Here is a 55394-nt window from a genome sequence, read left to right on the forward strand (position 1 = left end):
ACAAGGCAGACCTAAGGCTTCAGTCAGTTGAGAGACTTGAAGCGGACATCCAGAAGGGCAGGAGAGCTCCCCTGGCTTCTCCTTCGTCAAAATCCTGCAATGTTGTCGATCCACTGGCTGAACAGATCGGCAGCTTCCAGGCTGCTGGCGAGATTGTAACTCTCGTCGACGAGCCCCTTGTCCTGGTGCTGCAGCAACCCACTCGCAAGGTGCGGCTCTGAGAAGGCGAGTAATGGACAATATCGGCCAATCAGATCTCTCGCATGAGAATTTTCTTCGGCGCGCGTTCGACGTAGCTCAACGAGCACGCGTCAATGGTAACCATCCATTCGGCGCTATTCTGGTAGGTCCCGACGGGCACGCTCTCATCGGCAGGCGGGCGCTGTAGCGAAGCGGCTGAGTAAATTGTCAGGCTTCGATCCCGCGTTGCTGAAGGATCCGCTCGGCACTATCGTTCCAGACATCCATCGCAACGATGAGACCGTCCTTAAGGGCGAAGCGGTCGACATAACGGTTGCCCTCGAACGGCGTCCCATCTGGCCATTCGCCGTAAAGCGTTCCGATGCTATAGACGATGGTCTCGTCCTCTCCCGGGCAAACATCGAACCGATCTATGCGCTTCTTGACCCATTTGTAGCGTCCCGTATTGAAGGATGCTGCCCCTCGGGGATGATCGAAGATGCGCCCGCCGGTGAACGTAATTGTCGTGCCGGGTTTCACGTAAGTGGCTGCCGTGTCTGGGTCGGGAATCATCGATGCTTCTAGGTACGCCCGCACGACCTCTGCATCAGATCGTGCTGAACTCACGCTCGTCGTCACAATCGACATTGTACTCTGTCTCCTTACCATTGAGGAAATTTGACCTAATACATTGGTGTGCGTGCACATTCAGCAATGTGTGGTATCGCGAAAGAGTGCGCGCACTCCTGCTGATCTTGTTGGAAGTCTGACCGGGTCAAGCAGGAGAGGAACCTGACAGCCACAAGACAAGCTTAGTCTATGTTCAGACACTGAGGTCATAATTTGCCTCTGGAGTAGCCTGCGCAAGTCGTCATAAGAGAATATGAATGGCATTGCATAGCCGCCGAGATCACTCTTAGCTGGAGCCGTCTGCAGCAAACATACCAACATATGGCTTGGGTGGAGGACAGGCGTAGCCACCGAGCTTCGATGTAGTGAGACGGAGAGACAGAAGGGCTTCCATCAGCTTAATCGCACAGGCCACCCCATCGAGAACCGGCAGGCCGTGGCGAACCGACAGATCTGCTGCGAGATCTGCCATTCCGGCGCAGCCCAGGACAATCGCCTCGCAGCGATCCTCGCGTTTGGCGGCTTCGATTTCCGCCGAGATCCTCGCTCTCGCATCGCTCGCCTCATCCTCTAAGGCAAGCACCGGTACCTCGCTCGCCCGGACCTTTGCGCAGCGGGAGGCGAGACCATATCGGACGAGATTGTGCTCGATAGCGGGGACCGACCGAGACAAGGTCGTCACCACGGAGAACTTTCCTGCGATCAGACTCGCGCAGTGAAAGGCCGCTTCGCCGATCCCGAGAACGGGCCCTATCGCAAGCGAGCGTGCCGCGTCGAGCCCTGTGTCGTCGAAGCACGCAATCACATAGCCGTCGAAGCCGGCTTCCTCGCCCTTGCGGACCTCCCGCAGCAGGCCGGGAACAGAAAAGGCTTCATCAAAATAGCCTTCAATGGAGGCGGGGCCGTCCATTGGGTTCGTTGCGACGAGCAAAGTTTGCGGACCTGCGGCAGCCCCCGCGGCAGCCTCAATCTTTCTGGTCATCGACGATGTCGTGTTGGGATTGACCACGAGGATCCGCATGAGCTCAGACCAAACCCTTTCCTGCATCCGACCCATGCCGCAGGCGGCGCTTCTGGATAAAGATTACGATGGCGAGGGCCAAGAGGATGACCGTAAAGGAGATGCCTGTGGTCACCGTTCCGAGGGCGTAGATGACTGGCGTCGTCACAGATGTGGTCAGACCCTGAAGCGTAATCGGCAGCGTGTTGTCCGCTCCAACGGCTTGGCTTGATCGGGCGATCTCGTCCCATGACAGAGTGAAGCCAAAGAGCACAACACCGACGAGCGATGGGGCTATAATAGGCAGGAGCACATGGGCGAATGTCTGCCAGGACGATGCGCCGAGATCCCGCGCCGCTTCCTCGTACGAGCTGTTGAAGCGGTTGAAGATGGCGAACATGATCAGCAGGCCGAAAGGCAGGGTCCATGTCAGATGCGCGCCAAGGCCCGAGGTCATGAGGCCCATGGCGGTCTGATAGCCGCTCTGGATCGCGTCGATCTCATAGGCGTCGCCGATCGCCTTGACGTTCTGGTCGATGATCTGAAACTCGAGCGCGATGCCGAGAGAGACCACGATCGACGGGAGGATCAGGCTGGCCACGACCGTGTAGAACAAGACGCTCTGGCCGCGAAACGAGCGTCGGAAAGCGAGCCCCGCCATGAGCGAGATCACGACCGTGAGGACGGTCACGACGGCGCCGAGCTTCAGGGAGTTCAGGAGCGCATCCCCGACGTAAGGCACGCCGATCCCGGCCCACAAATTGTGAAACCAGTGAAGTGAGACGCCGTTTATCGGAAAGGTCATCCCGCCATTGGGTCCCTGGAACGACAGCACCACAATGGTGATGGTCGGCCCGTAGAGGAACAGCACGTAGAGCGCGACGACGATGGACAGGAGATAGAAGCTGCGGCTGCGGCCTTCGCTCATGGTCCTAGAGCTCCTTGCGGATGTCGATGAAGCGGATGAGCATCGCAATGATCATCAGGACGATGGCCAGGAGAACGATGGCGTTCGCCGCTGCAATCGGAAACTGGAGCGCGCCGATCTGCGTCTGGATGACCTTGCCGGCCGACGCGATCTGCTGGCCTCCCATGAGGCCGATGGTGATGAAGTCGCCCATGACGACCGTGATCACGAAGATCGACCCGATGGCGATTCCGGTCTTCGAGAGAGGTATGATCATGTGACGGAGGATCTGCCAGCCTGTCGCGCCGCTGTCGCGCGCCGCCTCGACCAGCGACTTGTCGATGCGCGACATGGAGTTGGCGATCGGCACGATCATGAACACCGTGTTGATGTGAACGAAGGCGAGGATCACCGAGAAATCGGAATAGAGAAGCCAGTCGAGCGGCTGGTTGGTCACTCCAAGGCCGATGAGGGATTGGTTCACCAGCCCGTTGCGCCCGAGCAGCGGGATCCACGAGATCATGCGGATGACGTTCGACGTCCAGAAAGGAATGGTGCACAGAAGCGCCAGCACGAGGCGCGTGGTCGTGCTACGGATGTGGAACGTCAGATAGAACGACACCGTGAAGCCGATCACGAGCGTGATGAGCCAGACGATCAGGCAGAACTTGAGAGTCGAAAGATAGGTGCGAAACGTCGTGCAGAGATCGGGCAGGGACACAATGCAGCGGTCGAACGCGTCGCGGTAGTTGTCGAAGATGAAGGCCGGCTCGATGGAATAGCCTGTATAGCTCCAGAAGCTGACCATCAGCGTGGCGAGCAGCGGCAGGACGAAGAAGACGAGGAAGACCGCCGCAAGAGGAGCCGCCTGCCAGTAGGAGGTCCGGCGCGAATGTGTAATCATCGGAAGACGTGCAATCCCGATCGAGAGAGGGTGGGGCGGCCGGTCATCCGGCCATCCCTGAAAAGATCAGGCTGCGATGAACTCGTTCCACTTGCGGACGAGATAGGCATTCTCGTCCATGATCGAGTTCCAGCAGGCCACGGCGCCCATGCGCTGATCGTAGGAGCCGCCGTCACGCACGGAGCCGGCCTTCTCCAGCAATCCGCCATCGGGACCTTTGATGTCCTTCTCGGCAGGCTTGCCTTCCATCCAGAAAGCCCACTCGTAGGGCTCCATGTACTCCTTGGCCGTCTCGAGAACCGCGGCGTAGTAGCCCTGGCGGTTGAGATAGGCGCCGGCCCAGCCGGACAGGAACCAGTTGACGAACTCGTAGGCCGCATCGAGCTCCTTGCCCTTGAGGGTCTTCGGGAGCCCAAAGCCGGAAGCCCAGGCGCGGTAGCCTTCCTTCAAGGGCTGGAACTTGCAGGCGATGCCCTTGAGCCGGACGGCCGTCACAGCGGGCGACCACATGGACTGGATCACGGTCTCGCCGCTGGCCATGAGGTTGACGCTCTCGTTGAAGTCCGTCCAGAACGCGCGGAACTGGCCGGCCTTCTTCGCCTCGATCAGGGTCGCGATGGTGAGGTCGATCTCCTCACGGGTCATGTTGCCCTTGTCGCCGTACTTGTGCTTGCCGCTGGCCTCGATCACCATCGCAGCATCCATCATGCCGCTCGACGGGATGTTCATGATGGAGGCCTTACCCTTGAACTCCGGATTGAGGAGTTCGGCCCAGCTCTCGATCGGACGGCCGATCAGGTCGGGGCGAATGCCGAGCGTGTCGGCATTGTAGGTGGTCGGGATCAGCGTGATCCACTCCGTCGGGGAGCTGGCGAACTTCTTGGAGTTCTGGCCTTCCAGGTACATCACCTTGTGGGGAGCGGTGCCCTGATCGCCGATCTTCTTGCCGGCGACCTCGCCCTTCGTGAGGGCCGGGACGAGCTTGTCAACGAGCTTGATGCGCTTGGCATCCATGCCCATCAGGTTCCCGGACGGGATCAGGTTGCGCAGGGCGAAATATTCCGTGTCCACCAGATCGAAGGAGTTCGGCTGGGTGATGATGCGCTTGGTCACGTCGTCGGTCGTGACGGTGACGTACTCGATCTTGATGCCGAGATCCTTGGCGGCGCGCTCGGCGATCGCCGGCGACTGATTCACCGCCGTCGAGAGATAGCGCAGCGTGACGGGTTCGGCCGCGATGACGGCCGGAAAGCCGGTGATCGCTGTGCCGGCGGCCGCGCCCGCAAGCGCCGCGCCGCCTTTCAGAACCTGTCTTCGCGACAGATCGGTCGTGTTATCTTTCTTCATCACTTTCCCCTTTTCCCTCTGTGGGTTTTTTGATGTTCGAAAACTACAGGGCCCCGCCTTCGAGGACGTGCGCATCGCTCGACGACCAGGTGGCGGCCACGCGCTCGCCCTCGTTGATGGGCGAGGCGCGGAAATCGGCTTCCGGCACGAGCGCCGTGAGGTCGCTGCCGCGGTCGTCCACGAGCTGCACCGAGAAGCCCGATCCGGCGTATTCGACGGTCTTCACCGTCGCCTCGCGGATGTTGGAGGATTCCGATTCGGCGCGACCGAGGATCGTCCGGTCCGTCCGCACGGCGATGGCGCGGTCGCCGAGATCGATGACGTTGTGGGCGCCGATGAACCGCGCCACGAAAGCCGTTCTCGGACGCGAAAACAGATCCTCCGCAGTGCCCTTCTGCTCGATCTTTCCCGCATTCATCAGCACGACCACGTCGGCGAGAGCCAGCGCTTCGTCCTGGCTGTGCGTCACGTGCACGAACGAGATGCCGAGGCTCTTCTGAAGGCGGCGCAATTCGCCGCGCACGCGCAGCCGGAGGAAGGGATCGAGCGCCGACAGCGGCTCGTCGAGCAGCAGGATGGAAGGGCTGGTGATGAGCGCGCGCGCAAGAGCGACGCGCTGCTGCTGTCCTCCCGAAAGCTGGGCCGGACGGCGCTCCCCAAAGGGGCCGAGATCGACGATCTCCAGCATCTCCTGCGCCTTGAGAAGACGCTGGACCTTCGGCATGCCTTTCATGCGCAAGGCAAAGGCGACGTTCTCGGCGACGGTCAGGTGAGGGAAGAGCGCATAGCTCTGGAACATCATGGCCGTGCCGCGCTTCGCAGGCGGCCGGATCGTGACGTTCGCGTTATCGAGGAGAATGTCGCCGGATGTGACAGCCTCGTGTCCCGCCAGCATGCGCAGGGTCGTGGTCTTGCCGCAGCCCGAAGGCCCCAGCAGGCAGCAATAGGTCGAGGCTGGAATTTTGAGATCGATCCCGTCGACGGCCACCGACGTCCCGTAAGACTTGGTCACCCGAACGAATTCAACTGCGCCGCGCTTACTCTGGTGATCCATCGAAGCCTCTTGGATTGCAATCAATCCAGCAGGCTTTTTATAGCGGCTGCGTTCGTTCGCTCGCCAGAACGCGAGGCGTCAAAATGTAGCCATTCGCATGGTCAAAAAGTGTGCACCCGCCTAGGCGCTTCGCAATGCAACGGCCCGTAACAACAATGTTACGCGGCGCTGAGGCTGGTCGTGCTGCTTCGCGGTAAGAGAATGTCGGTCCAGCACGATCCGGCATGTCATGAACGTCGGTGAGGCTCGAACGGCCGCCTTTTACGGGACAGGACGAACGGCGCCCGGCGCTGCGCAGCGTGTAAGCAGCGCGTCCTCGTGTCCCGTGCAGGATTCGATGCGTTGGCGCGGGACCCGCTCCACGTCATACCGTGCGCGAGAAAGCCGCTTACCAGGACCGGCAGCGCGCCTCGTCGATGCCGGTCCGTCCCGCCGTTTTGATCAGGTGGTAGCGCATGTGATAGACCGCGCCCTCCGCCTCGTGGCGCTCCAGGGCCGCGACGATGCTCTCGTGTTCGGCGATGGGCTCGAGCAGGCGGTCCCGCGCCGTCAACGGTGCGCGGTGGCTTTCGAGCACCATGCCGGAAAGGCCCTGGTACATGTCCGCGAAGGCCCGATTCCCGGCAGCGGTCACGATCGCCGTGTGGAAGCTCAAATCGGCCTGGGCGGCGCCTTCGAGATAGCCTTCTTGGATGCATTGGCGCATCCTCGCGATGCTCGTGCGGAGAGCGTCAATCTCCCGGTCGCTGATCCGGGTTGCGGCCAAGCCCGCGGTATAGCCCTCGACGAGCAGACGAAGCTGAAAGACGTCCTCCTTGGGCACCCGATTTCCGAAGCGCCAGCCGCCGGGGGATCCCTCCGCGCAGACGACGGCGCCGCGCCCGGGCTCGATGCGGATGAAGCCGAGCGTCTCGAGCACGCTCAGCGCTTCCCGCACGGAGGGGCGGCTGATGCTGAAGCGGTGGGCGAGGTCCCGCTGGGACGGCAGCTTCTCTCCGGGCTTGATCTCGCCGGAGGCGATCATTTCCTGGATGCGCAGCATGACCGTCTGAGGAACGGGAGCGCGCGCACCGTCGATCTGGGAAACATTGACTTCGAACATCACGGCTGGACGTCCCTCGTAAAGCTCATGGTCTCGCTCCTCCTCTAGCACCTTCCGGGGCTGCCGTAACCTTATGTCTAATTGACTGGTAAAACCAGTCTGGCCAAATCGGAGGTGCTCTTAAGGAGAATGATCTGCCTCATCCTTAGCACATTCGTGGCATTTTCCTAGGCAGAAGGTGGAAATGTTCGGCAAGGACAAGATTTCCGTTGCATCGCATCCCGCCTTGTGCGGAACTTATGTGGTCTTACCGGTATGACGAAAGTCACCGTCATGACAATAGTCCTTCTCTCGAACAGACGATAAAGCATGCCCAACCCGGTGCACTTCCCCGACGAGCGGCGCGAACTTGCCTCGACGCCGACGATCCAGGCGCGACGCATCACGACGCAGGCCTTCGCTCCCTATGGCGACCTGCTCACGGCGCCGGCCCAGACCGGGCGCTTCGACTTCGTGGCCCGATTTGAAAACCACAGGTCTCACGCCCGCACGAACATCGCCCTCGTGCGATGCGATGCGGCGCCCGAGCGGCTGAGGGTCGCCGAGATGGAGTGCCATCCCTTCTCGTCGCAGACGTTCTTTCCGCTCGATGCGAGCGGCTACCTGCTCGTGGTCGCCCGCGACGACGGGAACGGAAAGCCCGATCCCGGCACTCTCGCCGCTTTCAGCGTGAGCCATCCGCAAGGCATCAACTATCATCCGGGCACCTGGCATATCGGCATGATCGCGCTCTCGCGACCCGGCACCTTTGCCCTGCTGGTCCATGAGGATGGATCGCCGGACGATTGCCGCTTCTGCCCAGTCGAACCCTTCGATGTGCTGGTGAAGCCTCAAGTCATGTCAGCAGATTTTTAGCAATTCGTTGGCTGCGCCGCGGAGGGTGTGGCGCGAATGTACAGAGGGAGAATAAGATGAAGCTGTTCAGTCCTATGATGTATGAAGCAAGATCCCTGCGTGAGCGGGGTTGGTCGGCGAGCCTTCTGTCGGGCCTCATGCTGACGACGGCTCTGGCCTTCGCGGCGCCCGCGCAGGCGCAGGACGCGAAGACGACCCTGGTCGTCGCAGGTCCTCGCACGCCGGAATCCCTTGATCAGGAATATCCGCCGACCGAAGCGGTTCACGAGCTGCGCCGCAACGTCTACGAGCGCCTGCTCACCTACGCGCCGAAGGTCGGCGACAATGGCGTGACATATGAGGATTTCGGCAAGATCGCCGGTGCCCTCGCCGAAAAGTGGGAAGTCTCGCCCGACAAGAAGGAGATCACCTTCTTCCTGCGCAAGGGCGTGAAGAGCGCTGCAGGAAACGAGCTCAATGCCGATGCGGTCATGTGGTCGTTCGAACGTGGGTGGAACCTCAAGTCGAACTTCCACTGGTACATGACGCAGATCCTGAAGATCCCGGCCTTCGAGGGTGCGTTCACCAAGGTCGACGATTACACGGTGAAGGTCAGCATCCCGAACCCGTCGCCTCTCCTCGATCGTCTGTGGATCAACAGCGACCTCGGAATTCTGGATGCGGTCGAAGTCAAGAAGCACGTCACGTCCGACGATCCCTGGGCGCAGCGCTGGCTTGCGACGAACAGCGCCTCCTTCGGCCCCTACCAAGTCGCCAAGTACTCGCCGGGCCAGGAAGTCGTCTACGAGGCGAACCCGAGCTATTATCGCGGCGCGCCCAAGCTGAAGCGGGTCATCTTCCGTGAGATGCCGACCTCGGCCAACCGGGTCGCCGCCCTGCAGGCCGGTTCGGTGGACGTCGCCGAATACCTTCTGCCCCGCGAGCTCGCGCTTCTGGAGAAGTCTCCCGCCGTGAAGGTCCACAAGGTCTTCGGGAACTACATCCACCGCGTCGAGATGAACAACACGACCGCGCCGTTCACGGACGAGCGGGTCCGCAAGGCCCTGAACTATCTCGTTCCCCGCGACGACATCCTGAAGGCCGTCTACTTCAACACCGCGCGTCCGACCAAGAGCCCGATCTCGGAGATCTACCCGGGCTTCACGGATCAGTATTTCACCTACAATACCGATATCGAGAAGGCCAAGTCCCTGCTGGCGGAGGCCGGTTTCCCGAACGGCTTCAAGACCGAGCTCGGCTACCGGACGGGCGATCAGCTTGAAGAGGAGATGGCGGTCATCCTGAAGTCCGCCTTCGCCAAGGCCGGTGTCGACGTCACGCTGTCGAAGCTTCCGGCATCGACCCTCGTGGAACGCTACACCAAGGGCACGATCCCCATGTACTTCTTCCGCGACATGGCGATCGTCCCGGATGCGGCCTACGTGGCGAATCTCTGGCTGAACAGTGCGTCCCTCATCAACTACTCGCGCTTCAAGAGCGAGGAGGTCGATGGCCTGATCAATGGCGCTCTGACGAGCACCGACGAGCCCAAGCGCCTCGAAGACATGAAGCGCGTGCAGAAGATCATGGTCGAGGCGGCGCCGTGGGTCTTTCTGGCGAACCCGGGCTACCAGCTGGCGACCAAGCCCAACGTGAAGGGTTATTCCTGGTACACCCCCAACGGGAATGCCTGGTTCGACTTCTCCAAGGAATGAGTGCAACCCCGCGAGGGTCCAACATGGACCCTCGCGCCTTTTTCTCGAATGTGGCGACCCATGAATCTCCAAAGTTTCTGGCGCGCGCTGCCGCGCCCCCTGCGGATCATCGTAGTCCGCCTGCCTCTCATCGTCCCGCAGATGTTCGGCGTCATGCTGGTCACGTTCATGCTGGTCCGGCTCCTTCCCGGCGATCCGGCGCTTCTGATGCTGGGCAACACGGCCACACCGGAAACCATCGCGGCGCTGCGTGAGCGGCTGGGACTGGACAAGAGCATCTGGGAGCAGTTCATCGCCTATGTCGGCAACATCCTTCATGGCGATCTCGGCGTCTCGCTGTTCACGTCCAATCCGGTGACGGTGGATCTGATGGAGCGTGCGCCGGCGACGCTGGAGCTCATCACCTATGCGATGCTCCTGACCGTGGCCGTGGGCGTGACGCTCGCCGTCCTGTCCGTCGTCTGGAGAGGAGGCCTCATCGATGCCTGCACCCGCATCTACGGGCTCGCCGCCGGCGCGATCCCAGATTTCTGGGTGGGGCTGCTGCTGATCTTCTTCCTCTTCTACATCGCGGGCATCGTTCCGGCACCGTTCGGACGGATCGATGCGCTCGTGACGGCGCCGCCGCAGATCACCGGGTTCTATACCGTCGACAGCCTGCTGGCCGGAGACGTGTCCGCATTCTGGTCATCGGCCGGGCGTCTGCTGCTGCCCGTCCTGACACTGACCATCGTCAATGCGGGAGCTCTCATGAAGATGACGAAGACGGCCTTCAGCGACATCTATCGCAGCGACTTCGTGCGGTACCAGCGCGCCTGCGGCCTGTCGGAGCGGACCATCATCCGCGGCGCGCTGCGCAACAGCCTGCCTCCCGTCATCACCCTGGTGGGCTTTCTGTTCGGATTCCTCCTCGGCGCGGCGGTACTGGTGGAGACAATCTTCTCCTGGGGAGGACTCGGTCAGTATGCCGTGCAGGCCGTCATCAACAGCGACTATCCTGCCCTGCAGGGCTTCGTCCTCGTCGCCGCCGCGTTCATCCTCATCGTCTATCTTGTCGTCGACATTCTCTACGAACTTGCCGATCCGCGGATCAAGGTCTGAGGAAGCCAGATGAACAGCCCCAACAATCTACTCGCCTTCGTCATGCGCCGTCCGGCCGCGCTCGCGGGAATCGTCCTGCTCGCGCTCCAGATCGCCGCCATCATTTTCGCGCCTCTTCTCGCGACCCATTCGCCGGTCGAGGCCGATCCCATCAACTCGCTTCAACCACCGTCCCTGGCGCATTGGTTCGGCACGGACGTCTCGGGGATGGATATCTATTCGCGGATCCTCTTCGCCACGCGCGTCAACCTCCTCATCAGCATCTCGGCGGTCGCCATCGCGTTCGCCATCGGCGTGCCGATCGGCCTGCTGATTGGGTATTACCGTGGGACCGTCAGTTCTCTCGTGATGCGGGTCTTCGATTTCATTCAATCCTTCCCGGTCTTCGTCCTCGGCATGGCCCTGGTCTCGGTCATGGGGCAGGAGATCTGGAACGTGGCCATCGTGCTCGCGGTGCTGTTCATCCCGATGTTCGCCCGCCTGATCCGGGCCGAGGTCCTGTCTCTCCGGGAGCGTCCCTTCATCAGCGCCGCCCGCTGCAGCGGAGCCACCGACCGCTCGATCATGTTCCGCCACATCCTGCCGAATGCGCTCACGCCGGCGATCGTGCAGATCTCCATCAGCATCGGCATGGCCATCCTGCTGACGGCGGGCCTCTCCTTCATCGGGGCCGGGGTGCGCATGCCCACGCCCGAATGGGGGCTCATGGTCTCCATCGGTGCGCAGCAGATGATCCTCGGCGTCTGGTGGGTGTCGCTCTTTCCCGGGCTCGCCATCGTCATATCCGTCCTGTGCTTCGCTCTCCTGGGCGATGCCGCAAAGGATCTGTCCGATCCCACAACGAGGGGGCGTCAATGACCGCAGATCCTTCAGACGTATTGTTAGACGTTGACAAGCTGACGGTCTCGTTCGGCGACAAGCCGGTGCTCGACGACGTGAGCTTCAGCCTACGCCGGGACGAGGTTCTCGGCATCGTCGGCGAGACGGGAGCGGGCAAGTCCATCCTGGCGCGCGCGCTCATCAACCTGCTGCCTGAGGAGGGCCGGATCGCATCGGGAGACGTGCGCCTGAACGGCCGCTCCATCCTGACGATGACGCCTCGGGAGCAGCAGCAGCTTCGGGGCGGCGAGATCTCGGTGATCGGCACCAACGCCAAGTCGCTTCTCGATCCGGTCGAGACCGTGGGAAGCCAGGTGGCGCGGGTTCTCCGCGCGCACCGGGGAGGCAGTCGCCGGGATGCGTGGAAGGCCGCGGTCGACCTGTTCGCCAAGGTGGGGATCGTCGATCCGGAGCGGCGCGCCCATGCCTATCCGCATGAGCTTTCCGGCGGCATGGCGCAGCGCGTCGTCATCGCCATGGCCATGATCGCCGGGCCGAAGGTGATCCTGGCGGACGATGCGACGCTGGGGCTCGACGCGACCATCCAGGTCCAGGTGCTCGATCTTCTCGTCCAGCGTTGCCGCGAACTCGGCCTCGGTGCCGTGATCATCACCCACGATCTCGGCATCGTGGCCCATTACTGTGACCGCGTCGCCATCATGCGCGAAGGGCGGATCGTGGAGCTCAAGCCGACCGGGCGCTTCCTGGAGCAGCCGGAAGAGGCCTACAGCTCTGTCCTGCTCGACGCGGCGCGGGTGCGCCCGACTCCGATGGGCGGCCATGCACCGGGCGACGAGCGAAGCCCTGCGCCCGCAGTCCCGGCAAAGCCCCTGCTCGAGGTGCAGGGGCTCGAGAAGTTCTTCGCCGTGGGCGGCAACAGCAAGGCGGTCCGCGCGGTCGACGGCGTGTCGTTCTCGGTCGGGCGCGGCGAGACGCTGGCGCTCGTCGGCGAGAGCGGATCCGGAAAGACGACCGCCGGACAATGCCTCGTCAGGCTGCTCAATCCCGACGGAGGCAGGATCCTCTTCGACGGCGCCGACGTCACCACCCTGCCGGAGCGCGATTTCCGCCCCTATCGCAAGCGGATCCAGATGGTGTTCCAGGAGCCCTACGTGGCCCTGAACCCGCGCTGGCCCGTCGAGGACCTGATCGCCGAGCCGCTCGAACTCGATCCCGGGATGAGGCGCGCGGACCGGGTCAGACGGGTAAGGGAGCTGCTCGACATGGTGCAGCTTCCGGCGAAGCTCGCGGGCGCCTATCCGCATCAGCTCACCGCCGGCGAGCAGAAGCGCATCGGCATTGCGCGCGCCTTGGCGACCAATCCCGACTTCGTCGTGTTCGACGAGCCAACCACGGCCCTCGACATCCGGGTGCGGGCGCAGATCATCGACCTCGTGCGGGAGCTGCAGCAGGAGATGGGATTGTCCGCGCTCTTCATCACGCACGATCTCAACTCGGTGCGGTCGCTCGCCCACTACGTTGCCGTCATGCGCTACGGCAAGATCGTCGAAAGCGGCGAGACGGAGACGATCTTCGCGCGCCCGGCGCAGGACTACACCAAGACCCTGCTGGCCGCCGAACTGCCGATCGAACAGAGCGAGGCCCAGCGCAACCGGGCGCTGGCCCGGCGCGCCGGCTGAGGAGGCCTGTCATGAGTGAACCGACCATTCTGGTGACCGGCGCCGCCGGCCTTCTCGGCCATGCAGTGCGGGTCCTGCTGGAGGCGAACGGGCAGCGGGTCCTGCCCATCGACCGCGTGGCGCAGACGGAGGAGGGACAGCCCATCGTCGCCTGCGACCTGTCGGACGTGCATCGCCTGCACGCGCTCGCCGTCGAGAACCGGATCACGGGGATCGTCCATTGCGGGGCCCACTCGGGCCCCATGGTAGCGCGGGACAATCCCTATTCCATGGTTCAGGTCAATATCGTCGGCACCGCGAACGTGCTCGAGATCGCGCGCATCCATGGGGCGCGGTTCGTCTTCTGCTCGTCCACCAGCGCCTACGGGAACACGCCCGAAGGCCTGGTGCCCGAGGATGTGCCGCTCGTGCCGACGAGCGTGTACGGCGCGAGCAAGGTGGCGGGCGAGCAGCTCGTCTCCGCCTACAGCCGGCAATACGGCGTCGACGGCGTGAGCCTTCGCCTGTCGTGGGTCTACGGCCCGCGGCGCACGACGGACTGCATCGTGCGGACCATGATCGAGGATGCGCTCGCCGGACGTCCCACCCGCAAGCCCTTCGGGCGCGACTTCCACCGTCAGTTCATCCATGTGGAGGATGCGGCGAGGGCGCTTGTCACGGCTCTGCGCACGCCGCGCCTGCCGCGGCAGACCTACAACGTGACCGGCGGGACCTATCTCACCCTCGGCGAGATCGGCGACATCGTCCGCCGGGTCCTGCCGCAGGCCGACATCGCGCTCGGGGAGGGGCCGGACCCCGTGGACGACCGGCAGCATCGCTTCGATGTCTCCGCGGTCCAGCGGGATCTGCGCTTTACGCCGGAGATCAGTCTTGAACAGGGCGTGCGCGCCTATGCGGCGTGGTTGCAGAACCGTGCGGCCGCTTGAGGGAAAGGGATAGAAATGAGCGAGATCTTCAGCCTGGCTGGACAGAAGGCGGTGGTCACGGGGGGAAGCCGGGGCATCGGAGCCGCGATCGTCGAGCTCTTCGCCCGCAACGGCGCGGAGGTCGCGTTCTGCCATTACCACGACGAGCGGAACGCCGACGAGCTCGTCGGGCGGCTCGTCTCGGAGGGACTGCGGGTTCACGCCCGGTCCTGCGACGTCGCCAGCGAGGCGGAGGTCGCGGCCATGGTCTCCTGGGCCGAGGAGCGGCTCGGCCGGGTCGACATCCTCGTCAACTGCGCGGGCATCGGCGGCGACAAGGTGTTCACCGATCTGACCGTGTCGGACTGGGACCGCATGCTCGGCGTCCACCTGCGCGGCACGTTCCTGGTGACCCGGGCCTTCTTCGGCAAGATGGTCGAGCGCTCCTATGGCCGCATCATCAACTTCGCGTCGCAGCTCGCCTATAAGGGCGCGCCGGGGCTCGCCCATTACTGCGCCGCCAAGGCGGGCGTCGTGGGCTTCACCCGCGCGCTGTCCTACGAGGGGGCGCCCCATGGGGTCATGGTCAACGCGGTGGCGCCCGGCCCCGTCGAGACGGAGCTGCTGATGGGCCTCAGCGACGAGTGGCGGGCCATGAAGAAGGCGCAGCTCCCGATCGGCCGCTTCGGCCACGTGGAGGAGATCGCTCCCACCGTCCTGCTGCTCGCCTCGCAGGCCGGCGCCTTCTACGCGGGGCAGACGCTCTCGCCCAACGGCGGCGACGTCATGGTCTGACGCCTGCGGTCCCGAACCCATCCAACACCAAGAAGAGAGAGCTCTCGACATGAGTGATTACGATCTCGTCATCCGGGGAGGAACGGTCGTCACGGCGGCGGATACGGTGCGCGCCGATGTCGGCATTCGCGACGGCCGCATCGTCGCCGTGGGCGAAAGGCTGGAGCGCGGCGAAAAGGAGATCGAGGCCTCCGGCCTGCTGGTGATGCCCGGCGGAATCGACAGCCATGTCCATCTCGCGCAGCCCGCCTTCGGCGGCCCGGCCATGGCGGACGGGTTCGAGACCGGCACCCGCTCGGCCATCGCGGGCGGCAACACCACGGTCCTGCCCTTCGCGCTCCAGCCGCGCGGCGCGTCGCTCAGGACGAGCGTGGCCGATTATCACAAGGAAGCGGACGGAAAGAGCTACTGCGATTACGGCTTCCACCTGATCATCAGCGACCCGACCGCCAGCGTGCTCGGACAGGAGCTGCCGTCGCTCGTCAACGACGGTTACACCTCGTTCAAGGTGTTCATGACCTATGACGACCTCGTGCTCAACGACCGGCAGCTGCTCGAAGTGTTCGACTGCGCGCGCGGCTGCGGCGCGCTCGTCATGGTCCATTGCGAGGGATACGACGCTATCCGCTTCATGACGGAGCGGCTGGAGCTCGCCGGCAAGAAGGCGCCCTATTATCATGCGGTGTCGCGTCCGCAATCGGTCGAGCGCGAGGCCACGCACCGGGCCATCAGCCATGCGGAGCTGACGGACGTGCCGGTCATGATCGTCCACGTGTCGGGACGCGAGCCGATGGAGCAGATCCGCTGGGCCCAGCAGAAGGGCCTGAAGGTCTATGGCGAGACCTGCCCGCAATACATCGCGCTGACGGCCGACGACCTCAAGGGCCTCAACATGGACGAGAGCGGCGGCAAGTACGTGTGCTCGCCGCCGCCCCGCGACGAGGCCAGCTGGGAGGCGATCTGGGAAGGCATCCGGACCGGCGTGTTCCAGACCTTCTCGTCGGACCATTGCCCGTTCTTCTACGAAGGCGAAAAGGGCAAACTGAACCCCAAAGCGCGCACCTCGTTCCGCTGGGTCCCCAACGGCATCCCGGGCATCGAGACGCGCATGCAGATCCTGTACTCGAAGGGCGTCGTCGAGGGCCGCATCACGCTCAACGAGTTCGTCGCGCTGACCTCCACGAACCATGCGAAGATCTACGGCCTCTATCCGCGTAAGGGATCGATCGCGCCCGGCTTCGACGCCGACATCGTCCTGTGGGATCCGCAGCGCAAGGAAACCATCCGGCAGGAGCTGATGCATCACGGCGCCGACTACACGCCCTATGAAGGCATGACGGTGACGGGCTGGCCCGTGGCCACGATCCTGCGCGGAAAGCTCGTGGCGGAGGAGGGCAGGATCCTCGGCGAGCCCGGAGGCGGAACGTTCCTCAGGCGGGAGCTGTCGCCCTACGCCGTTCCCGCCAAGACGGGCGACCGCTGGTAGGCGACCTGTCTCCATAGATGACGAAGGACAATGACATGCGAATGCCTGTGGTGCTGATCACCGGAGCCGGGATCGGAATCGGCCGATCCTCCGCCGTCGCGTTCGCGCGCGCCGGATATCGCGTCATCCTGACCGATGTTCTCGAGCGGGAAGGCCGGAAGGCCGCCGAGGAGATCGTCGCGGCTGGAGGCCAGGCCGAGTTCCATCATCTCGACGTGCGGGATTCGGCGCGGACGGATGCCCTCGTGGCTCTGGTCGAGGAGACATACGGCGGGATCAACGTGGTCCTTGCCAATGCGGGCATCGCGCACAAGGTCCCGCTTGCGGAGCTCACCGACGAGAAGTGGAGCCACACCCTCGACATTGATCTCGGCGGCGTGTTCCGCATCGCGCGCGCCGCTGCTCCCGGGATGAGACGGCGCGGCAGCGGCAGCGTGATCGCGCTTTCGTCGATCATGGGCGTCGCATACGGCTGGGACGAGCACGTGCATTATTCCGCCGCCAAGTCGGGCGTCGTGGGGCTCGTTCGGGGTCTCGCAGTGGAGCTCGCCAAGGACGGTATCCGCGTCAACGGAATCGCACCGGGCTACATCCGCACGGCGCAGGCGCTGTCGGAGGAGAACTCCCTCGGAGAAGCAGGATTGGAGGCCGCGGCCAAGTTCATCCCGCTCGGCCGTACGGGCGAGCCGGAGGACGTCGCCGACGTCGCCGTATTCCTGGCGTCGGACGCCGCGCGCTACATCACGGGGCAGGTCATCGTGGTCGACGGAGGATTGCTCGTTGGACGCTACTGATGCCCGCGTAAACGCCCGCATTTCTGATACCATGGCTCCGTGCGACGACCGGGGCGGGAGAATGAGCCTGTGACACGCATCGTTGTTCTCACCACGGGCGGAACCATCGCGTCGCGCTACAGCGCGACGCACGGCTCCGTCGTCAGTAACGTGGGCGGCGGCGAGCTGGTGGCCTCGCTGGGCCCGCTCACGCCGGACGTGGAGGTCACGTCCGAGGAATTCTCCAATATTGGCAGCTACGGCATCGACCTGGAGATGGCCTTCAGGCTCGCTCAGCGCATCCGCGCCCTGCTGGCGGATCCGGGCATCGCGGGAATCGTCGTCACCCACGGAACCGACACGATGGAGGAGAGCGCCTATCTGACCGATCTCCTCCTCGATTCCGCGAAGCCGGTCGTGTTCACGGGCGCGCAGCTTCATGCGGACGAGCCTGATTCCGACGGGCCGCGAAATCTCGCCGACGCCATCCGCGTCGCGGCCTCAGAAGAGGCCCGCGGACTGGGGGCCCTCATCGTCTTCGGACAGGAGGTCCACGCCGCGAGAGACGCCACGAAGATGCATGCGTCGCGGGTCGGAACCTTCGCGTCCTTGGAGCACGGCAAGCTCGGAGAGATCGATGCCGGGCGCGTGTGGATCCAGCGCAGGACGATCCGGCGCGATCCGCTCGCGAGCGGGCGGATCGAACCCATGGTGGATGTGATCAAGCTCGTGATGGGGTCCGACGCACGCTTCCTGAAAACCGCATTGGAGACCGGCGCTCGCGGGCTCGTGCTGGAGGCTTTCGGACGCGGCAACGCGACGCCAGCCGTGACGAAGGCGGCCGTCGAGGCGGTCCAGCAGGGCATCCTGGTCGCGGTGACCTCCCGCTGCCCGCAGGGCCGGGTCGCACCGATCTACGGGGCCGGCGGCGGCTCCGATCTCGCGGCGGCCGGAGCGATCTTCTGCGGAGACCTGAGCGCCGCGAAGACCCGGGTCCTGATGGCGCTCATGCTCGGCAGCGGCGCAGACGCACCCACCATCCGGCGTGAGATGAAACGACACGGCAACTGAACCGGATCTGTTGCAGCTTTGAGCGCTCCGCCACCTGAGCTACGACAAGAGGGTGCTGAGAGGGGCAGAGGGTGAAGCAAGATAACAAGAACCCGTTCAAGGGGCGGCAATTCACGGCGGATATTATCCTGTGGGCGGTCCGCTGGTATCTTCAGTTCCCGATCAGCTACCGCGATCTCGAGCGCATGCTCGCCGATCGTGGCGTCACGGTCGATCATACGACCCTCTTTCGTTGGATCCAGGCTTATGCACCCGAGTTGGAGAAGCGCATCCGTCCGCATCTCCGGACGACAAATGGATCCTGGCGCGTGGACGAAACATATATTCGAGTGAAGGGCGAGTGGGTGTATCTCTACCGCGCCGTTGATGCAGCCGGGCAAACCATCGATTTTCTGCTCTCGCCCAAGCGGGATGCGGCTGCCGCCCGACGGTTCTTCCGCAAGGCCTTGGGCCAGGCGCATACGGTCAATCCTCGCACCATCACGGTCGACAAGAACGCCGCCTATCCCATTGCGGTGAAGGCCATGAAGCGGGAGGGAGAGCTCTGGCGCTTTGCCAAACTCCGGCAGGTAAAATTTCTGAACAATATCGTCGAGCAGGATCACCGGCGCATCAAGCGGCTGGTCAGGCCGGGACTGGGCTTCAAAAACTTCCAGACTGCCTCCCAGACAATCGCCGGCTATGAGGCTATGGCGATGGTCCGCAAGAGACAGGTCGCGATCGCACCAGCAAACGACATGAAGGCTCAGCGTGATTTCGTTGCTGCTCTCTTCAGCACTGCTGCCTAAACTGAGATCACGTTCGGCCGTCGTTTGACCTACGGCAGGATTTGCAACGGAACCCGTCCCGGTCGGTCCGCTAAGTCGCACCGGACCTGTCTTCTCGTTTAGGTGGTTTACAGCTAAACGGTCTGTCCTCACGAGCGTGCGGCACGGCGCATGCCCAACAACCACAACCATCTTTGGCATAGAATGAGTTCTCCGACACCCTCCAACGCGCCGCACGACGATCACGATGATATTGTTTACCCGCAGGTGATCCCTTTTCTCCTCGTCCACGTCGCGTGCTTTGCTGCTGTTTGGACTGGTGTGACCTGGGAAGCAGCCGTGCTCGGCATCGTCCTGTACTGGTTGCGGATGTTCGGGATCACGGCCGGCTATCACCGCTATTTCTCTCATCGCTCCTACGCAACCAGCCGCGCGTTCCAGTTCGTCCTCGCATGCCTTGCCCAGAGCACCGCTCAAAAGAGCGTGTTGTGGTGGGCCGCTAAGCACCGGCATCACCATCTGTTCTCGGATACCGAGCACGACGTGCATTCGCCGCGCCATACGGGCTTTCTCTTTGCCCATGCCGGCTGGATCTTCGCGCGCAGGCACGACACTGTCGATCTCGTGAAGGTCGGCGACTTCACCAAATATCCGGAGTTGATGTGGCTCCACAGGTACGAACTGGTTCCTGCCGCGGTGCTCGCCGTTATTACCTTCCTGATCGCCGGCTGGCCGGGTCTCGTCGTCGGCTTCTTCTGGAGCACGGTGGCGGTCTACCATGCCACCTTCTGCATCAACTCGCTCGCCCACGTGCACGGATCCAAGCGCTATGTGACGGGCGATGATTCCCGCAACAATTGGCTGCTGGCCTTTTTCACCATGGGCGAGGGCTGGCACAACAATCATCACGCCTACCAAGCCAGCGTGCGTCAGGGCTTCCGCTGGTGGGAGATCGACCCGACCTTCTACATCATCAAGGCGCTGTCGTGGGCTGGCGTAGTGTGGGACCTCAAAAGCCCGCCTGAGGCGGTGCTCAGAAACGAGCAGAAGCTCGGCTCGCGGGTGATCGACCGCGCCGCGAAGGATCTCGTCGCCACGTTCAACGTCGAGGCGATCTCGTCCCGTCTGAACCAGGCGCTCGAAACCACGCCGGGTCTGGCCGACCTGCGGGCGAGGCTCGCGGCCGCGCAGCACAGGGCCCACGAGGTGCTGGCCCATGTGCATCTGCCCTACCTGCCGACCCGGGAGGAGATCGGCGCGCGGGCTTCGGGCATGTTCGTCAGGACGCGCTCGCTGGACGAGATCGTCGAGCGGGCCCACCGCATGATCCTGGAGGCCGTCGGCGCCCGATTGGCTCCCGCGACCCCGTAGGCATCACGAAGGTCCGCTCCGCGCGGCCCTTCCGACAGGATGCGTCAGCGCGGCGGGACGAGGGTCTGCACACCGGCTTCGTCCTCACAGGTCGGGATGGCTGTCGGAGGTCGGCTTGGCCTCCGCTGGCGGGGCATCCTTCACCGTGATCCTGACGGTGTGGCTCTCCACCTTGCCGCTGGCCGACTTGATCTCGTAGCTGACCTCGTCAGCCCCCTTGTACGTGGGATTGGGCTTGTAGAAGACGCCTTGGGCTGCCGCCTCCAGCTTCGGGCAGCGTGAGATCCGTCCGGCTTTGAGCTTCCCATTGCGCACGTTCAGCTCGCCATGTTTGGGTGGGGTCACCACCCGGACCGTCGGCAGCGGCCCCGACGTGCAGTCCTTCTGCACGTTGCCGTAGACGCCCAGACGGTGTGTCTTGCCGGCAACCACATCCGTGCTCCGGTAGGCACTGTTGGCCTGAGCCAGGACGGCGGTTCCAGACACGGCAAGGGAGGACGCGAGGACGAGAGCTGCGGCAGGAGTCTGCAAACGGTGCATTCTTAATTTCCTTTTTGGGTAATGAGTACTGGAAGAGGAGGCGCTGCCGAAGGCAACGCCTGCCTGTCTTCAATCTCTCGGACTGGCTGGAGTTGCCTTGCGCCGGGCGGCCCGCCTGGAGAGCATGTTGAGCCCCTCGATCAGGGCCGAGAAGGCCATGGCGGCATAGATGTAGCCCTTCGGCACGTGGGCTCCGAAGCCTTCGGCGATCAGCGTCATGCCGATCATCAGGAGGAAGCCAAGCGCCAGCATCACCACTGTCGGGTTGTTGTGAATGAACTGAGCCAGAGGGTTGGCGGCCAGCAGCATCACGGTCACGGCGGCAATCACGGCGATCACCATGATCATCACGATGTCGGTCATGCCGACCGCCGTGATGATGCTGTCGAGGGAGAAGACCAGGTCGAGCAGCAGGATCTGGGTGATCGCCGCCCCGAAGGTCATCGTGGCCTTGGTGGTGTCGAACACGTCGTCATTGGGCGTGGGATCCACGTTATGGTGGATCTCCTTCGTCGCCTTCCAGACCAGGAAGAGTCCGCCGCCGATCAGGATGAGGTCGCGCCAGGAGAAGGCGTGTCCAAACAGGGTGAAGATTGGCTCCGTCAGGGTGACGATGATGGCGATGGTGCCGAGCAGCCCGAGGCGCAGGATCAGGGCCAAGCCGATGCCGATCCGTCGTGCCTTCGAGCGCTGATGCTCCGGCAGCTTGTTGGTGAGGATCGAGATGAAGATCAGATTGTCGATGCCGAGCACAACCTCCATCACGACCAGGGTCGCGAGCGCTACCAGGGCTGTCGGATCGGAGAGCCAGGAAAAGTCCACTCGATGTTCCTTATTTTAGCCCCGACCGGGTGAGGGCACTCCCCAGCCGGCCGCCGACAACGATGCTGATCGGCCTGGGGTTGCGCCATTGCTATTGGGGGCGTCAAGACTGCGGTGGGTCAGCCGGCCGATCGTGAGCCGATAGCTTGAGGTTGCGGGGCGGCCGGCCCTGTCCGGGAGAGCCGCCCCATCGTTGATCGGACTTAGATGTCCTCTTCGAAGCTGAAGTCATCGCCGCCAGAATCCTCGGCGGTGGCCTGCTGCGGCTCGGCTTGGCCGGCGTCGGCGGCTTTCGCCTCGCCTCCACCCCCGAAAGCATCGGCGATCATGTTGCCCAGCAGCACGCCACCGGCCACGCCCATGGCAGTCTGGGCCGCGCCGGCGAGAAAGCCGCCGCCTCCGCGCGGAGCCATGCCGCCCATGCCGGGAGCTATGTGGGGCGGCATGCCGTGCACCGGCTGCGGCGGGTAAGGCTGATGCGGCTGCGGCCGTGACTGCCCGCCGCCAAAGAGGCCGGAGAGGAATCCGCCTCCGCCCGCTGGACGGTTCGCGAGTTCGTGCTCCAGCTGCTGGATCCTGCCCTGGGCGGCATTCAGCGCCTGCTCCTGCACCACGATGGTCTGGGCCATGTAGTACGGTGCGTTCGGCTGCCGCGTAATCTGCGAACGGATGAACTCCGCCGCCTGTGCGTCCGGGGCTCCGGCTTGGCCCTCGACCTGAGCGATCTTACCAAGGAGCTGTTCGATGGCCTGACGGTCCTGTTGGTCCATGTAAATCGATCCTTTCTGCAATGGACGGTGGTTACTCTTCCCGCTGGCCCGTGAGGCTGAGGAGCAGCTGGAACAGATTGATGAAATTCAGGTAGAGCGAGAGCGCACCGAACACGGCCATCTTGCTGTTGGCCTCGTGGCCGAAGCCTTCGGCGTATTGCTCCTTGATGGTCTGCGTGTCGTAAGCGGTCAGACCCGTGAACACGAGCACGCCGATGATCGAGATCGCGAACTGCAGCAGGCTCGACGCGAGGAAGATGTTGACCAATGATGCGATGATGATGCCGATCAGGCCCATGATCATGAACGAGCCGAACTTTGAGAGGTCTTGTTTGGTAGTGTAGCCGTAGAGGCTGGTGGCGCCGAACATGGCCGCGGTGATGAAGAAGGTGCGGGCGATGCTTGCACCCGTGAACACCAGGAACACCGAGGCTAGCGACAGGCCCATAACGGCCGAGAAGGCGAAGAAGGCCGTGCGCGCGGAGGCCGCGGTCATCCGCTCCATGCGGAACGAGAAGAAGAAGATGAAGGCCAGAGGCGCCAGCATCACCACCCACTTCAGTGGGGTCTGGAAGATCGGCACGTAGAGGGCAGGGGTCGAGGCGACGAAGAACGCCACGAGGCCCGTCACCACCAGACCCACGCCCATGGTGTTGTAGACCCGCAGCATGTGCTGGCGCAGGCCCTCGTCGAAGACGGCGCCGCTGGCGCGGGCTGTGGTGGTTTGCCAGGCATAGGGGGTATTCATCCAAGGTCCTCCTGTGGGGGTTACTGAAGCGTACGGGACAGCCGGACGGCCGCCCGTTCGATGGCCTTGTCGCTGCCGGTGCCGGTCAGCGCATAAGCGAGTTGGCCCGTCTGCCAGTAGACGGTCTTCGCTTCGTCAAAGCGGGCGACGGCCGGGTCGATCACATTGAAGACCGGCACATGGGCGGCAAACAGCGACACCCGGCCAAGTTCGTCGGCATCGACCGAAATCTCGACGCTGTGGCCGTCTCGAGACGGGAATACCTGGGCATCCCGCACCCGCCAGTCCTCCGGCAGGGTCGGCAGCCGGATCCCTGTTGCGGCCAGGATCTCAGCCGGGTCGTAGGCGGCGGTTCCATGCTGCGAGGCCATGCGGGCCCGCACCAGCGCCGTCTCATGCGAGTGCAGGGCATCCTCGACAAAGGCGGGCGGCTTGGGAGACGCCTCGCTGTCGGTGATGCCAAGGCCCACCTGCCCGTGGGCAAACCAGCCGAACCCGATCAGCGTCACCACCGCGGCGATGCGACGGAGCTTCAGACCCAGGTCCCGCCAGCCGAGAGCACGCTCCAGACGGATCGCTGCCGCCAGCGTAGGCTCAGCAGGGCGGGGCAGGGGAGCGGCGTGGATCAGCCGGAGGGTGTCCCGGTCCTTCAGATCAGCCATGACCCGCGTGGCCGCACCCGGATTTTGAGCAAGATGCTCCTCGACCTCAATCCGCCGGGCCGGGTCGAGCTGATCGTCCACATAGGCGAGGAGGTCGGTTTCGGTGATGGGGTCAGACATCGGATCCTCCGACGATGCGCAGGCGCGGCCGCTGATCCTCGGCCGGCGGCGCCAGATGCGTACCCGCCTCAAACCCACGCAGGGTGGCGCGGGCGCGGCCGAGGCGGGACATGAGCGTGCCGACAGGGATGCCCAAGGCGTCCGCCGCCTCCTGATAAGGAAGCCCCTCGATCGCCACGAGGTGCAGGGCGGCACGTTGCTCGTCCGGCAGCTGCAGGAAGGCGGCCTGGACCTGCTGGAGCCTGACCTGGCTGTCCTGGGCGGGAGGAGCCGCCATCTCGCTCACGGCGGCAACCTGCTCAAGGCGGCGGGCCTCCGCCATGCGGCGGCGGCGACCGTCAATAAAGGTGTTGTGCAGGATGGAGAGCAGCCAGCCCTTCGAATTGCCGCCGGAGCGGAAGGAGCCATGCCGCTCGTAGGCGCGGACGAGGGTGTCCTGCACCAGGTCCTCGGCTTGGGTCTCGTCCCGGGTCAGGGATCGGGCGTAGCGCCGCAAAGGGCCGAGCAGGCCGATCACATCCATGCGCTTGGGGTCGTTCATGACAGGTGTACGAAGCTGCTCGCCGGCATAATCCGGACGACGATCGGATTTTCCCGTTTCACCTGAGCCGGGGCGGAGGCCATCAGACCGAGCGCCGCCTTTGGCGGAGGACGCCAGAACGGCCTCGTCACCGGCCCGTGTCAGGGCGTGGATGATGTCGTTGGGTAATTTTGCATCATCCTCGCCAGTGAGGATGGATGGAGCGTTGGAAGGGGAGACGGAATCCACGATCGGATCCTCCAGTTGCGGTCGCGCTCGTGGGCGCAAGAGCAAGAGAAGGCGTCCGACATCGCGAGCGGCGACCCGCTCGCCAGAGGGGCCCGGACCCTAAGGCAACGGTAACGTGGGGAGCGGGCGCATGGGATGCAAGAGCCGCTCTCCGTGGGATCCGTCAGGGGATCGAAACAGTTTCGGGCACGGGGGCCGCGCTGTCGGTGATGCGCTGTGCCAGCACCTTGTCGATGCGTCGTCCGTCCATGTCGACGACCTCGAAGCGCCAGCCCAGGGTTTCTGTGGTCTCGCCAGTCTCGGGCAGGTGCTGCAGCTCGTTAATCACCAGTCCGGCCACGGTCTCGAAGTGCCGCGGCTCCGGCAGCGAGATCCTGAGGAGCTCGGCCATCTCGTCCGCCGGCATCCAGCCGGCCAGCAGCCACGAGCCGTCCTCCCGTTGCACGGCTTCGGGTTCGGCCTCGTCCTCGTTCGAGCGGAAGGCGCCCGCAATGGCATCAAGGGTGTCGGCCGGCATGACCACACCTTCGAAGTGGCCGTATTCGTCATGCACAAGCGCCATCGGCACCTCGGCCTCCCGCAGCACATCGAGGGCATCCAAGGCATCAAGGGTGTCCGGGATGACCGGTGCCTTGCGGATGTACGCGCGGATGTCCAACGGCTCTTCTTTCAGCAGGGCGGCCAGGAGCTCGCGGGCCTGGACAACGCCGAGCATGTTGTCCGGATTGCCCTCGGCCACAGGGATTCGGGAATGGGTCGTATTGATCAGGCATTGCCGGATCTCGAACTCCGAGTCGTCGAGGTTGATCCAGTCAACGTCAGTACGCGGCGTCATGATCCCGCGCACCGCCCGGTCACCGAGACGCAGCACACCGGCGATCATCTTGCGCTCGTCGGTCTCGATGACCCCGGCGGTCTCCGCCTCGGCCATGATCGTCTTGATTTCCTCTTCGGTCACGGCGCTGTCCGAGGCGGTGCTGCGCCCGAGCAGGCGGAAGACCAGCCGGGTCGAGGCATCGAGCAGCCAGACCACAGGAGCGGCAACCTTGGACACCACTGCCATCATCGGGGCCACGGCGCAGGCGATGCCTTCCGTGTTGCTGAGGGCCAGGTTCTTTGGAACGAGTTCGCCGATGACTACCGACAGATATGTGATGATGGCGACCACAAGGCCATAGCCGAGCGGCTCGGCCACGCCTTCCGACAGGCCATAACCGATCAGGATAGCGCCCAGGCGGTCGCCGAGGGCGGCACCCGAATACGCGCCGGCCAGGATGCCAACCAACGTGATGCCGATCTGGACCGTCGACAGGAAGCGGCCGGGATCCTCCGCCAAGGCCAGAGCAGTTGTGGCGCCCGCCCGGCCTGCCTCCGCCATGGTCTTCAGACGGGCCTTGCGGGACGAGACAATGGCAAGTTCCGACAGTGAAAACAGCCCGTTGAGGATGATCAAGAAGGCAACGATGGCCAGTTCAAGCACGAGGTATTCCGGTGGCGAGGCACCGCTCCAAGATTGTTGGGAAGTAAGTGGCGGGGCTCTGGTTGGGATCCGTTAGCTGATCAGAATCCAAGGCTGGTCGAGAAAGGCGCGGGCGCCGGCGATGAGCGCCGACGACACCGCCGCCAAGATCAGAACGCTGCCGATGGTGCCGAGCCAGCCGACCAGCGTGGCGAGGCCATCCCGCTCCAGGATGCCAAGCGCAAAGGCCGCGAGGGCCCAGGCGGGCGGAATGTTGCCGAACGGGATCGGCAGGAGGAGGATGATAGCGAGCATGAGGCAGGCCGCACCGATGATCCGTTCGTTGGCCGGATGGAGCAGCAGGGACAGCCGGGGCCGCAGGCCGCGCTCCGCCCGCTGAAGGATGGGGCTGAGCTTTGTCGTCAGAACGATGAAGACGTCGCGGGAGATCGACTGCCGGCGAATGAAACGCGGCATCCACAGGGCCGAGCGGCCCAGCATCAACTGAGTGGTCACGAAGAGAAGCGGTGCGCCCAGGACCACGGACACGCCGGGCGGCAGAGGCAGCATGTTGGGGGCGGCGAAAACGAGCATCAGGGCCCCGAAGGCCCGGTCGCCAAAGGCGTCCAGCATATCGCCCAGGCTGATGGCAGCCGTGGGCCGGCCCGCGAGCTCGGTTAGAACATCGGAAAATCGTCGTCGGGGTTCAGCGTCCGTGTCGGAGGAGACGACGGGCGCGAGGGTACTCGAAGGGTCAGGCATGATCTGGTCTGAGTGAGCTGCCACATATGGGAAGCAGCGGGCGTCCTGTCAAACGCAGCACCTGCAGTGCCAAGGCTTGTGCTGGCACATGCAACGTTTCCCGCCCCTTTACGACAGGCAAGCGGCCGGGCTGCCGTCCGAAAGTGGTGCACTGTTCCGGCGGAATAGCGCAGGGCAGATCAGACCGGCTGCGTGCCTTGGTAGTGGGCGAAGGTGGTCTGGCCCGAGGGCCCGAACAGGACCACCTCATAGGTGTCGTTCTCGACACCCTTGACCTCCATGCCCGGCGAGCCGACGGGCATGCCGGGCACGGCAAGTCCCTTGGCCTGCGGCTTCTCGGCCAGCAGGCGCTTGACCGCGTCGGCCGGCACATGGCCCTCGATCACGTAGCCGCCGACCTCTGCCGTATGGCAGGAGGCGAGGTCGTCCGGCACACCAAGGCGGGCCTTAACCCGGTTGACCTGGGGCGTGGTGACGACCTCCACCGGGAAGCCGGCCGCCTTCATGTGCTCGACCCAACCGCCGCAGCAACCGCAGTTCGGATCCTTGGTCACGACGACCTTCGGCAGGGCGGCCAGGGCGAAGGCCTGCCCGGCCACGAGGGCGACACTGGAGGCTCCGAGGACGGTCAGAATGCGGCGGCGGTCGAGCATGAGGATCTCCTTAGGCTGCGGTCGGAGTGTAGCCGGCCTCGGTCACGAGGGCCTTGATGGAGCTCAAATCGGTGCTGCCGCGGACGGAAACAAGCTTGGAGGCCGGATCCGCCTCGACGCTCGTGCCGGGCAGGCCGGTCTCGATCGCCTTCTTGATGGTCCCGGCGCAATGGCCGCAGGTCATGTCCTCGACCCGCAGGGTCAGGGCCGTTGGATCTCGCTCCGCGGTCTGGGGGGCTTGGGACTGATGGGTGCTGCAACCACACATGGTTCAAATCTCCGGTTCAAAGGGATGATGCACGCACCTTGCACCTTCCCACGATGGCAAGGTCAAGCGCCTTTTGGTCGGAGGGATCAGAGTGGGGCTCGTTCGCATTGGGAACCGATCCCGCGGGGGTCCGTTGCCGCCATGACTCCAAGGAAGGTGCTGTGGCCTGCATTCGCCTCATGCTTCGCTGCCTATTGGTCGTGACGTCCGCCCTCGGCCTTGCGAGCGCTCCGCTCTATGCGGTTGCCCAAGCTGCGGACGGGCCTGCGGTCGCCCAGCGCCATCACGGGCATATGGCCCAGGTCAGCCAGGGATCTCCCGATCATGACCATGCGGTTCCGGCCCAGCCCCATGCGATGGGACAGACCTGCTGCCATCCCCGCTGCGTCATGGCGGTCGTTCCCAGCTTTGCTGATCTGGCGACTAGTCCTTTGCCGTCGGTCACCATTCCGATCCCCACCGACCCGGGAGTGGCACCGATCGCCCCGTCGGGACCTGACCGCCCACCAAAACAGGCCTGAGCCAGGGACGGAGCAAGCACGCCTCGGCGTGGGTTCCGTTCGCCATGAGACCTGGCCCGCCGGCGCGTCAGGCGCCGTGCCCTTGCGAGCCGCCAACTCACCGCGCCTGAAAATCAGGAGAAGACCATGCACCAGATGTCCAAGGAGATGCAGTCCTGCATCGACGAGTGCCTGCGCTGCTACCAGACCTGTCTTGGTATGGCGATGACCCACTGCCTCGAGCAGGGCGGCAAGCACGTCGAGCCAGGCCATTTTCGCGTCATGATGGCCTGTGCCGAGATCTGCCGGACGTCGGCCCACTTCATGCTGATCGGCACGCCCCACCACAAGCACACCTGCCGCGAGTGCGCCGAGATCTGCGAGGAATGCGCCAAGTCCTGCGAGCAGGTCGGTGACATGCAGGAATGCGTCGACCAGTGCCGCCGCTGTGCCGAGAGTTGCCGCAAGATGGCAGCCTAAACTTCATCACACTGGAAAGGAAACAAGATGACCATCCGTACGATCGCTGCCGTGACCCTGCTTTCCTCTGCCATGACTTGGGGTGCCATGGCTCAACAGCCTCAGGCCCAGCAGAACCAGATGCAGCACACCTCAGGCGGCCAGATGGCCATGTCGGCCGAGAGCCTGCCGGAGGAGTGCCGGACGGCGGTCCAGGCCAGCGGGCAAATGCAGAACATGCAGGGGATGGACATGTCGGGCATGATGCAGAACATGCAGGGCTTGATGGCGAACATGAACGAGGCCCAGAAGGGCTACATGCAGGCCATGATGAAGATGCAAGGCCCGATGATGGCCGCCCACATGATCAAAGACTCCGATGTCGCCTTCATCTGCGGGATGATCGCCCACCACCAGGGTGCCATCGACATGGCCGACGTGGTTCTCAAGACCGGCGACAACGCCGAAGCCAAGAAGATGGCCGAGAAGACCAAGAAGGAGCAGGGCCAGGAGATCGCCGAGATGAAGGAGTGGCTGCAGAAGAACGCCAAGAAGGAAGGCGCGCAGTGAAGTCATGGAGCCCTCGCCACGGCGGGGGCTCTCCTCAGGGCAGGGGCGGTCCGCGTTTCACGACCAGATTAGCGTGTTGCCGCCTCAGCGGTTGTCCTCGCTGTCATCGTCGTCGTTGGTATCATCGCGCATCATGGCGCCGCCGGAACCCATCATGCCGGGACCCATCATCCCTCGCATGCCCCCTGGCATGCCGGGGTCGCCCATGCGGACGAGCACCTGAAGCCGGCGCTTCTGCGCCTCGTCGAGCGTGGCGTACAGCGGCGAGGCGGCGTCCGCGAGGTTCCGCAGGGTGTCGGATCCCTGGCTCATCCGCTCAGCCATGGCGCGGAGCAGGCCAACCGGATCTGTCGCCATCATGCCCCGGGTCTCGCGCATCGCCTGCATGTGGGAAAGATACAGGCGGGCGGTGTTGTGCATGGCAGCCTCCACTGGGGGCCACAGCTTCTCCTGCTCAGCTGACAGTTTCAGACCGGCATGGATCGCGGCGATGTGGGCGTCCGCAATGGCGGTCAGGTCCTCGGGCGAGAGCCGGCCCATCATGCCCCGGCCGCCGCTCATCATTCCTCCGCTCATCATGCCGCCGGGCATGCCCTGGCCCTGCATCATGCCTCGGCCCATCATCTGGCCCTGCATCATCTGGCCCATGGGCATTTGTGTCCCGGATTGGGCGGGCGCCGCCTGAGGCTGAGCCGGGGTCGTGGACTGGACCTGCGCTGCGGTCGTGCCACCCGGATGGTGCTGTTCGTGATCGGCAGGCGCCTGGGCCAGGACGGGGCCGGCGAGGGCGATCAGGGCAGCTACGAGAAGGGGTGTCTTCATGGCAGGCTCTCCTTGTCGACCCCGACTCCCGGGATCGGGAATGGATGGGTGGGCTTTCCGTCTCGGAGGCGATGGAGCTCATCGAGGCACGTCCGTGCGGCCGAGACGGTCAGGCCTAGTGATGGTCACTCACGCGGCCCATGGTGATGGCCGTGGCCACCATGCATGAACAGGTGCATCAGTGGACAGGCCAGCAGCAGCAGATAGGGCAGGGCGCTGATGACGTGGCCTGTGTGGTTTACGAACAGGTAGACACCGAGCGCGGCCAGCGCGAGCGTGATGGCCCACCCCAAGGGGGTGCCGATCAATACGGTCCGCCAGTTCCTGTGCGGTGCGGGCGGGGATACGTGTGGCGTGGTGTCTGTGGAGTTCATGGCAGGGCTTCCCGATCAGGACTGGGCAACTCTGAACCTTCTGCGAGCCATCGGCCTTGATCCCGATCAAACGTCGATCACGCTGACCCGTGACGGGGCATCCCGGCCGCAGCGACTGGCGGGGCAGGCGATCGAGGCATGACGATCGTCCCTGGCGCTTCCGACCGCTCTCCGCCCACGCCACTTACCGCTCTTCGGCGTCGGCGATCGGCGGCCAACTTGTCGAGCGCGCCGGAAATGCGTGCCAAAGGGGTGCTGAAGTCCGGGAAGTCGATCAACGCCAGCAACAGCCCTGCAATCCAAAAAGCATGGATGTGGGTGAACATGGCGAGCAGGCCCAGCACGTCCACGATCTCATATTTCATCTTCGTGGACTTGTGGGCGATGTGCTCGGGAAGGTGGTGCAGCCTCAGGTAAAGGAGACCGATCGCGAGCACGAAGGCGACCAAAAAGATCGCCACCCCGATCATGAGGTAGTCTGGCGCGGCGGGAGACGAAATGAAGATCGGCAGCGCATGCGGCGCCAGCGGGTGCATTGAGGGTGCCACGGCTTGCCCTCCGAAGAAAGGCGTGCGTTCCACGGCGCAAAGTTAGCACGTTCTTCGACTCGGCGCCACGCGGGCACGGTCTGCCTCCCACGTGGTGTCGTCATCTGAACCTTCCTCCATCACCCCTGCCCAGGCAGGCCATCACAGGCGCACGGTCCGCAGGCGAATGGCGTTGCCGATCACGCTGACCGACGACAGCGCCATGGCCGCCGCCGCGATGATCGGCGACAGCAGGATGCCGAAAACCGGGTAGAGCACGCCCGCCGCCACCGGCACGCCGAGCGCGTTGTAGATGAAGGCGAAGAACAGGTTCTGGCGGATGTTGCGCATGGTCGCCCGCGATAGCCGCCGCGCCCGTACGATCCCGGTCAGGTCGCCCTTCAGCAGGGTCACGCCGGCGCTCTCCATCGCCACATCGGTGCCGGTGCCCATCGCGATGCCGACATCCGCCGCCGCCAGCGCCGGGGCATCGTTCACGCCGTCGCCGGCCATGGCGACCACGCGCCCGGCTGCCTTGTACCGCTGGACCACAGCGCTCTTCTGGTCCGGCAGGACCTCGGCCTCGACCTCTTCGATTCCGAGGCGGCGGGCGACGGCCTTGGCCGTCGTCCAGTTGTCGCCGGTGAGCATCACGACTCGGACGCCCTCCGCCTTCAGGCCAGCGAGAGCTTCCGGTGTCGAGGCCTTCACGGGATCGGCAATGGCGAGGGCACCCGCCACCGTTCCGTCAACGCCGGCGAAGATGGCGGTCGCGCCGTCCTCACGCAGCCTGTCAGCCTGCTCCGCCAGCGGAGCGACATCGATGCCATGCTCCGCCAGGAACGCCTTGTTGCCGAGGACGATGCGGCGGCCGTCGACGGTGCCGAGCGCGCCCTTGCCTGTCGGCGAGTCGAAGTCACTGACCGGAGCGGTGGCGATGTTCTGCTTCTCGGCCGCGGCGACAATGGCGACGGCCAACGGATGCTCGCTCATCCGCTCGACACTCGCCGACAGGCGCAGCACTTCGGCCTCCGCGAAGCCCTCCGCCGGGACGATGGCGGTGACGGCCGGCTTGCCCTCCGTCAGGGTCCCGGTCTTGTCGACCACGAGGGTGTCGACCTTCTCCATGTGCTCGAGCGCCTCGGCGTTCTTGATCAGAACCCCGGCCTGGGCACCGCGCCCAACGCCGACCATGATCGACATCGGCGTGGCGAGGCCCAGGGCGCACGGGCAAGCAATGATCAGCACCGCCACAGCCGCGACGAGGCCGTAGGAGAACTGCGGCTCCGGGCCCCAAATCATCCAGGCAGCGAAGGCGAGTACCGCCACACCGATGACCGCCGGCACGAAGTAGCCGGAGACCTGGTCGGCCAGGCGTTGGATCGGGGCGCGGCTGCGCTGGGCCTCTGCCACGAGCTGCACGATCTGCGATAGCATGGTGTCGCGTCCGACCTTCTTGGCCTCGATCACGAGGCCGCCGGACTGGTTCATGGTGCCACCGATTGCCTTGGCCCCGACCTCCTTGGTGACCGGCATCGACTCGCCGGTGACCATCGATTCGTCCACCGCGCTGCGGCCTTCGACGACCACGCCGTCGACTGGCACCTTCTCGCCCGGCCGCACCCGCAGGCGGTCTCCGACTTGCACGGTGTCGAGTTGGACCTCCTGCTCGGTGCCGTCGGGCATGATTTTGCGAGCGGTCTTGGGCGCGAGGTCGAGGAGAGCCCGGATAGCGCCGCTCGTGGTTTCGCGGGCGCGGAGTTCGAGCACCTGTCCCAACAGCACGAGGACGGTGATAACCGCAGCCGCTTCGAAATAGACCGCGACGGCGCCGTCATGGCCGCGGAAGGCCGCAGGGAAGACGTCGGGGGCGAGCGTCGCGACCATGCTGTAGACCCACGCCACGCCCGTACCCATGGCAATCAGCGTGAACATGTTCAGGCTGCGGTTCACGAGGGACTGCCAGGCGCGGACGAAGAACGGCCAGCCCGCCCACAGCACGACGGGCGTGCCCAGCAGCATCTGGATCCAATTCGAGGTCTGCTGGCCCACATAGTGGCTGAGGCCCGTGAGATGCCCGCCCATTTCCAGGGCTACTACCGGAATGGACAGCACAAGGCCGATCCAGAACCGGCGGGTCATATCGACAAGTTCGTGGCTTGGGCCCATCTCGGCGGTGGCCAGCACGGGTTCGAGCGCCATGCCGCAGATCGGGCACGAGCCCGGGCCGACTTGCCGGATTTGTGGGTGCATCGGGCAGGTGTAGATTGTGCCCTCAGGCACAGGCTCGGCCTTCCGGGCTGTTGCTGGCTCGACGTACTTCACAGGCTCGGCCATGAACTTCGACTGGCAGCCCGAGGAGCAGAAGTAATACGGCTTACCCTCGTACTGCGCCCGGTGCGGGGTCGAATGCGGATCGACCATCATCCCGCAAACCGGATCTTTCACCGTGGCGGCCACCGTCGAAGGCTCGTGATGGTGATGTCCGGCGTGGTCACCGTGCCCATGGTGGCTGTGGCCCGCATGGCTATGGTTCTTGGTGGCTTGGGTGTCGCTCATGACGGCTCCCTGGTTCGATTATTCTGCGAAACGGGAAGCCTGGGGCCTCCCATGATGGCAAGGTCAAGCCCGCCTGCTCATTCGGCAGCCTGCTTGGCCGGAGCCTCAGGGGCCACGCTGGCGGCGAGTTCCTCAAGATCGGAGCCTTGCAGCGTCTCCTTGTTCAACAGGAGCTGGGCTGCGCGGTCGAGCACAGCACGATTGCGAAGAAGGATCGCCTCGGCACGCGTCGAGACCTCCTCGATCAGCTTCCGAACAGCCCCGTCGATGGCGGCTGCGGTCTCCTCTCCGTAACGGCGCGGCTCCAGGCCGGTTTCCTGCGCGGGGGTGAGAAAGGCGGAGCGCTCGGCCTCGTAGGCAACCTCCCCAAGCTCCGGATCCATGCCGAACCGGGTGACCATGCTGCGGGCGATCTCGGTCGCCTTGGCCAGATCGTCCGCGGCGCCCGTCGAGATCTCGCCGAACACCAGACGTTCGGCGGCACGGCCGCCCAGAAGCACGGTCATTCGGTTCAGGAGTTCCGAGCGGCCGATCAGGAAGCGGTCCTCCGTCGGCCGCTGGATCGTGTAGCCGAGCGCCGCGATGCCGCGCGGGATGATCGACACCTTCTGGACCGGATCGACGCCGGGCAGGGCCATGGCGAGGATCGCATGCCCCATCTCGTGATGGGCCACGACATTCCGCTCGTGCGGGTTGAGCAGCTTGTTGCGCTTCTCGAGGCCGGCGACGATCCGCTCGATCGCCTGTGTGAAGTCGTCCAGCGTGACAGCCTCGCCTGAGCGCCGGGTGGCAAGCAGCGCCGCCTCGTTGACGAGATTGGCGAGGTCGGCCCCGGTGAAGCCCGGCGTCAGGGCGGCGACGTCCTCCAAGGACACACCCGAAGCCAGCTTCACGCACTTGACATGGACCCGAAGAATGTCAATGCGGCCCTTCTTGTCCGGGCGGTCCACGAGCACTTGGCGGTCGAAGCGCCCGGCCCGGAGGAGGGCGGGATCGAGGATCTCGGGGCGGTTCGTCGCCGCGAGCAGGACGATGCCGCTGGTCGGATCGAAGCCATCCATCTCGGTCAGGAGCTGATTGAGGGTCTGCTCCTTCTCGTCATGCCCGCCGCCGAGGAAGACGCCGCCCCGCGCCCGGCCGAGGGCATCGAGCTCGTCGATGAAGACGATGGCAGGCGCCTGCTGCCGGGCCTGCTCGAAAAGGTCTCGGACGCGGGCGGCGCCCACGCCGACGAACATCTCGACGAACTCGGAACCCGAGATCGAGAAGAACCGGACCCCGGCCTCGCCGGCGACCGCGCGGGCCAGCAGCGTCTTGCCGGTCCCGGGCGGGCCGACCAGCAGCACCCCCTTGGGCACGTGGGCTCCGAGGCGGCCGTAGGATTGGGGATCCTTCAGGAACTGGACGACCTCCTTCAGCTCCTCCTTGGCCTCGTCCACCCCGGCCACGTCGGCGAAGGTCACTTTGGTGTCGGTCTCGACATAGACCTTGGCGCGGGACTTGCCGATGGAGAGGAGGCCTCCGGCCTGGCCGCCCATGGCCATCGGCCGAACGAGGAACATCCAGAGCATCACGAAGCCGATGGTCGGCAGGAGCCAGCTCAGGAAGGACTGGAGCAGGCCGGGAGCGGGCTGACCGGAGAACGGGATTCCTGCGGCTTGCAGCTTCTCGGCGATGTCATCAGGCACCCGGACGGTCGAGAAGTGCTTCACGCCGTCCTGGGCCGGCTCCGTGAAGGTTCCGGAGATCTCGGTGGGGCCGACCACCAGGTCCGTCACCTTGCGTTCGGACACCAGCTTCTGGAACTCGCCGTAGGGGATCACGCGGCTGTGCCCGAACTGGCCGAGCAGGTCCTGGAACAGGAACACGGCCATCATGGCGGCGATGATGTACCAGAAGTTGATCTGGTGCTCGCGTTTGATCTGCATCCCGCCTCTCCCGAACAGCGCCAGCTCTCCGGCGGGCGTGAGCGACAATGGCTTGGCCAATCATACCTGACATTGACCCGGATCAAAGCAGGCGCCGCAGTTGTCGCTGCCGAAACGGGCGGGCGATTGCGCCAGATCAAGGCCAAGTCACCGCGGATGCGCCCTGTATCGGAAGCTCGGATGCATGTAGAATATACAAGAGGGATTGGTGCCGATGAGACTTTCCTTCCTGGGTGGCGCCGGTACGGTCACCGGCTCGCGATATCTCCTGGAGCGGGAGGACCGCAGAATTCTGGTCGACTGCGGGCTGTTCCAGGGACTGAAGCAACTTCGGCTCCGCAACTGGGCACCTTTCCCGGTCCAGCCCCAGGGCATCTCTTCCGTCATCCTCACTCATGCCCACCTCGATCATTCCGGCTACTTGCCGGCGCTGGTCAGGGACGGGTTCTCGGGTCCCGTTCATTGCTCGAGCGCGACGAAGGATCTTTGTGAAATCCTGCTGCGGGACAGCGCCCGCCTCCTTGAGCAGGACGCCGAGTACGCGAACCGGCGTGGGTTCTCGAAGCACAAGCCCGCTCTTCCTCTCTATACCGCCGAGGATGCCGAACGGGCTCTCGAGTCTCTGTCCCCGGTGGCGTTCGGCGAATGGCGCGAGCTCCCACACGGTGTCCGGGTTCGGTTCAGCCGGGCCGGCCACATCCTCGGGGCCGCCTGTGTCGAATGCGAGTGGAACGGTACGAAGCTCGTCTTCTCGGGCGATCTCGGGCGCTACAATGACCCTATGATGGTCGACCCGACCCCAATCGGGGAAGCCGACTACATCGTCGTGGAATCGACCTACGGCGATCGCCGCCATGGGACCGACGACGTGCAGACGGTATTGGGCGATGTCATCGAGCGCACGGTGAACCGGGGCGGCACCGTCATCATTCCGGCCTTTGCGGTCGGGCGCGCTCAAGCGCTCCTGTACCATCTAGAGCGGCTGAAGGCGGCAGGTCGATTGGCGAACGTCCCGATCTTTCTCAACAGCCCGATGGCCGCAGATGCGAGCGAGATCCTCTGCAATCACATGGAGGATCAGAAGCTGTCGGCCGCCGAATGCCGGGCGGCTTGCGGGATTGCCACTTACGTGCGGACCGTCGAGGCATCCAAGGCGCTGAACGAGAACCCTGTGCCGAAGGTGATCGTCTCGGCAAGCGGCATGGCGACCGGAGGGCGCGTCCTGCACCATTTGAAACGCTATGCGCCCGATCCGCGCAACACGATCCTGTTCGCCGGGTTCCAGGCGGTCGGAACGCGAGGGGCGGCCATGGTTGCCGGCGCGGGGACCATCAAGATCCACGGTGCGTACATTCCCGTGCGGGCCGAGGTGCAGAATCTCTCAATGCTGTCCGCCCACGCCGATGCCGACGAGATCCTGCGGTGGCTCCGCAACTTCCGCCAACCGCCACGCATGACCTTCATCACCCATGGCGAACCTTCCGCATCGGACGCCCTGCGCCTGCGCATCCAGGACGAGTTGGGCTGGCCCTGCACGGTGCCCGAGCACCTTGAACGAGCGGATCTGACATGAGCCCCAACATGCAGGCCTCCCTCGCCTCGCGCTCCGACGTTGCAACCAGCGTGCTCAAAGCAAGGCGGCTGGGAGTGCACACGCATCAGGAGGCCGTGGTGTTCATGCGCACCGACTGCCATGTCTGCCGTTCGGAGGGGCTCGCGCCACGCTCCCGGGTTCTGCTCCAGGCCGGGGACCGAGAGGCGATCGCGACCCTCTATCAAGTGTCGGCGGATTTGCTCGCCCCCGACGAGGCGGGCTTGTCCGAAGCCGCATGGCAGCGTCTCGGCCTGGCGGAGGGCGAGCCGATCCTGGTCCGCCATCCCGATCCCGTGGAGTCCCTGCACAGCGTGCGGCGACGGATCTACGGCGGCCGCTTGGATGAACCCGCTCTGCACGCGATCATCGGCGATGTGGTGAAGGGGCGATATTCCGACGTCGAGCTGTCGTCCTTCATCACTGCCTGCGCCGCGCGGCCGCTCGACGAGGGCGAGACGGTGGCGCTCACCCGTGCCATGGTCGACGTCGGGGACCGCCTGAACTGGCCGAACGGACCGATCCTCGACAAGCACTCGGTCGGCGGATTGCCCGGCAACCGAACGACCCCGATCATCGTCGCGATCGTGGCGGCGCATGGACTCACCATGCCAAAGACCTCGTCCCGGGCGATCACGTCGCCGGCGGGGACCGCCGACACCATGGAGACGATGGCGCCCGTCGACCTGGACATTCCGGCGATGCGGCGCGTCGTGGAGCGGGAAGGCGGCTGTATCGTCTGGGGCGGCTCCGTGCGCCTGAGCCCGGCCGACGACATCCTGATCCAGGTCGAGCGGGCGCTCGACATCGACAGCGAGGGGCAACTGGTCGCGTCCATCCTCTCCAAGAAGATCGCGGCGGGCGCGTCGCATCTGGTGCTCGACATGCCCGTCGGCCCCACGGCGAAGGTGCGGAGCGCGGAGGCCGCCCAGGCGCTGTCGCGTCGCCTGTCCGATGTCGCCAGCCTGTTCGGCCTGACCACCACCGTCGTCCTGTCGGACGGAACGCAGCCGGTCGGGCGGGGCATCGGGCCCGCTCTCGAGGCCCGGGATGTCCTGGCCGTGCTCCGGCAGACGGCGCATGCTCCGGAGGATCTCAAGCTGCGGGCGTGCGCCCTGGCCGGCGCACTGTTGGAGCTCGGCGGACGGGCACCGCATGGCCAAGGGGCGTTCCTGGCGGGGCGCACGGTCGACGACGGCCGCGCCTGGGCGAAGTTTCAGCGCATCTGCGAGGCACAGGGCGGCTTGAGGACGCCGCCTGTTGCGAGCCAGCAGCGGCCCCTGCTTGCCCAGGCGAGCGGCCGGATCAGTCTCGTCGACAACCGCAAGATCGCCAAACTGGCAAAACTGGCGGGCGCACCGGAAGGGAAGGCGGCCGGCGTCGAGCTTCATGTTCGTCTGGGAGACGAGGTTCGGGCCGGAGAGCCCCTGTGCACCCTGCATGCAGAGACCGTGGGCGAACTGAATTATGCGCTCGACTACGCGGCATCCTCGAGCGCCATCATCGGGGTCGAGGCATGACCGACGTTCTGGTTATGGCATTGCCGGGGAACGAGGCGCTGGCCCAATTGCTCGCACACCGGCTTGATGCCGACCTGGGAACGCTTGAGACCCGCCGTTTCCCGGATGAAGAAACCTACGTCCGCTTCAGGGTCGACCCAAAAGGACGGTCGCTGATCCTCGTCTGCACGCTGGACCGTCCCGACCCGAAATTCCTCTCGCTCGCGTTCGCGGCTGCGGCCGCACATGATTTGGGCGCGGCGAGCGTGGGCCTCGTCGCGCCTTATCTCGCCTATATGCGCCAGGATAAACGCTTCCACGAGGGCGAAGCGGTAACCTCCACCACCTTCGCACGGCTGCTCTCGTCCGGGATCGACTGGCTTGTCACCATCGATCCGCACCTCCATCGCCACAAGATCCTCGATGAGCTCTACCTGATCCCCAATCGCGTCGGACATGCGGCACCGTTTATGGCAGACTGGATCCGGGCGAACGTGCAACGCCCACTCATCATCGGCCCCGACGTCGAAAGTGAACAATGGGTCGCGGAGGTCGCAACACGCGCGGGTGCCCCTTTCCGGGTTCTCCGCAAGGAGCGTCGCGGCGACCGCGATGTTGAAATCACCGTCCCTGATCTCGGGGAAGTCTCCGATCAGACGCCCGTGCTCGTCGACGACATCATCTCGTCGGGCCAGACGATGCTGGAGACTGCAAGGCAGCTCAAGGAGCAGGGCCTAGCGGCGCCCGTCTGCGTCGCCGTGCATGCCATTTTTGCCGATGGAGTTTACGCGGCGCTCCAGGATGTTGCCGCCTTGGTCGCCACGACCAACGCGGTTCCGCACCAATCCAACGCGATCGATGTCGCACCGCTGCTGGCCAATCTGGCCCAGGACCTCTATGCCGCGACACGGGGAGGACAGGCTCAAGGTCCACGGCTGGGGCGGGCCGTGCCGGACTGCCGTGGAGGCAGGTGACTGAGGACATTCAGACATCCGGCCCGAAACCAGTGCGGGCCGGGAACGAAGGCTGCGATGGACGGGAGCGTCTTCACTGCACAGGACCTGACAAAGATCTACCGGACCGGCGAAGTCGAGGTGCGTGCCTTGCGGGGCGTCAGCTTCGAGATCGCGGCCGGAGAGGTGGTCGTCCTGCTCGGACCCTCCGGCAGCGGCAAGTCCACGTTGCTCAACATCATGGGTGGGCTCGACCAGGCCACGAGCGGCCGATTGTTCTTCAAGGACCTCGATCTCACCACGCTTGACGACCGCGGCCTGACCGCCTACCGCCGGCGCCATGTCGGCTTCGTGTTCCAGTTCTACAACCTCGTCCCGAGCCTCACGGCCTACGAGAACGTCGCGCTGGTGACCGAGATCTCCGAGAACCCCATGCGCCCCGAGGAGGCCCTCGCGCTGGTCGGGCTCGAAGCACGGATGGATCACTTTCCCGCCCAGCTCTCGGGCGGCGAGCAGCAGCGCGTCGCCATCGCCCGGGCCATCGCCAAGCGGCCGGAGGTGCTGCTGTGCGACGAGCCGACCGGCGCCCTGGACTCTAGGACCGGCATCCGGGTGATCGAGGCCCTGCTGGGCATCAACGCCCAGCTCGGGACCACGACCCTGATCATCACGCACAACGCCGGCATCCAGGAGGTCGCCGACCGCGTGTTCTTCTTCGCCGACGGTCAGATCTCCCGGGAGGTCAGGAACGAGACCCGCCGGGCGGCGGCCGAGCTTACCTGGTGATCCGATGCGGGCGCTCGACATCAAGCTGTTCCGAGATCTCCGACGGCTCTGGGCCCAGGCGCTCGCCATCGCGCTCGTGATTGCCGGCGCTGTCGCCACGCTCGTGATGTCCGTGGGCTCCTACCGCTCGCTCGACGAGACCCGCACGGCCTACTATGAACGCTACCAGTTCGCCGACGTGTTCGCCTCGGTGCGGCGGGCTCCCATGAGCTTGGCGGCTCAAATTGCTGAGATCCCCGGTGTCGCTGCCGTTGACGCGCGCATCGCCAAGCTCGCCCTGCTCGACATTCCGGGCTTCCGCGAGCCCGCGACCGGCCAGTTCATCTCGCTGCCGGAGCCCGGCAGGTCCCATCTCGATCAGCTTTATGTCCGGTCCGGACGGCTGCCGGAGCCCGGGAGTGTCGAGGAGGTCGCGATCAGCGAGAGCTTCGCGAATGCCCACGGCTTCGTCCCCGGGGCGCGCTTCTCGGCAATCCTGAACGGCCGCAAGCGCGAGCTTACTGTGGTCGGGATCGCGCTGTCGCCCGAGTTCATCTACGCGATCGGCCCCGGCGACATTATGCCGGACGACCGCCGCTTCGGCATCGTGTGGATGCCGGAGAAGGCGCTGGCTGGCGCCTTCGATCTCGACGGCGCATTCTCCTCGGTCGCCGCGAAACTGCTGCGGAATGCCTCCGAACGGGAGGTGCTCCTCCGCCTCGACGCGTTGCTGGACCGCTACGGCGGCCAAGCGGCCTATGGGCGCAATGACCAGACCTCGCACGCCTTCCTCGACCACGAGCTCGACATGCTCAACAACATGAGCCGCACCCTGCCGCCGATCTTCCTGCTGGTGGCGGCGTTCCTGGTCAACCTGACCCTCGACCGCCTGGTAGCGCTCGAACGCGAGCAGGTCGGGCTGTTCAAGGCATTGGGCTACGGCAATCTCGCGATCGCGTCGCACTACCTCAAGTTCGTCCTGGCTCTTGTCCTGATCGGGATCGTCATCGGCAGTCTCGTCGGGACTTGGCTCGGGAGCCTCATCACCAGCCTGTTCGGCGACTATTTTCGCTTTCCGTTTCTCCTCTTCAGCAAGAGCCCCGACGTCTATCTCATGGCGGCCGTGGCGAGCCTCGCCGCCGGGACCCTGGGCGCTGCCCGAGCCCTCCGGGGTGTCGTCGCCTTGGCACCGGCGGTCGCGATGCAGCCGCCCGCTCCGCCGCAGTTCAGGCATCTGCTCCCTCTCAATTTCCGGATGAACCGCCTGCTGTCGCAGCCGGCCATCATGATGCTGCGGGGCATCGCCCACCATCCCTTCCGCGCGGGGTTCACCGTGCTGGGGATGGCGCTTGCCACCGCGATCCTGATCGTGTCGCTCTTCACCCGGGACACCATGGAGCAGTTGATCGACGTCACGTACTTCATGGCCGATCGCCAGGACGCGACGGTGAGCTTCACGGAGAAGCGTCCGCGGGACGTGGTGTATCAGGTCGCCGGTCTGCCCGGCGTGATCACGGCCGAACCGTACCGTGAGGTGCCCGTGCGGATCAGGCACCGCAATGTCGAGCGCCGGATCATGATCAGCGGCCGGCCGGCCGATGCGGATCTCAGCCGGATCATCGATGAGAACCTGCGTCCCGTGGTGCTGCCGGAGAGCGGGCTGGCGATCTCCGCCATGCTGGCGCAGATTCTCGGCGTGCAGGTGGGCGATGATGTCGAAGTCGACCTGCTCGACGGCCAGCGCAGGACGGTGACCCTGCCCGTTGCTTCCCTGGTCGAGGACTACTTCGGCATCAGGGGCATGATGAACGCCGACGCCCTGTCGCAGCTGATGCGGGAGGCGCCGGTCGTCAACAGCGTCCACCTGGCGCTGGACGAGAGCCGGCTCGATGCCCTCTACGACACCATCAAGGAGCTGCCGTCGGTCAGCGGCTTGGCGCTCCAACGCGTTTCGCTTGCGAACTTCCGCGCATCGCTGGCCGTGCTCGTGACCACGATGGCCAGCATCTACACCGGGCTGGCCGCCATCATCGCGTTCGGGGTCGTCTACAACAGCGCCCGGATCTCGCTCTCGGAGCGGGCGCGCGAGCTGGCAAGCCTACGCGTCCTCGGCTTCACCCGGGGGGAGGTCCTGCGTATCCTGTTCTTCGAGCTGGCCCTGCTGACGCTGGTCGCGCAGGTCCCGGGGTGGATGATGGGCTACGGCTTGGCGTGGATCATGAAGACGAACCTGGCCGGCGAGCTGATGCGGGTCCGCCTGGTGGTGGAGAACTCCACCTATGTGCTCGCCAGTGCGGTCGTGCTGGCCGCGGCCGTTCTGTCCGCTCTCGTTGTTCGCCGCCGCGTCCACCGGCTCGACCTCGTGGCCGTTCTCAAGACGCGGGATTAGGCCATGCGCGGGATTTGGCTCAAACGGGTGGCCGGAACACTGATCCTTGCAGGGGCGGCGGCCGGGATCGGATGGTTCGCGTGGCCTCGCCCGATTCCCGTGGATCTCGCACGGGCGATGCTCGGGCCGATGGAGGTGACGGTCGATGACGACGCCCGGACGCGCGTGCGCCACATCTACACTGTCTCCGCGCCCGTGGCCGGGAGGGTCCTGCGCATCTCCCATCCCGCCGGGCATCACGAGACCTCCCTCCACGTCGGCGATCAGGTCACCGCAGGTGAGACGGTCGTGGCCGTCATGCAGCCGACCCTGCCGAGCTTTCTCGACATCCGATCGCGCGAGGAGTTGCAGGCGGCGGTCACGGCGGCTGACGCGGCCGTGAAGCTGGCGGAGGCGGAGGTGCGCCGGATCGAGGCCGCGCTCGACTTTTCCCGCGACGAGCTCCGGCGGGCCCAGACGCTGGTCCGCACGGGCGCGATCTCGTCTCGGGCATTGGACAAGGCCCAATTCGACGTCGACACCAACGAGGCGGCCCTCGCGAGCGCGGAGGCCCAGCTCGATGTCCGCCGCAGCGAGCAGGCAGTTGCAGCCGCGCGGCTGATCGATCCCTCAGGCGCATCGGAGCCGACGAACCCGAACTGCTGCATCGAGGTCCGGGCCCCCGTGACAGGGCGCATTCTCAAAATCATCCAGGAGAGCGAAGCGGTGGTTCTGCCTGGGACGCCTTTGCTCGACATCGGCGATCCGCGCGATCTCGAAGTGGCGGCGGATCTGCTTTCGACGGACGCGGTGCAGGTGAAGCCAGGAGCGCCGGTGCGGATCGACGGCTGGGGCGGGCCACCGCTGCGCGGACGGGTGACGCGAGTCGATCCGGCCGGCTTCGTCAAGGTCTCGGCGCTCGGCATCGAGGAACAGCGGGTGAGCACCGTGATCGACTTCGTCGATCCGCCCGAGGCGTGGAGCGCCCTCGGGCATGACTTCCGTGTCGTGGTCCATGTGACGACATGGGGCGCCGACAACGTTCTGACGGTGCCTGTCAGCGCCCTGTTCCGAAGCGGGGAGGAATGGGCGGTGTTCACCGTAAAGGACGGCCGGGCCCGCACCGCTCCTGTCCGGATCGGGCACCGCAACAGCCGCCAGGCCGAGGTTCTGTCCGGGCTGTCGGCCGGGGATTCGGTCGTGCTGCATCCGAGCGACCGGATCAGGGACGGAGTGGCCGTCTCGGAACGCGATGCCCGATGAGGGAGCATCGAAGGAGACATGATGGACGAGCCGACCGGCGAGAGGGGAACTACACCGCTCGCGGCGTCCTCGTGCCGTCAGGGCCGTCGATCTCGCGGCCTTGGGGCCATGGCACCATTGCGACGACCCACAGGCCGATGAGGTTCGCCAGCGGAACGAGCGCGATCACCGACCAGAACGGCGAGAACCCCATCCGCTGGAGGATGCGGCCTGTCGGATAAAGAACCAGCGCCGCAAGGACCACGAGGACGACCCAGTGCAAGGAAGTCCATGGTCCCATCATCGTCCAAGACCCCATCATCATGTCAGAGCCGAACATCATGTCGGACCCTCCCGATTGAGCGCAGTTCAGGGCAACTGCAACCTGATGCATGATAGCACCGCCGGCGTCGGTGGGCCGATGTTTCGATGACGTGAATTGATATTCTTCAAGCACTTGCCGGTCGATTGCTGTATTCTATGGGTGCCATGTGGAGAGGCAGCTTGCGATGTCGGCATCAAGGCATCTCCCGACGGTCGTCTCACGGTTCCTGTCCCATTCCGCTCCGCTTCTCGCGGCAGCGGTTGTCACCGTGTCCCAGCCGCATCCGGTCCACGCACAGGTGCTTTCCCCCTCGCAGGAGACCTCCGACCTGGTCGTGTACCTGGGGGTGATGCCGGCGCAGCTCATTCGTGGCCATCCGCCGAGTCACGCCGAGGCATCCATGCACGGCGGGGCGCCGTCGGCCGGGGACCAGCACATCGTGGTCGCCGTCTTCGACAAGGCGAGCGGGGCCCGGATCGAGAACGCGGACGTCACGGCGGTCGTGTCCGGCCTCGGCCACGTGGGCACGACCCGGGTGCGGCTCGACCCCATGCAGATCGCCGGCACCGTTACCTACGGCGGGTTCGTTCCGATGTCGGGCAACGACCGGTACACCATCGCCGTCGAGATCCGTCGCCCCGGTGCCGGTTCACCGGAGGCCGCGCAATTCACGTACGTGAGCCAGGCCCCCTAGACCCGTCACGAGGTCCGGTCCGGCGTGATCCAGGAGTGGACGGGGAGGAGGCAAGCCCATGCCTGAAACTAGGTTCTCCGCATTGAGCCGGAACCACGCCTGGATGTGTCCTGCCCTCGCGCTGCTGCTTGCCGCGGCGGTGTTGATGCTGTTCGGCCTGTCGGTGTGGACCGCCCTCGTCGCCGCATTGCTCCTCGCCTGTCCCGCAATGGTCGTCTGGGGGCTATTCGCGGCGGCCCGGGATTCGCGCGGGCGTAACAAGGCGGCGGCCACGACATGCTGTGTCGACCCGTCACCGTCGAAACCGGGGGATGAGATCATGCCAAAGGCAATTCTGCTTGCGGCGGCGGTCGGGGCGAGCCTGGTCCTCGGAGGAACCGCCCAAGCCCATTGTGACGCTATCGGCGGTCCCGTGACCACGGCAGCCGTACGGGCGCTCGACACCAACAACGTCCATGCCGTCCTGCCCTATGTCCCGGCCTCCGCCGAGCCGGAGCTGACGGCCACCTTCACGCAGGCCATGACCGTGCGGGCCGGCGGGCCTGACGCCAAGGCGCTCGCCGACCGCTTCTTCATGGAGACAGCCGTGCGGCTGCACCGGGCGGGGGAGGGCGCGCCCTACACCGGCCTCAAGCCGGCGGACACCGATTTCGGCCCGGCGATCCCCGCCGCCGAGCAGGCGCTGGCCACCGGCAAGGTCGAGCCGCTCCTGGAGTTCCTCTCGCGCGAGATCGAGCACGGCGTGCGCGAGCGCTTTGCCCACGCGGCCGGCGACAAGCCCAAGGAGCCGACGGGTGCGGCGGAGGTGCCCGCAGCCCGTGAGCATGTCCAAGAGGAACTCGGGTTCATCGGCTACGTGGAGGCGATCTACTTGGCGACGAAAGGCAGCGGTCACGCGGCAGGACCGGCCGCCGCCGAAGCCTGCAGACATTAGGAGCCCTGCCATGAACCGAGTTGCCGATAAAGTCGTGATTGTAACCGGCGCCGCCCTCGGTCTCGGCCGCGCCTCCGCAATGATGTTGGCGCGCGAGGGAGCCAAAGTCGTGCTCACCGACATCAGGGATGCCGAAGGCGAAGCGGCGGCTCTATCGATCCGTGAGGTCGGCGGTGAGGCGCTTTACCTGCACCACGACGTCTCCAGCGAGCCGCAGTGGCAGCAGGTCATGGCAGAGACGCTGGGTCGGTTCGGCCGTCTCGATGTTCTGGTCAACAACGCGGGCGTTGCCGATGGCTGTCCTCCCGAGGAGGAAACGCTCGAGCACTGGCGCCGGTTGATGAGCGTCAACCTGGAAGGGGTTTTCCTGGGGACGAAGCATGCGATCCGGACCATGAAGGCGCGAACGCCGCCCGGCGGTGCGATCATCAACCTGTCCTCGATCGCCGGCATGATTGGCATTCCCGATCTCGGCGCCTACTGCACCTCGAAGGGCGGGGTTCGGCTCTACACCAAATCGGTCGCGCTCTACTGCGCCAAAGCCGGCTTGAACATCCGGGTGAATTCCATCCACCCCGGGTACATCTGGACGCCGATGGTGGAGAACTACCTGGCTCAGCATGGAGATGTGGAAGAGGGCCGCGGGGCCGCAGACGCCCTGCACCCGCTCGGTCATATCGGGGAGCCGGACGACATTGCCTATGGTGTGGTCTATCTTGCCTCGGACGAGTCCAAGTTCATGACAGGCGCCGGACTGGTCATTGATGGTGGCTATACCATCCAGTGAACTTATCTTGGTCGGAGGTCGCCGGAAGGTCCGGTTCTGACCTTAGGGTTCGCGGCGGCAGGGACGGAGCCTTGAGAGAGCAGCGCTGCGCACCATGGAGGTGGACCATGCGGATCCGGCACACTGTGATAGGCTTTTGGATCGGTCTCGGGATGGCCATTCCGTCCGGGGCACGTGCGCAGGTAGAGCAATACAACGTCTGTTGGGGGCAGGACGAGAAGCAGTGCCGGGACCAGAGCGTCACCCCCGATCAGACGTTCTTCGCCTGCGAGACGGCGGGGCACCAGGGCTACAGTTCCGAATACGTCTGCCAGAGCCTGTGCAAGAAGCCCAACCAGACCGGATCTTGCGAGACCTTCATCCGGTACGGGAGAGGGGGCGGCCAATGCGGCTACATCTGGACCCACGTGCATTGCTACTGAAGCACCCCGACGGGGAGGAGCCGCCATGGCCGACATTACGCAAATCCAGCTCCGGCTGGTGACCGCCTCCGCCTCCGGACGGCCTGGCGGATCGGAAGGGGACATCTTCCTCGGGATCGCCGGGCGCGAGTTTGCCGTCGGGGATGGCAGGGGCCAACTCAGGCACGAAGACGACGGCACCTACATGTTCGGTGAGGGCGCCTCGGTTCCCGACGCCGAGTTCAACGACCCGCGCAGCCCGCAACTGGATACGTTGAACGTCTACAAGTTTCCCACCTACATCCGGTTCGAGCCGCGCACCCCTGACGACAACTGGCTGCTGAGCCTCGTGGAGGTGATCGTCCGATCGCCCGAGGCGGATGAGATCTGCATCGAGATCGGCCCGGTCGGTGCGGGTCAATTCTGGCTGGGCCAGACCCGTGGCAAGATCGTCCATCTGTGGCCGCCCGAACCTCTGCCAGGGGCGGCATCCCGTGAGGACTGATCAAGGGCCAGGCATCGTTTCCTCCGAAAGCACGACTCTTGGGCGTCCGTAGGCCAGATCGAACGCGCGTTCCTCCCAGGCATCCCGGATCTTCCGGTTAGCCTCGATCACCCGGGTGACGTCCTCGAACCAAGCGGCCTCGGCCGCCTTGAACGGGTTGTCATCGGGAAGGGGCCGGTGCCGCTCGTCGACGGGAGAGGCAAGGGCTTCAACAGCCTTCATCCAGGGACTGACGGACGCGGCAAACATGTAACGGCTCACCCGCATGGGATGCATCCACTCGCAGGCCGCCGCGGACCACGGCGTTACCGCGGCCTGCACCCAGGGGCTGACGAAGGTCCGGTAGGCCTGCTCGGTCGCCTCGGAGATTTCTCGGACGCGCTCGAAGGAGGTCCGTGGGTAGTCGAACCGCAGATCCTCGACGCGCCGCTCCTCGAACGTGACCTCCGCCGAACCAGCGACCTTCATCTCGTAAAGGCCGGGTGCCAACGCCTCAATCCTCGGCAGGCTCTCCAGAATCGCGCGATGCTCCAAATTCGCCACCTTCGCGGAGACAAAGATCCCGAGATGCCCAACGTGCGGGTTGGTCAGGTAGACAATCCGCTGCTCAGCCTGCTTGAGGTCCTCGGTGGAGGCATACACCACCGGGATCCAGCCCAGCGCCTGGTGGGGCGGAGTGATGTTGTCGCCATAGGAGGCGAAGATCACCAGCGGGTTCCGGATCCGGCGCAGGTCGATATGGCACCCGGGACAGACCTGTACCAGGCCCTGCTCGAGGCGGTTGCCGACGAACAGATTCTCGACGACGGCGAGGATCTCCTCGCGGCTCAGGAAATAGAAGCCGTTCCACCAGCGCTCGAACTCCAGGAACCGCTCGCGCTCGCTCTCGATGTGGGCGAACAGGTTGGCATACTTCTCCCAGATCGCCTCCGGCTTGAGGTTCTCGAAGTTCTGGACGAGCCAGGCGCCGTCGAAGCGTCCCTGGCCGAGATCGGCGAGCAGGTGGACGAGCCACGCGCCGCCGACGAAGCCGCCGGCGATCCGCATCGGGTTGATGCCGGATTCCCCGGCCCAGTAGGACAGGGGCGAGCCGTTGAGGACGGCCGGCCCGACGAGACCGGCGCAGTCGGCCGCCAGGATCGTGATCGCCCATCCGGCCTGGCAGTTTCCGTACAGGATCGGCGCCTGCCCGTTGTGGCGACCGGAAACCTCTTGGACGAAGCGCCGGAGCGTACCGAGGACATCGAGCAGGGTCTGCCCGGGGACAGGCTCCGGCCCGAAAGCCCCGAAGTACACCGGATGTCCCGCTCGCAGCGCCAGGCCGACCTCCGAGTCGCGCTTGAAGCCGCCAATGCCCGGCCCATGCCCGGCGCGCGGGTCGAACACGACGACCGGGGGCTTTGCGGCGTCGAGGCAATCCTCCAGACAATCTTCACCAACGCGGGTAATCCGCAGGAGGGAATAGTTCGTCGGACGTTCGAGGCGGCGGGCATCGAGGACAACCTCGTAATCGAAGTCGAGGAGCGGCGGCTTTCCGGCCCGCTCGTGCGCCAGCATGTTGTCGGCCCGCTGCCGGAGCGTGTCCCAGAACAGGATCGAGCGTTCGGCGGCGTCCCTGACATAGGCGGCAAGATCCCCGAATGTGGTCACAGGATCCGCCGGAGCGGTCGCGGTGTCGGAGGATGCCGGGCGGCGGGGCCGGGTGGGTTCGGACGGAGCGTGCTGCTCGGCCCCGGCCTGGAGGCTACTCACAACCTGAATCTGTGCCCGGCGCTTCCGCGTGGCTGAGGGGGCAGCCGATTTCGGCTGGGTGGATGCCATCGCGCTCTCCTCTCGTCGAAGCCGTAGCCGATCTGCCCCGGGGTCCCTTGATTGGGATCAACGAGCGCTGCCGTGCGCTACTTTCCCCTCTGAATCCTGACGACACTGAGTTGCCCATTGACGCGGTCCGCCTGGAACCGGACCTTGTCGCCGGCTTTCACGCCCTTGAGAACTGCTGGATCCTGGATGCGAAACACCATCGTCATCGGGTCCATGTTGAGGTTCGGGATCGGCCCGTGATCGATGGTGATCTTGCCGGCACTCGGATCCACCTTCTCGACCGTGCCGGTCACCATCGGCAAATTCGCAGCGGCTGCGGGCTGGGCAGGAGCCTGTGATGGAGCCGCTTGGGTTCGGCCCGTCTCGATCCTCACGACGGAGATCTGCCCATTCACGCGGTCGGCCTGGAACCGCACCTTGTCACCTTCCTTCACTCCCAGGAGCAGGGCAGGGTCTTGGGCGCGGAACACCATCGTCATGGCATCCATGTTGAGGTTCGGGATCGGGCCGTGATCGAGCGTGATCTTGCCGGCGCCTGCATCGACCTTCTCGACGGTGCCCGAGACCGTGGGGAGTGGGCTGGCGGGAGCCTGCGCGGCGGGTTGCGCCGGAGCGGCGGCCTGGACCTCCGGGGCGGACGCGGTCGTTCGGTCCAGCGGCCCGGAGCCGTGCGGCGGCTGGTCCGCCTTGGCGCGGTAATCCGCCTGGCGGTTGCGGACCTGCCAATCCTTGAGATCGGAAACCTGCTTCTGCTGCTCATCGATGAACTGCTGGGCCATCCGGCGGAGCTGTTCGTCGGCGCCATGCTCCAATTGTGTCCGAGCGAGGAAGATCAGGTCCTCATGATGGGCGATGACGAGCGCAGCGAAATCCCTGTCAGGATCGCCCGTGAGCCTCATATCCTTGAAGCGGTCATCCATGACCTCGCGGACCCGCTCGTAGGCCGCCTGCGCTCCTTTGGCGGGCTGTGCATGCGCAATCTGGCCGGGGCCGATAGCGACGCCAGCCAGGATGGCTCCAAGGACAGTGAGGGTGACGGTCAGGCGTTTCATGGCGGTCTCTTTCTTGAAGCGGGATGGCTGCCCCGCGGAACGGCGACCCTCGGACGCGGTTTGCGGGGCGGCGTAGGCCTTACGAGCCTTTCTTGATCGAGGTCACGGAGATCTGGCCGTTCACCCGGTCGGCGGTGAACTGCACCTTGTCGCCGGCCTTGAGGCCCTTGAGCAGGTTCGGATCCTGGGCCCGGAACACCATCGTCATGGCGTCCATGTTCAGGTTCGGAATGGCGCCATGGTCGATGGTGATCTTGCCCGCGGCCGTGTCGACCTTCTCGACCGTGCCGGAGACAGTCGGCAGGCTCTGGGCGAGGGCTGCGCCCGAGAGGCTCAGGGCGGCGATCAGGCTGATGGCGATACGCTTCATAACAATACTCCTTCGGATGGTGAGGTGGGAGAGGGGGCCGTCACTTGACGACGACGGTGCCGTGCATGCCGGACTCGTAATGGCCCGGAATCAGGCAGGCGAACTCGAAGGTGCCGGGTTTGGTGAAGCGCCAGACGATCTCGTTGGAACCCTTCGGCGCCAGACGCTTCCCGTTGGGGTCGTCGTGCTCCATGTCCGGGTTCTGCTCCATGGCGATCTTGTGCTTGGCGTTGTGCTCGATGGTGTCGAGCATGAACTCGTGGTCCGTCTTGCCGTGATTCCTGAGTACGAACTTCACCTGTTCGCCGCGCTTGATCTCGACCTGATTGGGTTCGAAGAGCATCTTGGCGTCGTCGGTCTCCTTCATGGAGACCTCGATGGTCTTGGCCACGGGCTTCTTCGGGTCGCCCGGCTCGCCGGCCGCGAACGTCCGGTGGCTGTGCCCGGCCGGACCGGGGCTGGCGAGGGCCAAGCCCGCCGAGAGGGCCAACGCCGCGGCACCGGCAAGGATGGATAGGCGAAACGTCATCGATGTCTCCTTCGTCCGTTTCTGGTCTTGATCAGTGATTGTCATGGCCGCCCGCCGTGCGGACGGGGCGCTTGCGGGGATCGACGGCGTGGAACTCCGCCGCCTCGACGCCGCTGTCGGGCGCGGGTGCACGAACGGGTTCGGCGAGCTTCTCGCCCGTCCACTCGTAGGCGACCGTCCCCTCCGGATGCTTGTACCAGCCCGGATCCTTGTAATCGTCATGGGCAAGGCCCGGCCGGACCTTCACGACCGAGAACATGCCGCCCATCTCGACGGGGCCGAACTGGGCGAAGCCCGTCATCATCGGCAGGGTGTTGTCGGGGAGCGGCATCTCCATGGACCCCATCTCGCCCATGCCGTTCGAGCCCATCGGCATGTAGCCCGGAGCGATCTTCTTCATGGCGGGCGCGGTCTTCTTCATGTTCACGCCGATGTAGGTTTTCACGTCGTGACCCATGGCGTTCATGGTGTGATGCGACTTGTGGCAGTGGATCGCCCAGTCACCCGGCGCATCGGCCACGAACTCGAAGGCGCGCATCTGCCCGACCGCCACATCGACGGAGACCTCCGGCCATTGCGCCGCCTCCGGTACCCAGCCGCCGTCCGTGCCCGTGACCTTGAAGTCGTAGCCGTGCATGTGGATCGGGTGGTTGGTCATCGTCAGGTTGCCGAACCGGACCCGCACCTTGTCGCCCTGGCGCACCACGAGCGGATCGATCCCCGGGAACACGCGCGAGTTCCAGCACCAGAGATTGAAGTCGAGCATCGTGTTGACCTTCGGCACGTAGCTGCCGGCCTCGATGTCGAAGGCGTTGAGCAGGAACACGAAGTCGCGGTCGACGCGACGCTCGGCCGGGTCGCGCGGATGCACGACGAAGAAGCCCATCATGCCCATGGCCATCTGGACCATCTCGTCCGAGTGCGGGTGGTACATGAAGGTGCCGGACTTCTGGCAGATGAACTCGTACACGAAGGTCTTGCCCGGCGGGATGTGCGGTTGGGTCAGGCCGCCGACCCCGTCCATGCCGTTCGGGAGGAGCTGGCCGTGCCAGTGCACCGCCGTGTTCTCTGGCAGCTTGTTGGTGACGAAGATGCGCACCTTGTCGCCCTGAACCGCCTCAATGGTCGGTCCCGGCGACTGACCGTTGTAGCCCCACAGGTGCGCCTTCATGCCGGGTGCCATCTCGCGCACGACGGGCTCGGCGACGAGATGGAACTCCTTCCAATCGCCGTTCTGCCGCCAGGGCAGGGTCCAGCCGTTGAGGGTGACGACCGGCTGGTAGTCCGGGCCGCTGTTCGGGTAGAGCGGCGGCTGCATGGTGGCCTCGGTCATGATCGGCGCCTCGGGCAGGCCCGCGGCCTGAGTGCGTCCGCTGACCATGGAGGCACCGGCGAGAGCCAAGCCTCCGGCGCCGAGAAAACCCCTGCGTGAGAGATCGGTCATTGCGTGTCTCCTTGTCAGTGCCCGCCACCGCCGCCAGAGGCGGCAGCCACGGCTTGTCCGCCGCCTTCGCCGCCGCTGCCGGCCCCGCCGCCGACGAGGGCGGCCTTGAGGTCGGTGGCGGCGATCCAGAAGTCGCGGCGGGCGTTGATGGCGTCGACGTTGCTGAGGATGCGGGTGCGGGCGTCGATGATGAGCTGGCTCACGTCGACGAGCATGCCGCTGTATTGCAGGGTCGCCTCGTCCTGGATGCGCTTCTGCAAGGGCAGGACGCGTCCCTGATAATGGCGGGCGAGGTCGTAGTGGCCGCGGTAGCGCAGGTAGGCCTCGCGCGCCTCGGAGCGCACGTTCACCGCCCGCTCCGCCAGGCGGTTGGCGGCGGCCATGTAGGTCTCCTGGGCATTGCGCACCCCCACCGCGCCGAAGTCGAAGATCGGGATCGTGAACTCGACCTCGAGACCCCGGCGCTTGATCGCGTCGCGTTCGACCTCGACGCCGCCGTTGTCGTTGACGAGCAGTGCAGTGGTGCGCTCGTAGCTGGATAGGCCGGCGAGTTCGATGTCGGAGACGAAGCGGGTGGCATTCGTCAGGCCGAATTGACGGGCGGTCGCGTCGAGGTCGTGGCGCAAGGCCTGGAGATCGACACGCCGCTCGAGCGCCCGGCGCTCGATGTCCTGGGCCGAGGCGATGCGGGCGGGCAGAGCCGGGAGCGAATTCGGCAGGCGGAAGTCGATGTCCCGCCCCCACAGTCCGAGCTGCCGGATCAGGCGCTCGCGGGCGACCTTCTGCTCGATCCGGGCGCGGGCGAGCTGGGCGCCGAGTTCCTGGTAGAAGGCATGCTCGCGGGCCTGTTCCAGCTTGTTGAGCGCCCCGCTCTCGCCGAGCTGCGTGGCGAGCTCGGAGGCGGTCTCGGCGGTGCCGAGAGCCTGTTGCATGAAGGCCACCTGCTGGTTGGCCGCAATGGCCCGGTAGTACTCGCGACGGGTCTCGGCGGCGAGCCGCAGCACGGTCTCGGCGGTGCGGAACTGGGCGGCGCGGAAGCGCTGCTCGGCGACGGCGGTCCGGGCGGGCAGGGTGGCGAGCTCGAAGAGCCCGATCAGGATTTGGCGCTCGACCTCCAGCTCCAGGCTCCCGCCGAGGCGGGACAGGGACACCGTCGGGCTCGGCGGCAGGCTCGTCTGGACGTAGTCGGCCTCCGAGACCCCAAGCTCATTGAATGCGGCCTGCAGGCCCCTGTTCTTCAGCAGGGCGATCTGGACCGCGCTGTCGGGGGACAACGGGCGCTTCAGCAGGTCTTCGACCCGCTGCTGGATACCGACAGCCTCGGCCTCGCTGGTGATCTTGACGACGTCCTTGCCCAGCTCGGTGTAGGCGATCGTCTGGGCGGTTGACAGGCCGCCATCGGCCGAGAACGAGACGCAGCCCCCAAGGAACAGGGTGAGTGCGATGCCCCCGAGCAGCCGCAGCTTGCGGGTTGGTCCCGCAGAATTGTTGTCAGGCATAGTGTGATCTTCCTGGCGCATGGGTCACCGCCCCCGTCGGGCGGCATCGTTGCTATCGTCCCGTTCGGGGGCGGCACCCGGCGTGACCCGCCGGTTGAGCTCGCGCCAGTCGAGGGGCTCGACGACGTCATAGTTGCGGACACCTGCGGTCACAGCGGAATAGGCCGGGGTGCGGGTGGCCACGGCAGGATCCGCCGCCGACACGAGGTAGGAGGGAGGCTGGGACGGCACGCAGGCGGCCAAGCCCAGTCCGAGTCCCGCGAGGTATAAGAGTTTCATCATGGGGTCCGTCTCCGGGCGGACCTCCACAGTGCGGTTCTGAATCGAGGCTGCGTCCGGACGGGCAATGCGTCCATCCGGCACAACGGGCCTGCATTCTGATCGCGATCTGGGAAGGGTGACCGGTTCGAGCTTCAGGACGGCGGCAGGCTCTTATGAGCAGACGCGCCGGTTCGTGCGGGCGTCAGCCGCCCGCGCCTGGCTCAGACGGTTCGTGGGGGCTTGTCGAGGCTGCCCCTGGCAATGCCGCCGACCTGCTCGTCGCCCGGCATGGCAATGGGAAGGTGGGATGCCGCCGGGGAGAACAGGATCGGGAAGGCACTGTCCTGGAAGGCGTGGCACGTGCCCATGCTGCAGCAGACCGGGCCGCCGCAGTCTTGAGAGCCCTGCTCATGGTCTCCGGAGGCGCTCGACGCGACGTCGGCATGTGACGCCACATCTGCGTGGTTATGCGTTCCGTCAACAGTACCATGCTGATGGACGTGCTTGTGCCCGGCATCCGCCACCATGGCATGCGGGTGCCCCGTCGACGCAGCCGCCTGCGGCATGGAGATCGGGAAGAT

At 65.2% G+C, this 55394-nt stretch carries 58 protein-coding genes (1 of these 58 running past the window's edge); 27 read left to right on the plus strand and 31 right to left on the minus strand.

Annotation, left to right across the window (positions count from 1 at the left end; all coding sequences use genetic code 11):
* A partial coding sequence (locus ACUXUR_RS21255) for a hypothetical protein (RefSeq protein WP_445504352.1) occupies positions 1-221 on the plus strand: 221 nt, incomplete at its 5' end.
* A 187-nt stretch (positions 222-408) separates the two neighbouring features.
* Here ACUXUR_RS21255 and ACUXUR_RS21260 read toward each other — a convergent pair.
* From ACUXUR_RS21260 to ACUXUR_RS21290, 7 genes are all read right to left on the minus strand, one after another.
* Complete coding sequence (locus tag ACUXUR_RS21260; protein ID WP_445504353.1) at positions 409-828, minus strand: nuclear transport factor 2-like protein; 420 nt, start codon at positions 826-828, stop codon at positions 409-411.
* A gap of 268 nt (positions 829-1096) precedes the next feature.
* Positions 1097-1831, minus strand: coding sequence for an aspartate/glutamate racemase family protein (locus tag ACUXUR_RS21265; RefSeq protein WP_445504354.1), 735 nt, complete (start codon positions 1829-1831; stop codon positions 1097-1099).
* Positions 1832-1835: 4 nt separating this feature from the next.
* Entirely contained in the window at positions 1836-2738 is a 903-nt protein-coding gene (locus ACUXUR_RS21270; RefSeq protein WP_445504355.1) for an ABC transporter permease, read from the minus strand.
* Between the two features lie 4 nt (positions 2739-2742).
* The gene (locus ACUXUR_RS21275; protein ID WP_445504356.1) at positions 2743-3621 is read right to left on the minus strand and encodes an ABC transporter permease; all 879 of its coding nucleotides are present in this window, start codon (positions 3619-3621) and stop codon (positions 2743-2745) included.
* Positions 3622-3687: 66 nt separating this feature from the next.
* The gene (locus tag ACUXUR_RS21280; protein WP_445504357.1) at positions 3688-4968 is read right to left on the minus strand and encodes an ABC transporter substrate-binding protein; all 1281 of its coding nucleotides are present in this window, start codon (positions 4966-4968) and stop codon (positions 3688-3690) included.
* Positions 4969-5011: 43 nt separating this feature from the next.
* Positions 5012-6022: an ABC transporter ATP-binding protein gene (locus ACUXUR_RS21285; RefSeq protein WP_445504358.1), complete on the minus strand. Its 1011-nt coding sequence runs from the start codon at positions 6020-6022 to the stop codon at positions 5012-5014.
* Between the two features lie 388 nt (positions 6023-6410).
* Positions 6411-7124: a FadR/GntR family transcriptional regulator gene (locus ACUXUR_RS21290; protein ID WP_445504439.1), complete on the minus strand. Its 714-nt coding sequence runs from the start codon at positions 7122-7124 to the stop codon at positions 6411-6413.
* A 309-nt stretch (positions 7125-7433) separates the two neighbouring features.
* On the opposite strand from ACUXUR_RS21290, the gene ACUXUR_RS21295 reads away from it, so the two are divergent.
* The 12 genes from ACUXUR_RS21295 to ACUXUR_RS21350 all read left to right on the plus strand — a co-directional run bounded on the left by ACUXUR_RS21295 (position 7434) and on the right by ACUXUR_RS21350 (position 20461).
* Positions 7434-7979, plus strand: a complete 546-nt coding sequence (locus tag ACUXUR_RS21295) for an ureidoglycolate lyase (RefSeq protein ID WP_445504359.1) — start codon at positions 7434-7436, stop codon at positions 7977-7979.
* Between the two features lie 56 nt (positions 7980-8035).
* Positions 8036-9673 (plus strand): ABC transporter substrate-binding protein, encoded by a 1638-nt coding sequence (locus ACUXUR_RS21300; protein WP_445504360.1) that lies wholly within the window; start codon positions 8036-8038, stop codon positions 9671-9673.
* A gap of 60 nt (positions 9674-9733) precedes the next feature.
* Positions 9734-10774, plus strand: a complete 1041-nt coding sequence (locus ACUXUR_RS21305; RefSeq protein WP_445504361.1) for an ABC transporter permease — start codon at positions 9734-9736, stop codon at positions 10772-10774.
* Between the two features lie 9 nt (positions 10775-10783).
* Positions 10784-11632, plus strand: a complete 849-nt coding sequence (locus tag ACUXUR_RS21310; protein ID WP_445504362.1) for an ABC transporter permease — start codon at positions 10784-10786, stop codon at positions 11630-11632.
* Entirely contained in the window at positions 11629-13293 is a 1665-nt protein-coding gene (locus ACUXUR_RS21315) for an ATP-binding cassette domain-containing protein (RefSeq protein ID WP_445504363.1), read from the plus strand. The genes ACUXUR_RS21310 and ACUXUR_RS21315 overlap by 4 nt, the downstream gene beginning before the upstream one ends.
* Before the next feature lie 11 nt (positions 13294-13304).
* Positions 13305-14219: an NAD-dependent epimerase/dehydratase family protein gene (locus ACUXUR_RS21320; RefSeq protein WP_445504364.1), complete on the plus strand. Its 915-nt coding sequence runs from the start codon at positions 13305-13307 to the stop codon at positions 14217-14219.
* A gap of 15 nt (positions 14220-14234) precedes the next feature.
* Positions 14235-14993: an SDR family NAD(P)-dependent oxidoreductase gene (locus tag ACUXUR_RS21325; RefSeq protein WP_445504365.1), complete on the plus strand. Its 759-nt coding sequence runs from the start codon at positions 14235-14237 to the stop codon at positions 14991-14993.
* 49 nt (positions 14994-15042) lie between these two features.
* Positions 15043-16479 (plus strand): dihydropyrimidinase, encoded by a 1437-nt coding sequence (gene hydA, locus ACUXUR_RS21330; RefSeq protein ID WP_445504366.1) that lies wholly within the window; start codon positions 15043-15045, stop codon positions 16477-16479.
* A gap of 35 nt (positions 16480-16514) precedes the next feature.
* A complete protein-coding gene (locus ACUXUR_RS21335) occupies positions 16515-17273 on the plus strand; it encodes an SDR family NAD(P)-dependent oxidoreductase (RefSeq protein ID WP_445504367.1) in 759 nt (252 codons plus the stop codon).
* Positions 17274-17342: 69 nt separating this feature from the next.
* On the plus strand, positions 17343-18323 hold the full coding sequence (locus tag ACUXUR_RS21340; RefSeq protein WP_445504368.1) for an asparaginase: 981 nt from the start codon (positions 17343-17345) through the stop codon (positions 18321-18323).
* A 71-nt stretch (positions 18324-18394) separates the two neighbouring features.
* The gene (locus ACUXUR_RS21345) at positions 18395-19111 is read left to right on the plus strand and encodes an IS6 family transposase (RefSeq protein WP_445504369.1); all 717 of its coding nucleotides are present in this window, start codon (positions 18395-18397) and stop codon (positions 19109-19111) included.
* Between the two features lie 183 nt (positions 19112-19294).
* Positions 19295-20461, plus strand: coding sequence for an acyl-CoA desaturase (locus tag ACUXUR_RS21350; RefSeq protein ID WP_445504370.1), 1167 nt, complete (start codon positions 19295-19297; stop codon positions 20459-20461).
* 84 nt (positions 20462-20545) lie between these two features.
* Here ACUXUR_RS21350 and ACUXUR_RS21355 read toward each other — a convergent pair whose 3' ends face one another.
* From ACUXUR_RS21355 to ACUXUR_RS21400, 10 genes are all read right to left on the minus strand, one after another.
* Positions 20546-21001, minus strand: coding sequence for a 4-aminobutyrate aminotransferase (locus ACUXUR_RS21355; protein ID WP_445504371.1), 456 nt, complete (start codon positions 20999-21001; stop codon positions 20546-20548).
* A 69-nt stretch (positions 21002-21070) separates the two neighbouring features.
* Positions 21071-21763, minus strand: coding sequence for a TerC family protein (locus ACUXUR_RS21360; protein WP_445504440.1), 693 nt, complete (start codon positions 21761-21763; stop codon positions 21071-21073).
* A gap of 263 nt (positions 21764-22026) precedes the next feature.
* Complete coding sequence (locus ACUXUR_RS21365) at positions 22027-22593, minus strand: DUF2076 domain-containing protein (protein WP_445504372.1); 567 nt, start codon at positions 22591-22593, stop codon at positions 22027-22029.
* 31 nt (positions 22594-22624) lie between these two features.
* Complete coding sequence (locus ACUXUR_RS21370; protein ID WP_445504373.1) at positions 22625-23341, minus strand: Bax inhibitor-1/YccA family protein; 717 nt, start codon at positions 23339-23341, stop codon at positions 22625-22627.
* 20 nt (positions 23342-23361) lie between these two features.
* Positions 23362-24123: an anti-sigma factor family protein gene (locus tag ACUXUR_RS21375; protein WP_445504374.1), complete on the minus strand. Its 762-nt coding sequence runs from the start codon at positions 24121-24123 to the stop codon at positions 23362-23364.
* Entirely contained in the window at positions 24116-24664 is a 549-nt protein-coding gene (locus ACUXUR_RS21380) for a sigma-70 family RNA polymerase sigma factor (RefSeq protein WP_445504441.1), read from the minus strand. The genes ACUXUR_RS21375 and ACUXUR_RS21380 overlap by 8 nt, the downstream gene beginning before the upstream one ends.
* A 391-nt stretch (positions 24665-25055) precedes the next feature.
* A complete protein-coding gene (locus ACUXUR_RS21385; protein ID WP_445504375.1) occupies positions 25056-26372 on the minus strand; it encodes a hemolysin family protein in 1317 nt (438 codons plus the stop codon).
* 72 nt (positions 26373-26444) lie between these two features.
* Complete coding sequence (locus tag ACUXUR_RS21390) at positions 26445-27113, minus strand: exopolysaccharide biosynthesis protein (protein WP_445504376.1); 669 nt, start codon at positions 27111-27113, stop codon at positions 26445-26447.
* A 179-nt stretch (positions 27114-27292) separates the two neighbouring features.
* Positions 27293-27766 (minus strand): DUF411 domain-containing protein, encoded by a 474-nt coding sequence (locus tag ACUXUR_RS21395; RefSeq protein WP_445504377.1) that lies wholly within the window; start codon positions 27764-27766, stop codon positions 27293-27295.
* A gap of 10 nt (positions 27767-27776) precedes the next feature.
* A complete protein-coding gene (locus tag ACUXUR_RS21400) occupies positions 27777-28034 on the minus strand; it encodes a heavy-metal-associated domain-containing protein (RefSeq protein WP_445504378.1) in 258 nt (85 codons plus the stop codon).
* Positions 28035-28195: 161 nt separating this feature from the next.
* Between ACUXUR_RS21400 and ACUXUR_RS21405 the strand changes: the two genes are divergently transcribed.
* From ACUXUR_RS21405 to ACUXUR_RS21415, 3 genes are all read left to right on the plus strand, one after another.
* On the plus strand, positions 28196-28555 hold the full coding sequence (locus ACUXUR_RS21405; RefSeq protein ID WP_445504379.1) for a hypothetical protein: 360 nt from the start codon (positions 28196-28198) through the stop codon (positions 28553-28555).
* A gap of 126 nt (positions 28556-28681) precedes the next feature.
* Positions 28682-29014 carry a four-helix bundle copper-binding protein gene (locus ACUXUR_RS21410; protein WP_445504380.1) on the plus strand — a complete coding sequence of 111 codons (333 nt, stop codon included), beginning with the start codon at positions 28682-28684 and terminating at the stop codon, positions 29012-29014.
* Between the two features lie 27 nt (positions 29015-29041).
* A complete protein-coding gene (locus tag ACUXUR_RS21415; protein WP_445504381.1) occupies positions 29042-29563 on the plus strand; it encodes a DUF305 domain-containing protein in 522 nt (173 codons plus the stop codon).
* 84 nt (positions 29564-29647) lie between these two features.
* Here the strand turns inward: ACUXUR_RS21415 and ACUXUR_RS21420 are convergent, their stop codons facing one another.
* The 5 genes from ACUXUR_RS21420 to ftsH form a co-directional block, all read right to left on the minus strand.
* Positions 29648-30385 carry a Spy/CpxP family protein refolding chaperone gene (locus ACUXUR_RS21420; RefSeq protein WP_445504382.1) on the minus strand — a complete coding sequence of 246 codons (738 nt, stop codon included), beginning with the start codon at positions 30383-30385 and terminating at the stop codon, positions 29648-29650.
* Positions 30386-30510: 125 nt separating this feature from the next.
* The gene (locus ACUXUR_RS21425; RefSeq protein WP_445504383.1) at positions 30511-30759 is read right to left on the minus strand and encodes a DUF2933 domain-containing protein; all 249 of its coding nucleotides are present in this window, start codon (positions 30757-30759) and stop codon (positions 30511-30513) included.
* A 77-nt stretch (positions 30760-30836) separates the two neighbouring features.
* Positions 30837-31295, minus strand: coding sequence for a hypothetical protein (locus ACUXUR_RS21430; RefSeq protein WP_445504384.1), 459 nt, complete (start codon positions 31293-31295; stop codon positions 30837-30839).
* A 153-nt stretch (positions 31296-31448) separates the two neighbouring features.
* Complete coding sequence (locus tag ACUXUR_RS21435; RefSeq protein WP_445504385.1) at positions 31449-33845, minus strand: heavy metal translocating P-type ATPase; 2397 nt, start codon at positions 33843-33845, stop codon at positions 31449-31451.
* A gap of 77 nt (positions 33846-33922) precedes the next feature.
* Positions 33923-35773: an ATP-dependent zinc metalloprotease FtsH gene (gene ftsH, locus ACUXUR_RS21440; protein ID WP_445504386.1), complete on the minus strand. Its 1851-nt coding sequence runs from the start codon at positions 35771-35773 to the stop codon at positions 33923-33925.
* 214 nt (positions 35774-35987) lie between these two features.
* On the opposite strand from ftsH, the gene ACUXUR_RS21445 reads away from it, so the two are divergent.
* From ACUXUR_RS21445 to ACUXUR_RS21470, 6 genes are read left to right on the plus strand one after another with little or no spacing between them, the layout of a single operon-like run.
* Positions 35988-37346, plus strand: coding sequence for an MBL fold metallo-hydrolase RNA specificity domain-containing protein (locus tag ACUXUR_RS21445; protein WP_445504387.1), 1359 nt, complete (start codon positions 35988-35990; stop codon positions 37344-37346).
* 8 nt (positions 37347-37354) lie between these two features.
* Positions 37355-38884, plus strand: coding sequence for a thymidine phosphorylase family protein (locus ACUXUR_RS21450; RefSeq protein ID WP_445504388.1), 1530 nt, complete (start codon positions 37355-37357; stop codon positions 38882-38884).
* Positions 38881-39837 (plus strand): ribose-phosphate pyrophosphokinase, encoded by a 957-nt coding sequence (locus tag ACUXUR_RS21455; protein ID WP_445504389.1) that lies wholly within the window; start codon positions 38881-38883, stop codon positions 39835-39837. The genes ACUXUR_RS21450 and ACUXUR_RS21455 overlap by 4 nt, the downstream gene beginning before the upstream one ends.
* Positions 39838-39894: 57 nt before the next feature.
* On the plus strand, positions 39895-40602 hold the full coding sequence (locus ACUXUR_RS21460; RefSeq protein WP_445504390.1) for an ABC transporter ATP-binding protein: 708 nt from the start codon (positions 39895-39897) through the stop codon (positions 40600-40602).
* Between the two features lie 4 nt (positions 40603-40606).
* Positions 40607-42970: an ABC transporter permease gene (locus ACUXUR_RS21465; protein ID WP_445504391.1), complete on the plus strand. Its 2364-nt coding sequence runs from the start codon at positions 40607-40609 to the stop codon at positions 42968-42970.
* Positions 42971-42973: 3 nt separating this feature from the next.
* A complete protein-coding gene (locus ACUXUR_RS21470; RefSeq protein WP_445504392.1) occupies positions 42974-44212 on the plus strand; it encodes an efflux RND transporter periplasmic adaptor subunit in 1239 nt (412 codons plus the stop codon).
* A gap of 49 nt (positions 44213-44261) precedes the next feature.
* On the opposite strand, the gene ACUXUR_RS21475 is transcribed toward ACUXUR_RS21470, so the two are convergent.
* Positions 44262-44534 (minus strand): hypothetical protein, encoded by a 273-nt coding sequence (locus ACUXUR_RS21475; protein ID WP_445504393.1) that lies wholly within the window; start codon positions 44532-44534, stop codon positions 44262-44264.
* Between the two features lie 250 nt (positions 44535-44784).
* Between ACUXUR_RS21475 and ACUXUR_RS21480 the strand changes: the two genes are divergently transcribed.
* The 5 genes from ACUXUR_RS21480 to ACUXUR_RS21500 all read left to right on the plus strand — a co-directional run bounded on the left by ACUXUR_RS21480 (position 44785) and on the right by ACUXUR_RS21500 (position 47837).
* Positions 44785-45210, plus strand: coding sequence for a hypothetical protein (locus ACUXUR_RS21480; protein ID WP_445504394.1), 426 nt, complete (start codon positions 44785-44787; stop codon positions 45208-45210).
* Between the two features lie 58 nt (positions 45211-45268).
* Positions 45269-46144 carry a DUF6448 family protein gene (locus tag ACUXUR_RS21485; RefSeq protein WP_445504395.1) on the plus strand — a complete coding sequence of 292 codons (876 nt, stop codon included), beginning with the start codon at positions 45269-45271 and terminating at the stop codon, positions 46142-46144.
* 10 nt (positions 46145-46154) lie between these two features.
* On the plus strand, positions 46155-46931 hold the full coding sequence (locus ACUXUR_RS21490) for a glucose 1-dehydrogenase (protein WP_445504396.1): 777 nt from the start codon (positions 46155-46157) through the stop codon (positions 46929-46931).
* 107 nt (positions 46932-47038) lie between these two features.
* A complete protein-coding gene (locus ACUXUR_RS21495; protein WP_445504397.1) occupies positions 47039-47353 on the plus strand; it encodes a hypothetical protein in 315 nt (104 codons plus the stop codon).
* 25 nt (positions 47354-47378) lie between these two features.
* Positions 47379-47837 (plus strand): hypothetical protein, encoded by a 459-nt coding sequence (locus ACUXUR_RS21500; RefSeq protein ID WP_445504398.1) that lies wholly within the window; start codon positions 47379-47381, stop codon positions 47835-47837.
* Here the strand turns inward: ACUXUR_RS21500 and ACUXUR_RS21505 are convergent, their stop codons facing one another.
* From ACUXUR_RS21505 to ACUXUR_RS21540, 8 genes are all read right to left on the minus strand, one after another.
* Positions 47838-49658: a DUF3141 domain-containing protein gene (locus tag ACUXUR_RS21505; RefSeq protein ID WP_445504399.1), complete on the minus strand. Its 1821-nt coding sequence runs from the start codon at positions 49656-49658 to the stop codon at positions 47838-47840.
* Positions 49659-49735: 77 nt separating this feature from the next.
* Positions 49736-50710, minus strand: coding sequence for a copper-binding protein (locus ACUXUR_RS21510; protein WP_445504400.1), 975 nt, complete (start codon positions 50708-50710; stop codon positions 49736-49738).
* A gap of 79 nt (positions 50711-50789) precedes the next feature.
* The gene (locus tag ACUXUR_RS21515) at positions 50790-51080 is read right to left on the minus strand and encodes a copper-binding protein (protein WP_445504401.1); all 291 of its coding nucleotides are present in this window, start codon (positions 51078-51080) and stop codon (positions 50790-50792) included.
* 40 nt (positions 51081-51120) lie between these two features.
* Positions 51121-51609 carry a cupredoxin domain-containing protein gene (locus tag ACUXUR_RS21520; protein WP_445504402.1) on the minus strand — a complete coding sequence of 163 codons (489 nt, stop codon included), beginning with the start codon at positions 51607-51609 and terminating at the stop codon, positions 51121-51123.
* A gap of 31 nt (positions 51610-51640) precedes the next feature.
* Positions 51641-53053 (minus strand): multicopper oxidase family protein, encoded by a 1413-nt coding sequence (locus tag ACUXUR_RS21525; RefSeq protein ID WP_445504403.1) that lies wholly within the window; start codon positions 53051-53053, stop codon positions 51641-51643.
* 14 nt (positions 53054-53067) lie between these two features.
* On the minus strand, positions 53068-54552 hold the full coding sequence (locus ACUXUR_RS21530) for a TolC family protein (RefSeq protein ID WP_445504404.1): 1485 nt from the start codon (positions 54550-54552) through the stop codon (positions 53068-53070).
* A gap of 24 nt (positions 54553-54576) precedes the next feature.
* Positions 54577-54834: a hypothetical protein gene (locus ACUXUR_RS21535; protein ID WP_445504405.1), complete on the minus strand. Its 258-nt coding sequence runs from the start codon at positions 54832-54834 to the stop codon at positions 54577-54579.
* 200 nt (positions 54835-55034) lie between these two features.
* Positions 55035-55394: the 3' portion of a hypothetical protein gene (locus ACUXUR_RS21540; RefSeq protein ID WP_445504406.1), read on the minus strand. Its footprint extends 123 nt past the window's final position; only the last 360 of its 483 coding nucleotides appear in the window; its start codon lies off the right edge, out of view; its stop codon occupies positions 55035-55037.

This window comes from Microvirga medicaginis (assembly GCF_052658925.1).

Bases quoted from the DNA above. Each gene is read 5' to 3' on its own strand.
- ACUXUR_RS21425 (WP_445504383.1), bottom strand. From the start codon at position 30,759: ATGAACTCCACAGACACCACGCCACACGTATCCCCGCCCGCACCGCAC.
- ACUXUR_RS21310 (WP_445504362.1), top strand. From the start codon at position 10,784: ATGAACAGCCCCAACAATCTACTCGCCTTCGTCATGCGCCGTCCGGCC.
- ACUXUR_RS21290 (WP_445504439.1), bottom strand. From the start codon at position 7,124: ATGTTCGAAGTCAATGTTTCCCAGATCGACGGTGCGCGCGCTCCCGTT.
- ACUXUR_RS21305 (WP_445504361.1), top strand. From the start codon at position 9,734: ATGAATCTCCAAAGTTTCTGGCGCGCGCTGCCGCGCCCCCTGCGGATC.
- ACUXUR_RS21390 (WP_445504376.1), bottom strand. From the start codon at position 27,113: ATGCCTGACCCTTCGAGTACCCTCGCGCCCGTCGTCTCCTCCGACACG.
- ACUXUR_RS21455 (WP_445504389.1), top strand. From the start codon at position 38,881: ATGACCGACGTTCTGGTTATGGCATTGCCGGGGAACGAGGCGCTGGCC.
- ACUXUR_RS21335 (WP_445504367.1), top strand. From the start codon at position 16,515: ATGCGAATGCCTGTGGTGCTGATCACCGGAGCCGGGATCGGAATCGGC.
- ACUXUR_RS21360 (WP_445504440.1), bottom strand. From the start codon at position 21,763: ATGGAGGTTGTGCTCGGCATCGACAATCTGATCTTCATCTCGATCCTC.
- ACUXUR_RS21320 (WP_445504364.1), top strand. From the start codon at position 13,305: ATGAGTGAACCGACCATTCTGGTGACCGGCGCCGCCGGCCTTCTCGGC.
- ACUXUR_RS21295 (WP_445504359.1), top strand. From the start codon at position 7,434: ATGCCCAACCCGGTGCACTTCCCCGACGAGCGGCGCGAACTTGCCTCG.
- ACUXUR_RS21530 (WP_445504404.1), bottom strand. From the start codon at position 54,552: ATGCCTGACAACAATTCTGCGGGACCAACCCGCAAGCTGCGGCTGCTC.
- ACUXUR_RS21410 (WP_445504380.1), top strand. From the start codon at position 28,682: ATGCACCAGATGTCCAAGGAGATGCAGTCCTGCATCGACGAGTGCCTG.
- ACUXUR_RS21400 (WP_445504378.1), bottom strand. From the start codon at position 28,034: ATGTGTGGTTGCAGCACCCATCAGTCCCAAGCCCCCCAGACCGCGGAG.
- ACUXUR_RS21260 (WP_445504353.1), bottom strand. From the start codon at position 828: ATGTCGATTGTGACGACGAGCGTGAGTTCAGCACGATCTGATGCAGAG.
- ACUXUR_RS21515 (WP_445504401.1), bottom strand. From the start codon at position 51,080: ATGAAGCGTATCGCCATCAGCCTGATCGCCGCCCTGAGCCTCTCGGGC.
- ACUXUR_RS21485 (WP_445504395.1), top strand. From the start codon at position 45,269: ATGCCTGAAACTAGGTTCTCCGCATTGAGCCGGAACCACGCCTGGATG.
- ACUXUR_RS21495 (WP_445504397.1), top strand. From the start codon at position 47,039: ATGCGGATCCGGCACACTGTGATAGGCTTTTGGATCGGTCTCGGGATG.
- ACUXUR_RS21415 (WP_445504381.1), top strand. From the start codon at position 29,042: ATGACCATCCGTACGATCGCTGCCGTGACCCTGCTTTCCTCTGCCATG.
- ACUXUR_RS21355 (WP_445504371.1), bottom strand. From the start codon at position 21,001: ATGCACCGTTTGCAGACTCCTGCCGCAGCTCTCGTCCTCGCGTCCTCC.
- ACUXUR_RS21265 (WP_445504354.1), bottom strand. From the start codon at position 1,831: ATGCGGATCCTCGTGGTCAATCCCAACACGACATCGTCGATGACCAGA.
- ACUXUR_RS21435 (WP_445504385.1), bottom strand. From the start codon at position 33,845: ATGAGCGACACCCAAGCCACCAAGAACCATAGCCATGCGGGCCACAGC.
- ACUXUR_RS21450 (WP_445504388.1), top strand. From the start codon at position 37,355: ATGCAGGCCTCCCTCGCCTCGCGCTCCGACGTTGCAACCAGCGTGCTC.
- hydA (WP_445504366.1), top strand. From the start codon at position 15,043: ATGAGTGATTACGATCTCGTCATCCGGGGAGGAACGGTCGTCACGGCG.
- ACUXUR_RS21505 (WP_445504399.1), bottom strand. From the start codon at position 49,658: ATGGCATCCACCCAGCCGAAATCGGCTGCCCCCTCAGCCACGCGGAAG.
- ACUXUR_RS21375 (WP_445504374.1), bottom strand. From the start codon at position 24,123: ATGTCTGACCCCATCACCGAAACCGACCTCCTCGCCTATGTGGACGAT.
- ACUXUR_RS21525 (WP_445504403.1), bottom strand. From the start codon at position 53,053: ATGACCGATCTCTCACGCAGGGGTTTTCTCGGCGCCGGAGGCTTGGCT.
- ACUXUR_RS21465 (WP_445504391.1), top strand. From the start codon at position 40,607: ATGCGGGCGCTCGACATCAAGCTGTTCCGAGATCTCCGACGGCTCTGG.
- ACUXUR_RS21370 (WP_445504373.1), bottom strand. From the start codon at position 23,341: ATGAATACCCCCTATGCCTGGCAAACCACCACAGCCCGCGCCAGCGGC.
- ACUXUR_RS21350 (WP_445504370.1), top strand. From the start codon at position 19,295: ATGAGTTCTCCGACACCCTCCAACGCGCCGCACGACGATCACGATGAT.
- ACUXUR_RS21490 (WP_445504396.1), top strand. From the start codon at position 46,155: ATGAACCGAGTTGCCGATAAAGTCGTGATTGTAACCGGCGCCGCCCTC.
- ACUXUR_RS21285 (WP_445504358.1), bottom strand. From the start codon at position 6,022: ATGGATCACCAGAGTAAGCGCGGCGCAGTTGAATTCGTTCGGGTGACC.
- ACUXUR_RS21325 (WP_445504365.1), top strand. From the start codon at position 14,235: ATGAGCGAGATCTTCAGCCTGGCTGGACAGAAGGCGGTGGTCACGGGG.
- ACUXUR_RS21380 (WP_445504441.1), bottom strand. From the start codon at position 24,664: ATGAACGACCCCAAGCGCATGGATGTGATCGGCCTGCTCGGCCCTTTG.
- ACUXUR_RS21445 (WP_445504387.1), top strand. From the start codon at position 35,988: ATGAGACTTTCCTTCCTGGGTGGCGCCGGTACGGTCACCGGCTCGCGA.
- ACUXUR_RS21420 (WP_445504382.1), bottom strand. From the start codon at position 30,385: ATGAAGACACCCCTTCTCGTAGCTGCCCTGATCGCCCTCGCCGGCCCC.
- ACUXUR_RS21300 (WP_445504360.1), top strand. From the start codon at position 8,036: ATGAAGCTGTTCAGTCCTATGATGTATGAAGCAAGATCCCTGCGTGAG.
- ACUXUR_RS21430 (WP_445504384.1), bottom strand. From the start codon at position 31,295: ATGCACCCGCTGGCGCCGCATGCGCTGCCGATCTTCATTTCGTCTCCC.
- ACUXUR_RS21535 (WP_445504405.1), bottom strand. From the start codon at position 54,834: ATGATGAAACTCTTATACCTCGCGGGACTCGGACTGGGCTTGGCCGCC.
- ACUXUR_RS21460 (WP_445504390.1), top strand. From the start codon at position 39,895: ATGGACGGGAGCGTCTTCACTGCACAGGACCTGACAAAGATCTACCGG.
- ACUXUR_RS21395 (WP_445504377.1), bottom strand. From the start codon at position 27,766: ATGCTCGACCGCCGCCGCATTCTGACCGTCCTCGGAGCCTCCAGTGTC.
- ACUXUR_RS21520 (WP_445504402.1), bottom strand. From the start codon at position 51,609: ATGACGTTTCGCCTATCCATCCTTGCCGGTGCCGCGGCGTTGGCCCTC.
- ACUXUR_RS21315 (WP_445504363.1), top strand. From the start codon at position 11,629: ATGACCGCAGATCCTTCAGACGTATTGTTAGACGTTGACAAGCTGACG.
- ACUXUR_RS21270 (WP_445504355.1), bottom strand. From the start codon at position 2,738: ATGAGCGAAGGCCGCAGCCGCAGCTTCTATCTCCTGTCCATCGTCGTC.
- ACUXUR_RS21280 (WP_445504357.1), bottom strand. From the start codon at position 4,968: ATGAAGAAAGATAACACGACCGATCTGTCGCGAAGACAGGTTCTGAAA.
- ACUXUR_RS21475 (WP_445504393.1), bottom strand. From the start codon at position 44,534: ATGATGTTCGGCTCTGACATGATGATGGGGTCTTGGACGATGATGGGA.
- ACUXUR_RS21470 (WP_445504392.1), top strand. From the start codon at position 42,974: ATGCGCGGGATTTGGCTCAAACGGGTGGCCGGAACACTGATCCTTGCA.
- ftsH (WP_445504386.1), bottom strand. From the start codon at position 35,773: ATGCAGATCAAACGCGAGCACCAGATCAACTTCTGGTACATCATCGCC.
- ACUXUR_RS21275 (WP_445504356.1), bottom strand. From the start codon at position 3,621: ATGATTACACATTCGCGCCGGACCTCCTACTGGCAGGCGGCTCCTCTT.
- ACUXUR_RS21365 (WP_445504372.1), bottom strand. From the start codon at position 22,593: ATGGACCAACAGGACCGTCAGGCCATCGAACAGCTCCTTGGTAAGATC.
- ACUXUR_RS21510 (WP_445504400.1), bottom strand. From the start codon at position 50,710: ATGAAACGCCTGACCGTCACCCTCACTGTCCTTGGAGCCATCCTGGCT.
- ACUXUR_RS21500 (WP_445504398.1), top strand. From the start codon at position 47,379: ATGGCCGACATTACGCAAATCCAGCTCCGGCTGGTGACCGCCTCCGCC.